At 45.8% G+C, this 57,671-nt stretch carries 51 protein-coding genes and 10 tRNA genes (2 of these 61 cut by a window edge); 7 read left to right on the forward strand and 54 right to left on the reverse strand.

Annotated features, from left to right (window positions below; translation table 11 throughout):
- The 25 genes from luxS to pncC form a co-directional block, all read right to left on the reverse strand.
- Positions 1 to 473, reverse strand: partial view of an S-ribosylhomocysteine lyase gene (gene luxS, locus NDJ01_RS07295; protein ID WP_048625973.1) — the 5' portion only. The gene continues 46 nt to the left of window position 1, outside the view; only the first 473 of its 519 coding nucleotides appear in the window; the start codon lies at positions 471 to 473; the stop codon falls past the left edge of the window.
- An 84-nt stretch (positions 474 to 557) separates the two neighbouring features.
- Positions 558 to 1,163, reverse strand: coding sequence for a hypothetical protein (locus NDJ01_RS07300; protein WP_170891673.1), 606 nt, complete (start codon positions 1,161 to 1,163; stop codon positions 558 to 560).
- Positions 1,164 to 1,187: 24 nt separating this feature from the next.
- Positions 1,188 to 2,756 carry a glutamate--cysteine ligase gene (gshA, locus tag NDJ01_RS07305; protein ID WP_046875082.1) on the reverse strand — a complete coding sequence of 523 codons (1,569 nt, stop codon included), beginning with the start codon at positions 2,754 to 2,756 and terminating at the stop codon, positions 1,188 to 1,190.
- Between the two features lie 156 nt (positions 2,757 to 2,912).
- The gene (locus NDJ01_RS07310; RefSeq protein WP_258586495.1) at positions 2,913 to 5,756 is read right to left on the reverse strand and encodes a pitrilysin family protein; all 2,844 of its coding nucleotides are present in this window, start codon (positions 5,754 to 5,756) and stop codon (positions 2,913 to 2,915) included.
- Between the two features lie 9 nt (positions 5,757 to 5,765).
- Positions 5,766 to 6,227, reverse strand: coding sequence for a YqaA family protein (locus tag NDJ01_RS07315; RefSeq protein ID WP_258586496.1), 462 nt, complete (start codon positions 6,225 to 6,227; stop codon positions 5,766 to 5,768).
- Positions 6,221 to 7,171, reverse strand: coding sequence for an NADP-dependent oxidoreductase (locus NDJ01_RS07320; protein WP_258586497.1), 951 nt, complete (start codon positions 7,169 to 7,171; stop codon positions 6,221 to 6,223). The genes NDJ01_RS07315 and NDJ01_RS07320 overlap by 7 nt, the downstream gene beginning before the upstream one ends.
- 123 nt (positions 7,172 to 7,294) lie before the next feature.
- The gene (locus NDJ01_RS07325) at positions 7,295 to 8,425 is read right to left on the reverse strand and encodes a sodium ion-translocating decarboxylase subunit beta (RefSeq protein ID WP_005396706.1); all 1,131 of its coding nucleotides are present in this window, start codon (positions 8,423 to 8,425) and stop codon (positions 7,295 to 7,297) included.
- Between the two features lie 9 nt (positions 8,426 to 8,434).
- Positions 8,435 to 10,219 carry a sodium-extruding oxaloacetate decarboxylase subunit alpha gene (gene oadA, locus NDJ01_RS07330; RefSeq protein WP_139060519.1) on the reverse strand — a complete coding sequence of 595 codons (1,785 nt, stop codon included), beginning with the start codon at positions 10,217 to 10,219 and terminating at the stop codon, positions 8,435 to 8,437.
- Between the two features lie 31 nt (positions 10,220 to 10,250).
- Entirely contained in the window at positions 10,251 to 10,508 is a 258-nt protein-coding gene (locus NDJ01_RS07335; protein ID WP_005379932.1) for an oxaloacetate decarboxylase subunit gamma, read from the reverse strand.
- A 558-nt stretch (positions 10,509 to 11,066) separates the two neighbouring features.
- Positions 11,067 to 11,143: transfer RNA gene (locus tag NDJ01_RS07340), tRNA-Arg, on the reverse strand.
- A 52-nt stretch (positions 11,144 to 11,195) separates the two neighbouring features.
- Positions 11,196 to 11,272 (reverse strand) — tRNA-Arg (locus NDJ01_RS07345).
- A 53-nt stretch (positions 11,273 to 11,325) separates the two neighbouring features.
- A tRNA-Arg gene (locus NDJ01_RS07350) sits at positions 11,326 to 11,402 on the reverse strand.
- A gap of 53 nt (positions 11,403 to 11,455) precedes the next feature.
- Positions 11,456 to 11,532 (reverse strand) — tRNA-Arg (locus NDJ01_RS07355).
- A 52-nt stretch (positions 11,533 to 11,584) separates the two neighbouring features.
- Positions 11,585 to 11,661 (reverse strand) — tRNA-Arg (locus tag NDJ01_RS07360).
- Between the two features lie 52 nt (positions 11,662 to 11,713).
- Positions 11,714 to 11,790 (reverse strand) — tRNA-Arg (locus NDJ01_RS07365).
- A 55-nt stretch (positions 11,791 to 11,845) separates the two neighbouring features.
- A tRNA-Arg gene (locus NDJ01_RS07370) sits at positions 11,846 to 11,922 on the reverse strand.
- 85 nt (positions 11,923 to 12,007) lie between these two features.
- A tRNA-Ser gene (locus NDJ01_RS07375) sits at positions 12,008 to 12,099 on the reverse strand.
- A 29-nt stretch (positions 12,100 to 12,128) separates the two neighbouring features.
- Positions 12,129 to 12,205, reverse strand: a tRNA-Arg gene (locus NDJ01_RS07380).
- 32 nt (positions 12,206 to 12,237) lie between these two features.
- Positions 12,238 to 12,329: transfer RNA gene (locus NDJ01_RS07385), tRNA-Ser, on the reverse strand.
- Between the two features lie 334 nt (positions 12,330 to 12,663).
- Positions 12,664 to 12,861 carry a carbon storage regulator CsrA gene (csrA, locus tag NDJ01_RS07390; protein WP_004415691.1) on the reverse strand — a complete coding sequence of 66 codons (198 nt, stop codon included), beginning with the start codon at positions 12,859 to 12,861 and terminating at the stop codon, positions 12,664 to 12,666.
- Positions 12,862 to 12,953: 92 nt separating this feature from the next.
- Complete coding sequence (locus NDJ01_RS07395) at positions 12,954 to 14,141, reverse strand: aspartate kinase (protein ID WP_005393869.1); 1,188 nt, start codon at positions 14,139 to 14,141, stop codon at positions 12,954 to 12,956.
- A 212-nt stretch (positions 14,142 to 14,353) separates the two neighbouring features.
- Positions 14,354 to 16,936 carry an alanine--tRNA ligase gene (gene alaS, locus NDJ01_RS07400; RefSeq protein WP_109169448.1) on the reverse strand — a complete coding sequence of 861 codons (2,583 nt, stop codon included), beginning with the start codon at positions 16,934 to 16,936 and terminating at the stop codon, positions 14,354 to 14,356.
- 142 nt (positions 16,937 to 17,078) lie between these two features.
- Positions 17,079 to 17,546, reverse strand: coding sequence for a recombination regulator RecX (gene recX, locus NDJ01_RS07405; RefSeq protein ID WP_005393871.1), 468 nt, complete (start codon positions 17,544 to 17,546; stop codon positions 17,079 to 17,081).
- A 128-nt stretch (positions 17,547 to 17,674) separates the two neighbouring features.
- The gene (gene recA, locus NDJ01_RS07410; protein WP_005393872.1) at positions 17,675 to 18,718 is read right to left on the reverse strand and encodes a recombinase RecA; all 1,044 of its coding nucleotides are present in this window, start codon (positions 18,716 to 18,718) and stop codon (positions 17,675 to 17,677) included.
- Between the two features lie 200 nt (positions 18,719 to 18,918).
- On the reverse strand, positions 18,919 to 19,401 hold the full coding sequence (gene pncC, locus NDJ01_RS07415) for a nicotinamide-nucleotide amidase (protein ID WP_258505981.1): 483 nt from the start codon (positions 19,399 to 19,401) through the stop codon (positions 18,919 to 18,921).
- An 84-nt stretch (positions 19,402 to 19,485) separates the two neighbouring features.
- Here pncC and mutS point away from each other — a divergent pair, with 84 nt between their 5' ends.
- Positions 19,486 to 22,047 carry a DNA mismatch repair protein MutS gene (gene mutS / locus NDJ01_RS07420; protein WP_006743294.1) on the forward strand — a complete coding sequence of 854 codons (2,562 nt, stop codon included), beginning with the start codon at positions 19,486 to 19,488 and terminating at the stop codon, positions 22,045 to 22,047.
- Positions 22,048 to 22,129: 82 nt separating this feature from the next.
- Here mutS and rpoS read toward each other — a convergent pair whose 3' ends face one another.
- From rpoS to rlmD, 13 genes are all read right to left on the reverse strand, one after another.
- Entirely contained in the window at positions 22,130 to 23,116 is a 987-nt protein-coding gene (rpoS, locus tag NDJ01_RS07425; protein WP_005393877.1) for an RNA polymerase sigma factor RpoS, read from the reverse strand.
- A gap of 80 nt (positions 23,117 to 23,196) precedes the next feature.
- Positions 23,197 to 24,120 (reverse strand): peptidoglycan DD-metalloendopeptidase family protein, encoded by a 924-nt coding sequence (locus NDJ01_RS07430; RefSeq protein ID WP_005393879.1) that lies wholly within the window; start codon positions 24,118 to 24,120, stop codon positions 23,197 to 23,199.
- Between the two features lie 13 nt (positions 24,121 to 24,133).
- Positions 24,134 to 24,760 (reverse strand): protein-L-isoaspartate(D-aspartate) O-methyltransferase, encoded by a 627-nt coding sequence (locus NDJ01_RS07435; RefSeq protein ID WP_258586498.1) that lies wholly within the window; start codon positions 24,758 to 24,760, stop codon positions 24,134 to 24,136.
- Positions 24,760 to 25,536, reverse strand: a complete 777-nt coding sequence (gene surE, locus NDJ01_RS07440; protein WP_258586499.1) for a 5'/3'-nucleotidase SurE — start codon at positions 25,534 to 25,536, stop codon at positions 24,760 to 24,762. The genes NDJ01_RS07435 and surE overlap by 1 nt, the downstream gene beginning before the upstream one ends.
- Entirely contained in the window at positions 25,536 to 26,579 is a 1,044-nt protein-coding gene (gene truD, locus NDJ01_RS07445; RefSeq protein ID WP_065646113.1) for a tRNA pseudouridine(13) synthase TruD, read from the reverse strand. The genes surE and truD overlap by 1 nt, the downstream gene beginning before the upstream one ends.
- Positions 26,580 to 26,625: 46 nt before the next feature.
- Positions 26,626 to 27,102 (reverse strand): 2-C-methyl-D-erythritol 2,4-cyclodiphosphate synthase, encoded by a 477-nt coding sequence (gene ispF, locus NDJ01_RS07450; protein WP_005393886.1) that lies wholly within the window; start codon positions 27,100 to 27,102, stop codon positions 26,626 to 26,628.
- Between the two features lie 17 nt (positions 27,103 to 27,119).
- Positions 27,120 to 27,824, reverse strand: coding sequence for a 2-C-methyl-D-erythritol 4-phosphate cytidylyltransferase (ispD, locus tag NDJ01_RS07455; protein WP_005393888.1), 705 nt, complete (start codon positions 27,822 to 27,824; stop codon positions 27,120 to 27,122).
- A 1-nt stretch (position 27,825) separates the two neighbouring features.
- On the reverse strand, positions 27,826 to 28,107 hold the full coding sequence (ftsB, locus tag NDJ01_RS07460; RefSeq protein ID WP_005380907.1) for a cell division protein FtsB: 282 nt from the start codon (positions 28,105 to 28,107) through the stop codon (positions 27,826 to 27,828).
- 464 nt (positions 28,108 to 28,571) lie between these two features.
- Entirely contained in the window at positions 28,572 to 29,873 is a 1,302-nt protein-coding gene (gene eno / locus NDJ01_RS07465; RefSeq protein WP_005383785.1) for a phosphopyruvate hydratase, read from the reverse strand.
- Between the two features lie 78 nt (positions 29,874 to 29,951).
- On the reverse strand, positions 29,952 to 31,592 hold the full coding sequence (locus tag NDJ01_RS07470) for a CTP synthase (RefSeq protein WP_005393892.1): 1,641 nt from the start codon (positions 31,590 to 31,592) through the stop codon (positions 29,952 to 29,954).
- 211 nt (positions 31,593 to 31,803) lie between these two features.
- Positions 31,804 to 32,601 (reverse strand): nucleoside triphosphate pyrophosphohydrolase, encoded by a 798-nt coding sequence (gene mazG / locus NDJ01_RS07475; RefSeq protein ID WP_258586500.1) that lies wholly within the window; start codon positions 32,599 to 32,601, stop codon positions 31,804 to 31,806.
- A 206-nt stretch (positions 32,602 to 32,807) separates the two neighbouring features.
- A complete protein-coding gene (gene relA, locus NDJ01_RS07480; protein ID WP_005393896.1) occupies positions 32,808 to 35,027 on the reverse strand; it encodes a GTP diphosphokinase in 2,220 nt (739 codons plus the stop codon).
- Positions 35,028 to 35,150: 123 nt separating this feature from the next.
- On the reverse strand, positions 35,151 to 36,470 hold the full coding sequence (rlmD, locus tag NDJ01_RS07485; RefSeq protein ID WP_258586501.1) for a 23S rRNA (uracil(1939)-C(5))-methyltransferase RlmD: 1,320 nt from the start codon (positions 36,468 to 36,470) through the stop codon (positions 35,151 to 35,153).
- 192 nt (positions 36,471 to 36,662) lie between these two features.
- Here rlmD and barA point away from each other — a divergent pair, with 192 nt between their 5' ends.
- On the forward strand, positions 36,663 to 39,461 hold the full coding sequence (barA, locus tag NDJ01_RS07490) for a two-component sensor histidine kinase BarA (protein WP_258586502.1): 2,799 nt from the start codon (positions 36,663 to 36,665) through the stop codon (positions 39,459 to 39,461).
- Positions 39,462 to 39,530: 69 nt separating this feature from the next.
- Here barA and acpS read toward each other — a convergent pair whose 3' ends face one another.
- The 11 genes from acpS to rpoE all read right to left on the reverse strand — a co-directional run bounded on the left by acpS (position 39,531) and on the right by rpoE (position 48,769).
- The gene (acpS, locus tag NDJ01_RS07495) at positions 39,531 to 39,911 is read right to left on the reverse strand and encodes a holo-ACP synthase (RefSeq protein ID WP_012841407.1); all 381 of its coding nucleotides are present in this window, start codon (positions 39,909 to 39,911) and stop codon (positions 39,531 to 39,533) included.
- A gap of 10 nt (positions 39,912 to 39,921) precedes the next feature.
- Positions 39,922 to 40,656: a pyridoxine 5'-phosphate synthase gene (pdxJ, locus tag NDJ01_RS07500; protein WP_005384579.1), complete on the reverse strand. Its 735-nt coding sequence runs from the start codon at positions 40,654 to 40,656 to the stop codon at positions 39,922 to 39,924.
- The gene (gene recO / locus NDJ01_RS07505; protein WP_006743310.1) at positions 40,653 to 41,384 is read right to left on the reverse strand and encodes a DNA repair protein RecO; all 732 of its coding nucleotides are present in this window, start codon (positions 41,382 to 41,384) and stop codon (positions 40,653 to 40,655) included. Before recO ends, pdxJ begins: the two co-directional genes overlap by 4 nt.
- Before the next feature lie 115 nt (positions 41,385 to 41,499).
- Positions 41,500 to 42,462 (reverse strand): GTPase Era, encoded by a 963-nt coding sequence (gene era / locus NDJ01_RS07510; RefSeq protein WP_005393905.1) that lies wholly within the window; start codon positions 42,460 to 42,462, stop codon positions 41,500 to 41,502.
- Positions 42,455 to 43,132, reverse strand: a complete 678-nt coding sequence (gene rnc, locus NDJ01_RS07515; RefSeq protein ID WP_005393907.1) for a ribonuclease III — start codon at positions 43,130 to 43,132, stop codon at positions 42,455 to 42,457. Before rnc ends, era begins: the two co-directional genes overlap by 8 nt.
- Positions 43,133 to 43,152: 20 nt before the next feature.
- Entirely contained in the window at positions 43,153 to 44,052 is a 900-nt protein-coding gene (gene lepB / locus NDJ01_RS07520) for a signal peptidase I (RefSeq protein ID WP_005380933.1), read from the reverse strand.
- Positions 44,053 to 44,156: 104 nt separating this feature from the next.
- The gene (gene lepA / locus NDJ01_RS07525; protein WP_046875099.1) at positions 44,157 to 45,950 is read right to left on the reverse strand and encodes a translation elongation factor 4; all 1,794 of its coding nucleotides are present in this window, start codon (positions 45,948 to 45,950) and stop codon (positions 44,157 to 44,159) included.
- A gap of 158 nt (positions 45,951 to 46,108) precedes the next feature.
- On the reverse strand, positions 46,109 to 46,579 hold the full coding sequence (locus NDJ01_RS07530) for a SoxR reducing system RseC family protein (RefSeq protein ID WP_005384575.1): 471 nt from the start codon (positions 46,577 to 46,579) through the stop codon (positions 46,109 to 46,111).
- Positions 46,576 to 47,541, reverse strand: coding sequence for a sigma-E factor regulatory protein RseB (gene rseB, locus NDJ01_RS07535; protein WP_005393918.1), 966 nt, complete (start codon positions 47,539 to 47,541; stop codon positions 46,576 to 46,578). Before rseB ends, NDJ01_RS07530 begins: the two co-directional genes overlap by 4 nt.
- Complete coding sequence (locus tag NDJ01_RS07540; protein WP_012841405.1) at positions 47,538 to 48,164, reverse strand: sigma-E factor negative regulatory protein; 627 nt, start codon at positions 48,162 to 48,164, stop codon at positions 47,538 to 47,540. Before NDJ01_RS07540 ends, rseB begins: the two co-directional genes overlap by 4 nt.
- 26 nt (positions 48,165 to 48,190) lie before the next feature.
- Positions 48,191 to 48,769 carry an RNA polymerase sigma factor RpoE gene (gene rpoE, locus NDJ01_RS07545; RefSeq protein ID WP_005380946.1) on the reverse strand — a complete coding sequence of 193 codons (579 nt, stop codon included), beginning with the start codon at positions 48,767 to 48,769 and terminating at the stop codon, positions 48,191 to 48,193.
- A 552-nt stretch (positions 48,770 to 49,321) separates the two neighbouring features.
- Between rpoE and nadB the strand changes: the two genes are divergently transcribed.
- A complete protein-coding gene (gene nadB / locus NDJ01_RS07550; protein WP_031780368.1) occupies positions 49,322 to 50,935 on the forward strand; it encodes an L-aspartate oxidase in 1,614 nt (537 codons plus the stop codon).
- Between the two features lie 22 nt (positions 50,936 to 50,957).
- On the opposite strand, the gene NDJ01_RS07555 is transcribed toward nadB, so the two are convergent.
- Both NDJ01_RS07555 and NDJ01_RS07560 read right to left on the reverse strand, forming a co-directional pair.
- Complete coding sequence (locus NDJ01_RS07555) at positions 50,958 to 51,419, reverse strand: protein YgfX (RefSeq protein ID WP_258586503.1); 462 nt, start codon at positions 51,417 to 51,419, stop codon at positions 50,958 to 50,960.
- Complete coding sequence (locus tag NDJ01_RS07560; protein WP_005380951.1) at positions 51,388 to 51,648, reverse strand: succinate dehydrogenase assembly factor 2; 261 nt, start codon at positions 51,646 to 51,648, stop codon at positions 51,388 to 51,390. Before NDJ01_RS07560 ends, NDJ01_RS07555 begins: the two co-directional genes overlap by 32 nt.
- 189 nt (positions 51,649 to 51,837) lie before the next feature.
- Between NDJ01_RS07560 and ygfZ the strand changes: the two genes are divergently transcribed.
- From ygfZ to NDJ01_RS07575, 3 genes are all read left to right on the forward strand, one after another.
- A complete protein-coding gene (gene ygfZ, locus NDJ01_RS07565) occupies positions 51,838 to 52,806 on the forward strand; it encodes a tRNA-modifying protein YgfZ (RefSeq protein ID WP_258586504.1) in 969 nt (322 codons plus the stop codon).
- Entirely contained in the window at positions 52,799 to 53,272 is a 474-nt protein-coding gene (locus NDJ01_RS07570) for an aminoacyl-tRNA deacylase (RefSeq protein ID WP_258586521.1), read from the forward strand. Before ygfZ ends, NDJ01_RS07570 begins: the two co-directional genes overlap by 8 nt.
- A 639-nt stretch (positions 53,273 to 53,911) precedes the next feature.
- Positions 53,912 to 54,118: a DUF1107 domain-containing protein gene (locus NDJ01_RS07575; protein ID WP_005380970.1), complete on the forward strand. Its 207-nt coding sequence runs from the start codon at positions 53,912 to 53,914 to the stop codon at positions 54,116 to 54,118.
- Between the two features lie 65 nt (positions 54,119 to 54,183).
- On the opposite strand, the gene NDJ01_RS07580 is transcribed toward NDJ01_RS07575, so the two are convergent.
- The 3 genes from NDJ01_RS07580 to NDJ01_RS07590 are packed head-to-tail and all read right to left on the reverse strand — an operon-like array spanning position 54,184 to position 57,204.
- Entirely contained in the window at positions 54,184 to 55,392 is a 1,209-nt protein-coding gene (locus tag NDJ01_RS07580; RefSeq protein WP_258586505.1) for an FAD-dependent 2-octaprenylphenol hydroxylase, read from the reverse strand.
- Positions 55,393 to 55,423: 31 nt separating this feature from the next.
- A complete protein-coding gene (gene ubiH, locus NDJ01_RS07585; RefSeq protein WP_258586506.1) occupies positions 55,424 to 56,602 on the reverse strand; it encodes a 2-octaprenyl-6-methoxyphenyl hydroxylase in 1,179 nt (392 codons plus the stop codon).
- 23 nt (positions 56,603 to 56,625) lie between these two features.
- On the reverse strand, positions 56,626 to 57,204 hold the full coding sequence (locus tag NDJ01_RS07590) for a YecA family protein (RefSeq protein ID WP_005380976.1): 579 nt from the start codon (positions 57,202 to 57,204) through the stop codon (positions 56,626 to 56,628).
- A 249-nt stretch (positions 57,205 to 57,453) separates the two neighbouring features.
- Here NDJ01_RS07590 and NDJ01_RS07595 point away from each other — a divergent pair, with 249 nt between their 5' ends.
- Positions 57,454 to 57,671, forward strand: partial view of a cell division protein ZapA gene (locus NDJ01_RS07595; RefSeq protein ID WP_005384553.1) — the 5' portion only. Its footprint extends 91 nt past the window's final position; only the first 218 of its 309 coding nucleotides appear in the window; the start codon lies at positions 57,454 to 57,456; its stop codon lies beyond the right edge, outside the window.

The following is a 57,671-nucleotide window of genomic DNA, read 5'->3' on the forward strand; positions in this document are numbered from 1 at the left end:
TCATCATTTTTGTTCACCGATACACCAGCATCCAAAATGCTCTTCGCGATTTGTTGTGCTTCTTCTAAAGAGTGCATCGCTGCCGTACCACATTGGTATTCGTTGAGTTCAGGGATCTTGCTCTGGCTTTCTACCTTTAGTACGTCTTCCATTGCCGCAATCCAAGCATCCGCTACTTGCTGCTCTGATGGAGTGCCGATCAGGCTCATGTAAAAGCCGGTGCGGCAACCCATAGGCGAAATATCGATGATCTCAACAGAATCGCTGTTTAGGTGATTGCGCATAAAACCTGCATAAAGGTGCTCTAGTGTATGGATACCTTTTTCAGAAAGGATGTCTTTGTTTGGCGCGGTAAAGCGTAAATCGAAGACAGTAATCGTGTCCCCTTTTGGGGTCTGCATGGTCTTCGCCACTCGCACTGCCGGTGCATTCATGCGAGTGTGGTCCACGGTAAAACTATCGAGTAAAGGCATTACATCTCTCCTGATTGTAACTCCAATACCTCTCGGTACTGGATAAATGTCATTCATCCCTACAGCACATAAACAGGCTGTAGGTTAAAAGAACCAGCTGCTGTTGTCTTCCAATTCCTGACGACATTGCTTCAGCTGCCAGCCATAAGTTTTTGCAGTTTGTTCAACACGTCGAGCGACTTTGAGCAAGCTGGGCTTTCGCTTATAAGTACCTCGCTTGTACCCACCTCGACCTTCATGATAAGCCAGATATTGACTGTATGGGTCCCATAACGAAATCCCTAGTTGGCGCCTCGTTTCGTGAGTATACCAACCGACAAACATCATTGAATCATCAAAGTTGGTACGAGAACCGCCCTGACCCGTCGCATCTTGGAAATCTTCCCAAGCAGGATCTTGAGCTTGAGCGTAACCATACGCACTGCTGACTCGTCCCCAAGGGATAAATCCCAATAAATAGTCTTTGGGTGGTTTCGCATCGTGCCGAAAGCTGCTTTCTTGTTTAATGATAGCCATAGCGACATGAATGGGGGTTCCCCACTTTTCTTCCATATCTTTGGCATCATCATACCAGCCGGATTTCTCTCGAAATATCTCACATAAATTATTCTGCTGCTTTGGCGGTGCCGTGGCACAACCTGCAAGTAACATGCTTCCGAGTACCGATACTACTAACGGTTTAATGTTCAATCCCACCCAACCTTTACCTATTCACTACTGCTTCAGATAAGCAAAGTAATCTTCCAAAAAATCATCAAAAGATAGCGTGTCACTTTGTTCCGCTTGCTTTTGCTTTTCTACTGACGACGCCACTTCCGTTTCCATCGTATCTTGTGAGTAGTACTGATAACCGTGAGCTAGATTTTCCTCGCGGTACTTCATGCCAAGCGCACAGCCGACTTTACCTAACCCACCAAGCTCTTTCGTCAGCTCTAATAGTTGACCTGAAATCGTTAGTTCTGGGTTATCAATCCATGTCTCGAGTTTATTACACACATCTTGGTATGCACTGCCACCAGCAGCCATATCCATTTGCTGTGCTATCTGACGCAGCTCGACAAACACTCGATGCGCCCAATCTTGCAGAGATAGACGTTCACCTTGGCAACCAATTTGAAGCATTAGCCCTTTTTCACGACCAGAAACAATGACTTTGTTCCAGTTGTCGCGCCAACACTCTAATTCACAGTTGTCCATTGGATCCGAGTCTGACAAGGCCGCCCAAGTCAGGAAGAGATCAAGGAATCGTACTTGCTCTTCATCCAACCCCACTGCGCTGAATGGGTTAACGTCTAGAGAGCGAACTTCAATGTACTCAACCCCACCGCGTCGTAACGCATCTGAAGGCTTCTCACCACTTTTCGACACGCGTTTCGGGCGAATTGGAGCGTATAGCTCGTTCTCAATTTGTAAAATATTGGAATTAAGCTGGCGGTATTCACCGTCCACTTTGACGCCTATTTTCGCAAACTCTTCTGATGGGTGACGAATCGCATCGCTCAAACCATCCAGATACTGATCAATGCTGTTAAAGCCAATTTTCAGTACACTTTGCGCACTATTGGTGTAGCCCAGATCGCTCAAACGCAAAGACGTCGATTTCGGCAAATACAAAGTGCCGCCAATTTTTTCGAATGGCAGATCGGTTTCACGACCTTGAATAAAAGAGCCGCATAACGCTGGCGATGCGCCGAAGAAATACGGAATCATCCAACCAAAACGGTAATAGTTACGGATCAGCGCAAAGTAGGCATCAGACTTAGCATCTTGGCGGGCTTGTTCATCTTGCTCGCCGTATAGCGCATCCCAAAATGTCTCAGGGAACGAGAAGTTAAAATGCACACCTGAGATGATTTGCATCAGGCTGCCATAGCGGCGTTTTAGGCCTTCTCGGTACAGGGTTTTCATTTTTGCTGCATTCGAAGAGCCGTACTGAGCAAGCTGAATATCCTCTTCCGAGCCAACATAACACGGCATAGAAAGAGGCCACATCTTTTCTTCACCCATTTTTGTCTGGGTGAAGTGATGGATATCTTTCAGTTGTGCCATCAGTTCTGGAATTTCATGTGACACAGGAGTAATGAACTCTAACAATGATTCAGAAAAATCAGTCGTGATCCATTGGTTTGTGAACGCTGAGCCTAACCCCTCTGGATGAGGTGTTGTTGCTAGATGTCCATCCTGACGATAGCGCAAAGTTTCTCGCTCAACACCGCGTCCAAACTGCTTAAATACTTCGGGGTTTGATGCAACTTTTTTTAGTCGCGCAGCAAAATCAGTCAAAATGAGGTTCGCTTATATTGGGAGCAGGACACTTATCACAAAGGACAAGCGTAAGCTAAGTTATTGATATTTAATGCATCTAGATAAATAACCCACGAAAAGTCGCTTATCTAGATGAATAGCGGAGAAACGTTTCTCCGCTATTAAATGTGTACTCTATCGAATGATTTCAAGCTCTTCTACGTCTTTCCCCAACTTTTCTAATTGAGGACGCAGTGATTTAGCATCACCAACGACGATAATTTGATAGTCATTTGGATCAAACCACTTTTGAGCCAGTGCATTTAAAGTCTGCTTATCGACTTTTTCTACGATAGCGTTTCTTTGCTGCAAGTAATCTTGATCGAGGTTGTACTTAAGAATATCACTGATAAGTTCCGCTTTTTGTGTTGGCGTTTCATATTTCAGTGCATCTTTTTGACCGACCGCTTGACGCATAAATTTCATCTCTTCATCAGTAATTCCTGACTGCGAGTATTCATTTAGCTCATTTTCCATCTCAATGATAGAAGCAACCGTTGCATCCGCTCGTACTTGCGCGGTGAAAACAACCGAGCCAGTTTCTGGATTTCCAGAGAAGTAGCCGTAAGCGCCGTATGTGTAACCCTTGTCTTCACGTAGGTTTTGGTTAATGCGGCTATTGAAGTTTCCAGCTAAGTTGAAGTTTGCCAGTTGGCTCAGGTAAAAATCGCCCGTTGCATCGTAAGGCATACCCTGACGAACCATCATGACCACACTTTGTGGTGCACCTGGTTTATCAACAAGATGGATCTTTTGCTCACCTAATGCAGCGATGCTTTGCGGTGCATACAATGGTGCAGCTTCATCCTGCCAGTTTTTCCAGAACGTCAGTTGCTGTTCAATTTCCTGTTGATCAATGTCACCAACAACGACGATTTGTGCACTTTGTGGCGTGTAATGCTTCGAGTAGAATTCACGGACATCATCCAACGTTAGTGCACTGACACCTGCTTGCGTGCCGTCTTTTGGTCGAGCAAAGACAGAGTCCCCATAGAGCACCTGGCGAGTCGCTTGTGATGCCATCCAACTTGGGTTTTGATGCTCATACACAAGGCCTTCTAGCGCTTGCATCTTCACTCGCTCAAAGTCTGCTTGCTTGAATGCAGGAGACAGCAACATCTCTTCGACAATTTTCAACGTCGGCTCTAAGTTCTTTTCTAAAGCAGAAACGCTGATGTTTGTTGTGTAGCCCGTTGCATTCACGGAGATGACACTACCTAGTTTATCGAGCTCAGCTTGAATCTCTTCGACACTACGTTTCGTTGTGCCTTCTTGCAACATTGCTGCGGTCAACTGGGCAAGACCTTCTTTGCCCTTTTCAACAAAACGTGTTCCCGCAGGTAAACTAAACTGCATCATGACCGTTGGTGTTTCATCGCTAACCGCACCAAGCAATTCCGAGCCATTATTGAAATGAAGCTCGTACAACTCAGGCATCGTCGCTTTCACTGGCTCCCCTACAGGCGGTTGCACAGAGCGATCGAAGTTATCGGTCGCACGACGATACGCCAATTGATCATCAGTGATCTTCTCGTATTCTTGTAGCGTACGCTTTGGCGTCACAAAGGTCGCTGGTTTTACGACAAGGTCAGTTTTTCCTTTTGGTACCACGCTTAGGGTCACTTTGTTCTTACCTTGGATAAAATCCGTATACGCTTTTTCTACCGATGCAGGCGTGACTGCGCGGATCTGCTCAAGCTGTTGCTCAAGACGGTCTGGATCGCCGAAGAATGTCTCGTTGGATGCCAACTGCGTTACTTTGCCTTTAACGCTTTCTAATGCAAAGATAGCATCCGCTTCCGCCTTACCCTTCAATTGTTCAAGGCGATCTTCTGTCACGCCTTTTTCAGCAAACTGATTGAGTGACTGTAAAAGCTCGTCGTACAGTTTTGATAGGTCGCCTTTGTCCCCAGAGTCACCCATTGCATAAACGTAAAAGTTACACGCCAGTTCTGCACAGTCATGGAATGAGCCCGCATCGACGGCTTTTTGAGTCTTGACTAAGTCTTGGTAGAGCACGCTGTTTGTACCGCCACCTAGCACTTCAGATAGCGTATCGAGAGACGCTTGGCTTTCTTCGCCGTTGTAAGTTGTTGGCCACGCGATCATCACCATCGGTTGTTGAATGCGATCTTCTAGCGTGATGTATTTGTCTTCTTGCAGTTTTGCAGGTTGTTTCGGCGCATTTTCAACCTCTGGCCCACGAGGAATCGAACCGAAGTACTTATTTACCCACTCAAGAGTTTGTTCAACGTCTAAGTCCCCACCGATAGTGATAGTCGCATTGTTTGGGCCATACCAACGTAAGAAAAACGCTTTGAGATCGTTCACATCAACACGATCAAGATCTTCAACATAACCAATAGTTTGCCACGAATACGGATGACCTTCAGGATATAGCGCTTCAGACATGCGCTCCCAAATTAAGCCATAAGGACGATTATCGTAACGCTGAGCTCGCTCATTTTTTACAGTAGAACGCTGAATTTCAAATTTGCGTTGAGAAACCGCATCCAGCAAAAAGCCCATACGGTCAGACTCTAACCACAGCATTTTCTCTAGCTGGTTAGCCGGGACAGTTTCAAAGTAGTTAGTACGATCACGGTTTGTCGTACCATTTAACGTACCTCCAGCCTCTGTGATGATTCTGAAGTGCTCTTGGTCACCAACGTTCTCTGAACCTTGGAACATCATGTGCTCAAAGAAATGCGCAAAACCAGACTTACCCACTTCTTCACGAGCCGAACCAACATGGTAAGTCACATCCACATGGACCAATGGGTCAGAATCTTCAGGAGCTAAGATCACCGTTAAACCATTATCGAGTTTATACTTTTGGTATGGAATCTTAACTTTGCCTTCTTCAGCTTTCGATGACTCAACGAAAGTTACCCCTTTCGGCAGTGATGAAACAGGCGTATTTGATGCACAACCCGTGATCACCAAAAGTGAACACGCGCCAACCCAAAACATCTTCATGTACTTTCCTTAAAATAATCCGAGATAGATAGCCGCAAGTAAGCTATACCTGGCAGCCTTTCCTAAAAATATTAAAATCACGCAAGGCAGAAACTTCATTCTCAGCCACCCTGCGGCTAAACACAGCGGGTCTCCAATTATGGGTAACCAGCTAAAAAACAATCCCCAATAGCCATACTTAGACAGCCAGTTTAATGCGGTATGACCGTGCTTTTCTTCTTGCGCTTTGTTGGGAATCCACAAGCCAAGCCAATAATTTGTTAAGCCACCAAGCGTATTGCCGATAGTGGCGACCATAATAATTGACGAAACGGAATATTGATTAAATGAGAGAGTGGCAACTAAGCCCGCCTCAGAACCACCAGGTAACAAAGTGGCACTGAGAAAACCGGTCATGAAAAGCACCCATAATGCTGAATCTGAAAACCAAAGCGCTAAACTTTCAAAGCTCGTATTAAATGCTTCTAGCATGTCATATCAAGCAACACCTTGCCTCTGGTTCTTCCTGACTCAACTTGCTGGTGAGCAGCAATCACACCGCTCATCGGATAAACCTGTTGAATTTCAGTCTTCAGTAAACCAACGCCAACCATGTACAACAAGGTATCTAACTGCGCAGGAGCTGGTTCAACCAACATGCCACTAGCCTCAAAGCCTAGGAGTTTGGCTTTTTCACAAATCAGCTCAGCTGTTATGGTTGGAACGGTGATGACTCTCGCATTGTCTTTCAGGCATTTAAGCGCATCTAACGCGGCATCTCCACCTACTAAATCAATCAAAACATCAACGTCTTCAACACGTTCTGACACTGGTGCAAATTGATAGTTCACTGCGTGAGCGCCAAGGGTAGCCAGGTAGTCTAAATTTCGTTCACTGCAGGTTGTAAAGACTTCCGCTTTAGTCGCGACCGCGATTTGTACCGCTAGGTGTCCAACGCCACCGGCTCCAGCGAGGATAAGTACGCGATCGTTTTCTGTCACATTGGCTTTGCTGAGAGCTTGTGCCGCAGTTTGGCCAGCCAACGGTAATGCTGCTGCAGCCTCTAAAGTAACTGAACTGGGAACATGACTTAACTCAGCTTCTGGAACACATACGTACTGACTGTACCCACCGCCTCGGACTGGGAAACCGATAAATCCAGCCACCTCATCACCATCATTAAAACGCGACGCCCCGTCTCCACAGGACACGACTTTTCCTGAGATGTCGTAACCTGGTACCCAAGGTAAATTATCCTTGTTCTGCGCAGCTGCCCAACCGAGTCCGGCTCGAGTTTTAACATCAATAGGATTTACGCCTGAAAAAGCGACTTTTACTAAGACTTCACCAGGCTGTGGTGATGGTGTAGAAGCATGTTGAATCGCGAGTACGTTGGCATCACCAAATTCAGTGATAACGATCTGTTTGTGTTCCATAAACCATTCCCTGCAAGAAAACAAAAAGGGATGCGAAAGCATCCCTTTGACTATAAACCATTTTGTTAACCGAAGTTAATCGTGATTTTGTAAATTGGTTGATCATTCCATTTTCGGTAATGACTAGCCGACAAGTGCTAGCAAGATACCAGCGGCAACCGCTGATCCCAATACACCTGCAACGTTTGGTCCCATCGCATGCATCAACAAGAAGTTTTGCGGGTTAGCTTGTAAGCCGACCTTGTTCACCACACGCGCGGCCATTGGTACCGCAGAAACGCCAGCCGCACCAATAAGTGGGTTGATGTCTTCTTTTGAGAACTTGTTCAGCAACTTAGCCATTAGCACACCAGCACCCGTGCCAATACTAAACGCAACCGCACCAAGCCCTAGAATGCCTAATGTTTCTAAGTTCAGGAATTGATCCGCTTGCAGCTTCGAGCCAACCCCTAAGCCCAAGAAGATCGTCACGATGTTGATCAGCTCATTTTGTGCGGTTTTCGATAGACGATCGACCACACCCGCTTCACGCATTAAGTTACCAAGACAGAACATACCGACAAGAGGCGTTGCTGAAGGTAGGAAAAGAATCGTCATGAGTAATACTGCCATCGGGAACAATACCTTTTCCCATTTACCCACGTGACGCAGTTGCGCCATTTGAATCTCACGTTCTTCCTTAGTGGTTAGCGCCTTCATGATTGGCGGCTGAATGATTGGCACTAAAGCCATGTAGCTGTACGCGGCTACAGCAATCGCACCAAGCAGGTCTGGTGATAACTTACTTGCTAAGAAAATCGCCGTTGGGCCATCCGCACCACCGATGATAGCGATAGACGATGCATCCGCCATGGAGAACTCCATACCAGGTACATAGTTGAGCAAAATAGCGCCAAACAGTGTCGCAAAAATACCAAACTGAGCTGCCGCACCTAGCCACAACGTTTTTGGGTTTGCGATCAAAGCACCAAAGTCGGTCATCGCACCCACACCCATGAAGATCAACAACGGGAACACACCCGATTCAATCCCAATGTAGTAAACGTAGTAGAGCAAGCCGCCAGGCTCAGTAAAGCCAGCATTTGGAATATTCGCCAAGATAGCACCAAAACCAATCGGCAATAACAGTAAAGGCTCAAAGCCTTTTTTGATTGCCAAAAACAGCAAGGTACAACCAACCAGCATCATACAGATTTGGCCGAACTCGAAGTTAGCGATCCCTGTTTCTGCCCAAAGGGTTAACAATCCGTCCATGATACTCCCTTACGCCAGGCTCAACAGAGGCGCACCTACTGTGACAGCATCGCCTTCTTTAACGTTCAACTCTTGAACCACACCACCACGCGCCGCACGCACTTCTGTTTCCATCTTCATTGCTTCAAGAATCAGTAGTACATCGCCTTCAGCCACTTCAGCACCAGGCTGAACATTCACTTTAAAGATGTTACCGGCAAGAGGAGCAGGCACCGCTTCAGCAGAAGCGCTAGAAGGTGCGCTAGGTGCCGTCGATTTTGCAGGCGCCGCAGAAGGAGCGACAGAGGTTAGCTCGCCTTGAGGACCGACTTCCACCTCATACACCTGTCCGTCAACACGTACGCTATAAGTTTCTACGCCGCCAGTTGCTGTTTGCGCCGCAGGTACGGCAGGCTTCGCGGCTTCTAGCGTTGGTGCAGGTTCAAATGCTTCTGGGTTGTCACGATTCTTAAGGAACTTGAGACCAACTTGAGGGAAAAGCGCATAAGTAAGTACATCATCAACACGCTCACTTGCTAGCTTAATACCTTCTGATTTTGCTTTCTCCATCAGATCAACAGTAAGCGTCTCCATTTCAGGCTCAAGCAAATCGGCAGGACGACAAGTAATAGGCTCTTTGCCATCAAGTACTTTAGCTTGCAGCTCTGCATTTAACTCGGCTGGCGCTTGACCGTATTCGCCTTTCAATAGACCAGCGGTTTCCTTAGTGATGCTCTTATAGCGTTCGCCAGTAAGCACGTTAATCACCGCTTGCGTTCCGACGATCTGCGAAGTTGGAGTCACCAATGGAATGAAACCAAGATCTTCGCGTACACGAGGGATCTCCTCTAAGACTTCATCAATGCGATCCGCCGCGCCCTGTTCTTTCAGCTGGCCTTCCATGTTGGTCAGCATGCCGCCAGGCACTTGAGCAATCAGGATGCGAGAGTCTACACCTTTCAACTGACCTTCCCACTTCGCGTACTTCTTACGTACTTCACGGAAATACGCGGCGATAGGTTCTAGTTGCTCGAGCTTCAAATTCGTATCTCGCTCGGTTCCTTCTAGCATCGCGACTACCGTTTCCGTCGGTGTGTGACCATAGGTACAACTCATTGAAGAAATCGCTGTATCGAGAATATCAATACCAGCTTCAACTGCTTTTACCGCTGTCGCAGTAGACAAGCCTGTCGTCGCGTGACAATGAAGTGCTAATGGCACATCACAAGACGCTTTGATACGCGTGATAAGCTCTTCCGCTTCATAAGGCTTGAGTAAGCCAGACATATCTTTAATACACAGTGAATGACAACCTAAATCCTCTAGGCGTTTTGCCAAGTCAACCCAAGTGTCTGCGTTATGCACAGGGCTTGTTGTGTAAGACAGCGTACCTTGAGCATGTGCGCCAACATCGACCGTTGCTTTAACGGCCTTCTGGAAGTTTCGCACGTCATTCATTGCATCAAAGATACGGAACACGTCCATACCGTTAGCATGCGCGCGTTCAACGAACTTCTCTACTACGTCATCGGCATAATGGCGGTATCCTAAAAGGTTTTGACCACGCAGTAGCATTTGCATTGGCGTATTGGGCATCGCTTTTTTCAGCTCACGTAAACGCTCCCAAGGATCTTCCCCTAAGAATCGAATACAAGAATCAAACGTTGCGCCCCCCCAAGTCTCTAGAGACCAGTAACCAACCTTATCCAACTCAGCTGCGATAGGCAGCATATCCTCAATACGCATACGCGTAGCAAATAGTGATTGATGGGCATCACGAAGGACCACATCTGTAATAGCTAGTGGTTTAGACATGCTCTTAAACTCCTTTTTAATCCTGGTTCGGCTACTTCGCGAATGAGGCGCGATGTTTATGAATCGCAGCCGAGATCGCCGCCACTACTTGTGGACTAACAGCTGAAGAGGTTGATTGAATATTAGTATTTGTTTTTGGTGCTGCGATCGGCTCTGGTACTTCTTCTGGTACCAATTTCGACATTAGCCGAACGAGATAAACAAGAATAGTGAGGAAAATAAATACGACCGCCATCCCCGTTAGCATCAGGGTGGCCGCATCTACTAGCAGGCTTCCTATATTAGTCATGTTGCTTCCTTTCTTTGTCATCCTGACAACGTGCAGGACTTTAATAGCGTCAAATCCCGACCAATGGATTATCTCGATTGGTTAAATTTTGTCAATTTTGTTTAAGGAAGGTTTGTAATAATCCTGATAAATGATTATTTATTCACTACCCAGATCACAGTTCATGACAAAATAATTACTGCGAATCTGCTATCTCCTTACGAACAGAGTAAAGGAGGACATAAATAAAAACTGCGATTTGGATTTCAAAACCAAATCGAGATTTACACATAAAAGCTAATAAAAACAAAAGGATGTTATTTAATAACAATTAATAAACAAATAAAAAACAAAGAAGTTACATTTAAACGATTGAAGTGAAAGAAACGGAAATCAATATACAGGAGAGATAGTAAGGATGGATTCACAAACTACAGCAGAAACTTTATTCCAAATTGCTTAGATAAGCACATATTCGCTTTTGGAAAAGAAGGACCTCGCCTCTAACAACTCTAGGCTATAGTTCCTGATGTCCAGATACAAAAAAAGCCTCGCAATTGCGAGGCTTTTTTTTGTAAGTGGCGCGTCCTGGAGGATTCGAACCTCCGACCGCCTGGTTCGTAGCCAGGTACTCTATCCAGCTGAGCTAAGGACGCGCAGTTTTCGATATCAACTTTCATCAATATCAGGGCAATACCCTTTAATAAGTGGCGCGTCCTGGAGGATTCGAACCTCCGACCGCCTGGTTCGTAGCCAGGTACTCTATCCAGCTGAGCTAAGGACGCGCAAGTTTTCGATATCAACTTTCGTCAACATCAGGGCAATACCCTTTAATAAGTGGCGCGTCCTGGAGGATTCGAACCTCCGACCGCCTGGTTCGTAGCCAGGTACTCTATCCAGCTGAGCTAAGGACGCGCAAGTTTTCGATATCGACTTTCGTCAACATCAGGGCAATACCCTTTAGTAAGTGGCGCGTCCTGGAGGATTCGAACCTCCGACCGCCTGGTTCGTAGCCAGGTACTCTATCCAGCTGAGCTAAGGACGCGCAGTTTTCGATATCGACTTTCGTCAACATCAGGGCAATACCCTTTAATAAGTGGCGCGTCCTGGAGGATTCGAACCTCCGACCGCCTGGTTCGTAGCCAGGTACTCTATCCAGCTGAGCTAAGGACGCGCGATTTTCGATATCAACTTTCGTCAACATCAGGGCAATACCCTTTAATAAGTGGCGCGTCCTGGAGGATTCGAACCTCCGACCGCCTGGTTCGTAGCCAGGTACTCTATCCAGCTGAGCTAAGGACGCGCAATAATCTTATTTTACTTTGTATAACCCGTTTATCAAACGAATTATTAAATAGTGGCGCGTCCTGGAGGATTCGAACCTCCGACCGCCTGGTTCGTAGCCAGGTACTCTATCCAGCTGAGCTAAGGACGCGCAGATCTTCTTGCTAGGAAGTTGTGAAGCAAATCACATTCATTTCTTACGAAACAAAAAAAAGGCCATCGGGCCAGTCAATGAATGGCGGTGAAGGAGGGATTCGAACCCTCGATACGGGATAAACCGTATACTCCCTTAGCAGGGGAGCGCCTTCAGCCTCTCGGCCACCTCACCGTTTTCATTGTTATATCTCAAAAGAGATATGGCGCGTCCTGGAGGATTCGAACCTCCGACCGCCTGGTTCGTAGCCAGGTACTCTATCCAGCTGAGCTAAGGACGCACTTTTTTGTTGATGTCTCAACGTTGCAAGAATGGCGGTGAGGGAGGGATTCGAACCCTCGATACGGGATAAACCGTATACTCCCTTAGCAGGGGAGCGCCTTCAGCCTCTCGGCCACCTCACCGTCTTGCGGAGGCACATATTACGTTTTACCGAAAATATGTCAAACACTTTCTTTGAAAAAATCCACGAAACTGACTTAACCGTTGCTGATTTAATCAAAGTGACTATTAAACGAACTTTACCACTCTATTATGATGAAAAAAAGAGAGTCTTCTCTGAAAAAAAGACATTTATTTTCAAACAACTTCCTGGTGTTCGATTCAACAATATTGACGGATTCACAGCCACACTCAACACAATGGTTTCCGCACATCTTCAAAAACATTAAAGACTAAAAAGGCCAACCCTTCGGTTAGCCTTTTTCATTCAAACTAAGCTCTGTAAACAGGAGCGACTTAGTAGTTACCTGAAGCAACGTTGCCATTGCCTTTTTCAGCTTGAATGCGCATGTAGATTTCTTCACGGTGAACTGAAACCTCTTTCGGAGCGTTAACGCCGATACGTACTTGGTTACCTTTCACACCTAGTACAGTTACAGTCACTTCATCACCAATCATCAGTGTTTCGCCTACGCGGCGAGTCAAAATTAGCATTCTTTGCTCCTTGAGTAATCTCTAAATTTTCTTGCTACAAAGCTATTATCCAACAAAAGTTATATTTTCGTAAACTACCTTGTTAGCGAAAATCAGCCTAAAAAGGCATGTTTTTGTTGAATGTTTAATGCTTCACTAGACGTAATGTAAGCATCATGCAGAATGTTTGCTGCTGTATCCACACATTCGGGTGCTAAAACTAGCATCATAGTGAGTGCATTCGTTGCGCTGAAATTGATCTCAATATCTCGCTTTGCCAACAAATCGCATGCGTGCTCTACCATTCCATTGGCCTCAAGCCCCACGGCGGTCAACAGGCTTACCACTTCACTATTACGGATTTTGTCGCTGAACACCAGATCGAACTTGGCACATGCATCTTGTTTTATCATGATACCTGCCCGTTCTGCTTCCTCGATCACATTCCAAATGTCTATACCCAGCATCTGACATTGTTTTGTAGCACTAGATAAATGTTCTTTATCGACTTCGATAATGGCAAGGTCACGTTGAATGGCTATACCAGAGACGGCTTGATTGCCTGACTCCCCCTTTACCAAACTGCCTTCATTAACATCAAATGTCGAAAGCACGCGTAGTGGCACATTATTCTTCCATGCAAATTGCACTGAAGGTAAATGTAATACTTTTGCGCCTCGGCTTGCCATCGCTTCCATTGAAGGAAAATCGATAACCGCCAATTTGCGCGCATTTTTCACTACACGTGGGTCACAAGTATAAATACCATCAACGTCGGTAAAGATTTGACACTCGTCAGCGCGCAATGCGCCCGCCAGTGCCACAGCGCTCGTATCTGAGCCACCTCGACCTAATGTGGTGATATCCCCGTTCTCATTCACACCTTGAAAGCCCGCAACAATCACGATTTGGTCTTGCTCAAGCAATCCCATAATTGTCGTGGTATCAATGTGTTTAATCGTTGCGTCATTGTGTTGATTATCCGTCACAATATTCGCCTGTGCTCCGGTAAGCGAGCGCGCAGCATGACCCATTTTATTCAAAGTCATGGCTAGCAGTGCCATTGACACTTGCTCACCAGCAGAGAGCAAAACATCAAGTTCTCGAGCTGTAGGTACGCTATCTATCTGTTTAGCGAGATCCATCAGTCTGTTTGTTTCGCCTGACATTGCAGACACGACAACAACAACTTGATTGCCATCATTTTTCGCCTTAATGATGTGTTCAGCGACTTGGTGGATTCTTTCAATTGAACCCACAGAGGTTCCGCCAAACTTTTGCACGATAAGGGGCTTTTTCACCAGTCTTCACCTTCCCAAGACCGAAGTCTCTTTAGAACTGCTTACATCTTAAATATTTCCTTTGAGAAAAATTATATAAGCAGTAGTTACAACAAAAACCAAGCAGCTTAAATGACTCGGTTAACTTTTGGTCAATTAAACCACTTGGTTGCTAAAAAAAATTACGCTCAATCAAAGAAACTTGATTGAGCGTAATTTTATTAGTTAAGAGCTTATAAACGCTCTTCTAGCCAAGGCTGAACTGTTTTGATTGCCTCTGGTAGTGCTGAAACATCAGTACCACCGGCTTGAGCCATGTCTGGACGACCACCGCCCTTACCACCGACTTGCTCTGCAACCATTTTAACTAGATCACCTGCTTTTACTTTACCAGTGAGATCTTTAGTCACACCAGCAATCAAGCCAACCTTGTCACCCGTTACGTTTGCAAGCAGTACAACACCAGAACCCATTTGATTCTTGATGTCATCAACCATGGTACGTAGGTTCTTGCTATCAGCACCTTCAAGGGCCGCAACTAGAACTTTTGTGCCATTTACTTCAACCGCTTTGCCCATGATGTTAGCGCTTTCTGCGGCTGCCATCTTATCTTTTAGCTTCTGCACTTCTTTCTCTAGTGCTTTTGCTTTCTGTGCAGATTCTGCCAGTTTCTCTTCGTACTTCGCATTTTGAGCTTCAATGGCGTCTAATGCCGCCTCGCCTGTTACCGCTTCAATACGACGAATACCGGCTGCAATACCGCTTTCTGATGTGATTTTGAATAGACCAATATCACCCGTGCTTGATGCGTGAATACCACCACAAAGCTCAGTAGAGAAATCGCCCATAGATAGCACGCGAACTTCGTCATCGTACTTCTCACCAAACAGTGCCATTGCGCCTTTCTTCTTAGCAGACTCAATATCCATCACGTTGGTTTCAATCGTGTGGTTACGACGGATTTGCGCGTTAACTAGGCGCTCAACTTCTTTCAACTCTGCTGCGGTTACGGCTTCTAGATGCGAGAAGTCGAAACGTAGGTTGTCTGCCTTCACCAATGAGCCTTTCTGCGTTACGTGCTCACCTAAAACTTGGCGTAGTGCTGCGTGTAGCAAGTGCGTTGCTGAGTGGTTTAGAGAGATAGCTGCGCGACGCTCTGCGTCAACGATAGTTGCTACTTCGTCGCCTTTCGCTAGAACGCCTTCTGCCATTACACCGTGGTGTGCAATTGCGTTACCGAGTTTTTGAGTGTCCTCAACGCGGAATACACCAGACTCAGTACGGATTTCACCAGCGTCACCACACTGACCGCCTGACTCTGCGTAGAATGGCGTTTCACCAAGTACGATGATGGCTTTGTCGCCCGCAGATAGCGAATCTACTTCGTTACCTTCAACAAACATCGCGGCTACAGAGCTAGAGCCTTTAGTACCTGTGTAACCACAGAATTCTGTTTGCGTATCAACTTTGATTGCTGCGTTATAATCTGTACCGAATTGACCAGCTTCACGCGCACGTTGACGCTGCTCTTCCATCGCTTTTTCGAAACCCTCTTCGTCGATCGCGAACTCACGCTCACGTGCAACGTCGTTAGTGAGGTCTGCTGGGAAGCCGTAAGTATCGTAAAGCTTGAATACCGTTTCTCCGTCTAGCACTTTGCCATCTAGGTTATCTAATGCTTCGTTAAGAATTACCATACCGCGCTCAAGTGTACGACCGAAGTTTTCTTCTTCGATACGCAGTACTTTTTCAACCACTGCTTGTTGACGCTTCAGCTCTTCGCCTGCTGTACCCATTACTTCTGCTAATACGCCAACAAGCTTATAGAAGAATGCACCTTGTGCACCTAGCTTGTTACCATGACGTACGGCACGACGAATGATACGACGTAGTACGTAACCACGACCTTCGTTTGAAGGCATCACACCATCAACAATCAAGAATGAACATGAACGGATGTGGTCAGCAATAACGCGTAGCGATTGGTTCGATAGATCTTCATAACCAATGACTTCAGCCGCTGCTTTGATAAGAGTTTGGAATACATCGATTTCGTAGTTTGAGTGAACGCCTTGCATGATTGCAGAGATACGCTCGATACCCATACCAGTATCTACCGATGGTTTTGGTAGCGGTTCCATAGTGCCGTCTGCGTGACGGTTGAACTGCATGAATACGTTGTTCCAGATCTCGATGAAACGGTCACCATCTTCTTCAGGCGTGCCAGGACGACCACCCCAGATGTGTTCACCGTGATCGTAGAAGATTTCAGTACATGGACCACAAGGACCAGTGTCGCCCATTTGCCAGAAGTTATCAGACTCGTAAGGCTTGCCACCTTCTTTGTCACCAATGCGCACGATACGATCAGCAGGCACGCCAACTTTTTTGTTCCAGATGTCGAATGCTTCGTCATCAGTTTCGTAAACGGTTACCAATAGACGATCCGCAGGCAGTTTAAGAACTTCGGTTAGGAATTCCCAAGCAAATGAAATCGCATCTTCTTTGAAGTAGTCGCCAAAGCTGAAGTTGCCTAGCATTTCAAAGAATGTGTGGTGACGAGCGGTAAAGCCAACATTTTCCAGGTCGTTGTGTTTACCACCAGCACGTACACAACGTTGAGCCGTAGTCGCTCGAGTATAGGCTCGTTTTTCTAAGCCTAAGAAACAATCTTTAAATTGGTTCATACCTGCGTTTGTGAACAGCAGGGTTGGGTCGTTATGTGGAACTAACGATGAACTTTCTACGATTTGGTGTCCTTTGCTTTCAAAGAACTTGAGGAACGCGTTACGAACCTCGTCAGTGCTCATGTACATGCAGCTCTTCCTGAAAATAGTCGAGTTAGAATTTTGCCGTATTGTAGATCATGCAAACAGCTGAGACTAGTTTTCTTGAGGAAAAGAGGGAGTAGAAGAAAAAATTTGAAGCAAAACAAAAATCAGCGCAATTGGATCAACGCTAATCTTGGTCTTCAAAGGCAAGCGCATAGCTAATTTGGTCGAAACTGTAGCCTCGGTATTGTAGAAAACGGACTTGTTTCGCGTATTCTTTTTGGTCCTTGGCTTTGACACCTTTGAATTTCTTTTCTGCCGCCTGCTTAGCAAGTTCAAACCAGTCTTGCGGTTCTTCAGCCATGGCTTGCTCAATCACCGATTCCGCAACACGTTTCTGGTTTAACTCTTGGCGAATTCGACGCTCTCCATGTCCTTTGTATACATGCTGCCGAATTTGGCTCTTCGCATAACGTAAATCATCTAAATAGTTATGGTCTAAGCAAAAATTAATCGCGATTTCGATGTCTGATGCTTCATAGCCTTTCATCGACAGTTTTTGGTACAGCTCATACTGACCATGATCGCGACGGCTAAGCAGTTGGATAGCCGCCTCTTTGCTCGATAATGTTGGTGTCTGGCGCTTTTGGTACATGGTGATCCTAAAAGTATTTTTGCTGTACAGACTCTCAATGGCCTTTGTGATGATTCGATTTTTGATGTCAATAGATACAACAAAGCCCCGCATTGCAGGGCTTTATCACTTTTTAATCTGTGAAGGGATTAAAACTCTTCAGCTTGCTCAGGCGCCTCTCCTGCTTCAGGAGCTTCCGCAAGGGCTGGCGCTAACAACATTTCACGCAATTTAGTATCGATGGTTTTAGCCACTTCAGGATGCTCACGTAGGTAGTTGCACGCGTTCGCTTTACCTTGACCAATCTTATCGCCTTGGTAGCTGTACCAAGCACCAGCTTTTTCAACCAGTTTGTGCTTCACGCCTAGATCTACTAGTTCACCTTCGCGGTTAAAGCCTTGGCCGTACATGATTTGCGTATTGGCTTCTTTAAACGGTGCAGCAATCTTGTTCTTAACCACTTTGATGCGCGTTTCGTTACCAACGACTTCGTCACCTTCTTTGATTGCGCCAGTACGACGAATATCAAGACGAACAGAAGCGTAGAATTTAAGTGCGTTACCACCCGTGGTCGTTTCTGGGTTACCGAACATCACACCAATCTTCATACGGATTTGGTTGATGAAGATACACATACAGTTAGACTGTTTTAGGTTACCTGTTAGCTTACGCATCGCTTGAGAAAGCATACGTGCTTGCAGACCCATGTGGCTGTCGCCCATTTCGCCTTCAATTTCTGCTTTTGGTGTTAGCGCCGCAACTGAGTCAACAACCATTACGTCGATAGCGCCAGAGCGAGCTAGTGCATCACAAATCTCTAGTGCTTGCTCACCAGTGTCTGGCTGAGAAACCAAGAGCGCATCGATATCAACACCAAGTTTCTTCGCGTAGACAGGATCCAGAGCGTGCTCTGCATCGATAAACGCACAAGTTTTACCTTCACGTTGCGCAGCAGCGATAAGCTCAAGCGTTAGTGTTGTTTTACCTGAAGATTCTGGACCGTAGACTTCTACGATACGACCCATTGGCAGACCACCAGCACCCAAAGCGATATCAAGAGAAAGAGAGCCTGTTGAGATGGTTTCTACGTCCATTGCGCGGTTATCACCAAGGCGCATGATAGAGCCTTTACCGAATTGCTTTTCAATTTGACCTAGCGCAGCGGCGAGCGCTTTCTGTTTGTTCTCGTCCATTACTTTCTCCGATTTATTCATCTTCTTTGGGCGACGAATAGTAATTCATTTTTCTTAAGCAGCTAACCTGCTCAGCAATGAAAGCCATTATACTGTTGATTCATACAGTGTCTATACCTGTATAGAAAAAATTTAGTTCACGGCTTCTAAGGATTTGCTCTAGCCCTTATCAATTCTGGGCTAAGACAGTGTAAGAAATTCTAAATTAAATGTTGATGCAATCGAGTCAATGCATGCATCACCGCTTGTTGACGAACTTCCGCCCTGTCACCAGAAAAATGCATGGTCTCAACAAAGAGCCAGTCGTGCTTATCCGCAAAAGCAAAGCAGACGGTTCCAACCGGCTTTTCATCACTGCCTCCCCCCGGTCCAGCAACACCACTGATGGAAACCCCAATAGTGGCATTCGAGTGTTGAAGCGCACCTTGCACCATTTCAATCACAACGGGCTCACTCACGGCACCATGTTCCTCTAAGGTTTCCGCTCTCACACCCAGCATTTCCATTTTGGCTTCGTTGCTGTAAGTAACAAAAGCTCTATCTAACCAACCTGAGCTACCTGCAATATCAGTAATAGCGGTCGCAACACCGCCACCCGTGCACGATTCTGCCGTCGTTAAAACATGACCATACTTTGCCAATAATGCGCCTAAATCTGCGCTCAATTTTGTTGTTTTTTCCATAGCCAAAATGCCCTTTGTCTCTTTTTACTTGGTAGGGATTCACGTATCCTAAGCCGCTACGGAAATAAACAAAAGAACTTACCTGTGAAAGCTGAACAAAAACACACTCCGATGATGCAGCAATACCTCAAGCTAAAAGCTGAGAACCCTGAGATTTTGCTGTTCTACCGCATGGGCGATTTCTACGAACTCTTTTACGATGATGCAAAGCGAGCGTCCCAACTGCTTGATATTTCGCTAACTAAGCGCGGTTCGTCAGCTGGAGAGCCTATTCCTATGGCGGGAGTGCCATTTCACGCAGTAGAAGGCTATCTAGCAAAACTTGTTCAGCTTGGTGAATCAGTCGCAATCTGCGAACAAATTGGCGATCCAGCCACCAGCAAAGGTCCGGTGGAACGTAAAGTTGTGCGTATCGTGACACCAGGTACTGTGACGGATGAAGCACTGCTTTCTGAGCGTGTCGATAACTTAATCGCAGCCATTTACCATCACAACGGTAAGTTCGGTTATGCGACGCTGGATGTCACTTCTGGTCGCTTCCAACTGACAGAACCAGAAACCGAAGAAGCGATGACAGCCGAGCTTCAGCGTACCGCACCACGTGAGCTACTATTCCCAGAAGATTTTGAACCTGTACATTTAATGGCGAGCCGCAACGGTAACCGTCGTCGCCCAGTATGGGAATTTGAGCTTGATACGGCTAAGCAACAACTCAATCAACAGTTTGGCACTAAAGATCTGGTTGGTTTTGGCGTAGAACATGCGTCCTTAGGGTTATGTGCTGCTGGTTGTTTGATCCAGTATGTGAAAGATACGCAACGCACTGCTTTGCCTCATATTCGCTCTTTAACGTTTGATCATCAGGACCAATCCGTCATCCTTGATGCCGCTACCCGACGCAACCTGGAAATTACTCAAAATCTAGCAGGTGGAACCGATAACACACTCGCTGCGGTACTCGACCATTGTGCGACGCCGATGGGCAGCCGAATGCTGAAGCGTTGGCTACATCAGCCTATGCGTTGCATTGAAACGTTAAACAATCGTCTTGATGCGATTGGTGAGATTAAAGAACAAGCGCTGTTTGCCGATCTTCAACCAACGTTAAAACAAATTGGTGATATTGAACGTATCTTAGCACGCCTTGCACTACGCTCTGCTCGCCCTCGCGATATGGCTAGACTTCGCAATGCCATGCAGCAGCTACCAGAGCTAGAATCTGTAACCGCTTCTTTGACCCATCCATATCTAGCAAAACTGGCGCAATACGCAGCTCCGATTGACGAAGTATGTGATCTGTTAGAGCGTGCAATTAAAGAAAATCCGCCAGTTGTTATTCGTGATGGTGGTGTGATCGCTGAAGGCTATAATGCCGAGCTCGATGAATGGCGCAAATTAGCAGACGGTGCAACAGAATACCTTGAGCAGCTAGAGCGAGATGAGCGTGAACGACACGGCATCGATACGCTTAAAGTCGGCTACAACAACGTACATGGCTTCTTTATTCAAGTGAGCCGTGGCCAGAGCCACTTGGTTCCACCGCACTATGTACGTCGCCAAACACTCAAAAATGCCGAACGCTATATCATCCCAGAGCTCAAAGAGCACGAAGACAAAGTACTTAATTCGAAATCGAAAGCGTTAGCACTTGAGAAACAGCTGTGGGAAGAACTGTTTGATCTATTGATGCCAAATCTGGAGAAGCTGCAGAATTTAGCTTCTGCTCTGTCTCAACTGGATGTACTACAAAACCTAGCAGAGCGTGCAGATTCGTTGGATTACTGCCGACCAACGCTTGTGAAAGACGCTGGCATTCACATTCAAGCGGGTCGTCACCCAGTCGTAGAGCAAGTAACAACAGAACCGTTCATTGCTAACCCAATAGAGCTTAACCCAGCTCGTAAGATGTTGATCATCACCGGTCCAAACATGGGTGGTAAATCCACCTACATGCGTCAAACTGCGCTGATTGCATTGATGGCACATATCGGCTCTTATGTACCTGCAGAATCTGCACAAATTGGTTCTTTAGATCGTATATTTACTCGTATTGGCGCGTCAGATGATCTTGCATCTGGTCGTTCAACCTTCATGGTAGAAATGACGGAAACCGCTAATATTCTGCATAATGCGACTAAAAACAGTTTAGTGCTAATGGATGAAATCGGTCGTGGTACCAGTACTTACGATGGCCTCTCTTTAGCTTGGGCAAGTGCGGAATGGCTCGCAACACAAATTGGTGCGATGACACTATTTGCAACTCACTACTTCGAATTGACAGAGTTGCCAAACCAACTGCCAAACTTAGCGAACGTTCACTTGGATGCCGTAGAGCATGGTGACAGCATTGCCTTTATGCACGCAGTTCAAGAAGGTGCGGCAAGTAAGTCTTACGGCCTAGCTGTTGCGGGCTTAGCCGGCGTACCAAAAACGGTCATCAAAAATGCGCGTAACAAACTATCTCAGCTAGAGCAACTAGGGCAAAACAGTGACGCACCACGTCCAAGTGCAGTAGATGTGGCTAACCAATTGAGTCTAATTCCAGAACCTAGCGAGATCGAACAAGCCTTATCTGGTATTGATCCTGATGATTTGACTCCACGCCAAGCACTTGAAGAGTTGTATCGTTTGAAGAAGATGCTTTAAATCGATTCACTTAAGCGAGCACAAAAGAAAAAAGGCTATGGATAACCATAGCCTTTTGCATATCTACTGAAGTACGGATTATTTAATCATCTTCGACGTTAAATAAGTTTTCCATATTCAAACCTTGCTTGATTAAAACCTCACGAAGACGACGTAAACCTTCTACTTGGATTTGACGTACACGCTCACGTGTCAAACCAATCTCTCGACCAACTTCTTCAAGCGTCGAAGGCTCATAGCCTAGAAGACCAAAACGTCGTGCAAGTACTTCTTTCTGTTTTGGATTCAACTCTTCTAACCAATGAATCAGCGATGATTTGATATCGTCATCTTGAGTCGAGACTTCTGGATCGGAGTTGTTTGCGTCGGGAATAATATCCAACAGCGCTTTTTCACCGTCACCACCGATTGGTGTGTCGACAGAACTGATACGCTCATTGAGACGTAGCATTTTGCTTACATCTTCGACTGGAATATCTAACTGAGCAGCAATTTCTTCTGCGGTAGGTTCGTGATCGAGCTTCTGAGAAAGTTCACGCGCAGTACGCAGATAAATGTTCAGCTCTTTCACGACATGAATAGGTAGACGGATCGTACGAGTTTGGTTCATCAACGCACGTTCGATCGTTTGTCGGATCCACCAGGTCGCATAAGTAGAGAAGCGAAAACCACGCTCTGGATCGAACTTCTCGACCGCACGGATCAAACCAAGGTTACCTTCTTCAATCAGATCGAGTAGTGCTAGACCTCGATTACTGTATCGACGAGAGATCTTGACCACCAAACGTAGGTTACTTTCGATCATACGTTTACGTGCCGCTTCGTCGCCACGCAGGGCTCGTCGAGCATAAAGCACTTCTTCTTCGGCAGTAAGTAGAGGTGAGAAGCCAATTTCACCTAGATACAACTGAGTTGCGTCTAAGCTTTTACTGCTCGCGTCAAATTCTTCACGCGCAGCCGTTTTGCTTTCTGTGGATGATGATTTTTCGAGTTCGTTATCAATGGTCTTCACTGACGCATTGTCAAATGCAAACTCTTCAACTTTGGTTACTGTGTTGCTGATACTCATAACGCCTCCCCCTGGCGAGTTAGCAAGACATGACAACTCAATATGTCGCTAAATGATGTCGCAAGTTGTTTTTCAAAGTTTTAAGGCAAATAGCGTTTTGGATTCACCGATTTACCTTGATAGCGAATTTCAAAGTGTAGCTTGACTGATTTAGCACCGGAACTACCCATGGTGGCGATTTTCTGTCCGCTTTTTACACTTTGTCCTTCTGATACCAGCAGTTTGTCATTATGTGCATAGGCGCTTAAATAATTGTCGTTATGCTTTACTATAATTAAGTTGCCATAACCTCGTAGCGCATTGCCTGAATAAACAACGGTGCCGGCTGCGGTTGAAACGATAGGTTGACCACGCTGTCCTGCGATGTCGATACCTTTATTTCCCTGTTCTCCCGCCGAAAAGTTCTTGATTACTCTCCCTTTTGTTGGCCACAACCACTTAGAAACTTTATCACTCTTCGCCGTGGTAACTGGCGATTTTTGCTTCACTTTTTGGTTATCTTTTGAACCAACATACTCCTTTGTTTTCGATTGTTCAACCTTCTTTGGAGGCTGTTTTTGTACGACTTTAGGCTTAGTCTCTGTAGGTTTTTGACTAGAGTTTTTACTTGAATTTTTCGGTTTAGAGGCTGTTGATGTTTTCGTCACTGGGGCTGGTGGCGTCGTAACAACAGGAACCACAACGGGTTCAACTTTTTGGCCATATTTAGGGGCGACATATTTCGGAGCCCAAAGTTTTAGCCTCTGTCCAGGGTAGATGGTGTAAGGCTGAGTTAACTCATTGTAACGGACAAGATCATTTACATCTTTATCTGTGACATAAGCTATGAAGTAAAGTGTATCGCCTTTTTTTACCTCATAATAACTCCCTCTGTAACTTCCTCTTTCAAGGCTTGAATAGTCTTTCTTTAAGCTAGAGACAGGTGCAGGAGAATGCGCTGCACAACCAACTAGTCCTGCAGCAAACACAAAGCTAATACCAATATGACGTAATAACTTACTCACCTATCCCTAACCCTTAAGCTAAATCACCCGCAACCAGAGGTACAAATCGAACCACTTCCACAACAGTAGAGAGATATTCATCTCCCTTACGTTCAATTTTTAGTAACTGTTGCTCCTTATCTCCAACAGGAATCACCATCTTACCGCCATCTTTTAATTGTGCGAGAAGTGCTTGGGGGATCACTTCTGCGGCTGCGGTAACAATGATGGCATCGAAAGGACCACGAGCTTCCCAACCTTGCCATCCATCAGCATGCTTGGTTGAAACATTGTAGATATCCAATTGCTTCAGACGGCGTTTTGCTTCCCATTGCAACGATTTAATTCGCTCAACGGAGTATACATGGTCAACAATTTGCGCCAGTACTGCGGTTTGATAACCGGAACCCGTTCCGATTTCCAGTACGTGACTCGTCGGCTCTAGTTCGAGTAACTCGGTCATACGAGCAACAATATAAGGTTGAGAAATAGTTTGTCCCTGACCAATCGGTAACGCATTGTTATCGTAGGCTTGGTGCATCATCGCTTGAGAGACAAAGCTTTCTCGTGGTAAGCGTTGGATAGCATCCAGAACTCTTTGGTCTTTGATGCCACTGGAGATAAGAAACGCTATCAACCTGTCAGCATGTGGGTTACTCATTACTTCTCTTCCTTTAACCAACTATCCATTGCACGCAGCGATTCATGAGCAGTGAGATCAACTTGCAGAGGCGTCATTGAAACTCGACCATGTTCAATCGCATAAAAGTCGGTGCCCTCACCCGCATCTTGCTCTTTTCCTGGAGGCCCTAACCAATAAATATCATGACCTCTCGGATCTTTCTGCTTAATCATATTCTCTGCGTGATGACGTGCACCTAAACGCGTGACTTCGATTTCATCCAGGTTTTCTGCTGGTAAGTCAGGCACGTTTACGTTCAATAACCGATTCGTTGGAATCGGAGACGCTAAATGCTGTTGCACAATTTGACGTGCAATTTTTGCGGCAGATTCGAAATGACGCTTACCCACCAGCGAAAAAGCAACCGACTGAACACCAAGGAAATGCCCTTCCATTGCTGCAGCTACCGTTCCTGAGTAAAGAACATCATCACCCAAATTTGCACCGTGGTTGATGCCTGATAAAACAAGATCGGGCAAATCATCTTTCATCAGCTCATTCAGCGCGAAATGTACACAATCTGTAGGCGTTCCTTGCACTGAATAGATATTTGGGGCAATTTCAGTTACGCGTAATGGTTGCTCTAGTGTCAGTGAGTTCGAAGCACCTGAACGATTTCGGTCAGGTGCAACAATGGTCACTTCAGCGATATCTCGCAACTCATCAGCAAGTACATGAATCCCTTGCGCATGTACGCCATCGTCATTGCTGATTAAGACTCTTAGGGGCTTCGCGTTTAGTGAATCCTGTTCCATTAGTATTCTCTTTCTACTTCAACCTCATTAACTAACTCACGAACGATAGAGGTTGCAAAAGATCCCGCATCCAGTGAGAAAGTCAGCGTAATATTATTACCTTCAACCGCCCAAACTAAGTCTTTTGGTTTAAGTGCAATATCTCGACGGTCGTGGCGCATGCGATTACCACGAATCAGCGCCATGAGATCAGGCTCTTCATCTAAGAACGGTTGTTCTAAAGTAAGCGCATCCGCTTGAGTTGGAAGCGCATTATCACCTGCTAGGGCCGCGGTAATTGCCACTTCACCAGCAGCAAATTGTGCTTGTAGATCTGCGATATTGCTTGCATCAACCAACTGAGTGCCAGAACTTGTCTGTGCAATATCACCATCGATGAATTTATCAAACACACCACTTTCTAGACGAGCAGAAACGATACGGTTGAAGATCCACGAACGCGCCGCTGATAAATACATGCTGCGCTTATTTTGATTACGGGTACGAACGTTTTCGCGTCCCCATCGACGTGCTTCTTCAAGGTTGTTGCCATCATTGCCAAAACGCTGACTACCAAAGTAGTTTGGCACACCAACTTGTTTCACTTTTTCAAGGCGTTGCTCTACATCTTCAACGTCAGTCACTTCAGACAAAGTGACAACAAACTCGTTCCCTATTAAGTCTCCAGGACGCAGTTTTTTGTTGTGTCGATCAGTCGCTAAGATTTCAATACTCGGATATTGAGCTAGGAATGCCGAGAAGTCCGGCGTTTCCCCTTTCGGTAAATGGACACTCAGCCATTGTTCCGTCACGGCATGGCGGTCTTTAAGGCCTGCCCAGCTAACGTCTTTCGACTTTACGCCACAAGCTTTCGCCAACTCATTCGCAACAAAACTGGTATTTTCTCCAGTTTTCCGAATGCGCACCATTAGGTGCTCGCCTTCGCCCGTAAAGGCAAAACCTAAATCCTCACGAACCTGAAAATGTTCTGGTTGCGCTTTGATTTTTGCCGATGCAACAGGCTTACCCGTTAGGTAAGCCAATGAAGATAAAATATCTGACATGATGTTTTTCCGCTGTTTACACAGCATTAAGGAGCAAGTTGGTTAATTATTGCTTGAACAGAAGCACCACGGCTTCCGTTGCAATGCCTTCTTTGCGTCCAGTAAAACCGAGACGCTCTGTCGTCGTCGCTTTTACGTTAATGTTACTAATATCGGTTTCTAGGTCTTCCGCAATCGCCGCACACATCGCGTCAATATGAGGTGCCATCTTAGGTGCTTGTGCCATGATGGTGACATCGGCATTACCAAGGCGGTAGCCTTGCTCTTTGACACGACGATAAACGTCTTTCAACAATTCGCGGCTATTAGCCCCTTTCCATTTATCGTCGGTATCCGGGAAGTGACGACCAATATCACCCGCAGCAATCGCCCCGAGTAGCGCATCAGTCAAAGCATGAAGTGCAACATCACCATCTGAGTGGGCTACTAAGCCCTGCTCGTAAGGGATAGCAACACCACCGATAATGACCGGGCCTTCACCACCAAATTTATGCACGTCAAAACCGTGACCAATTCGAATCATTTTTTATCCTTTCTTTTTTAGCCGCGCTCACGGCTCAGATAAAACTCGGCTAACGCGAGATCTTCTGGCTGAGTAATTTTTATGTTATTCGCATTACCCTGGACTAAAGCAGGCGTTTCGCCCAACCACTCTAAAGCCGATGCTTCATCCGTGATGGCTAAGCCTTGTTCTAATGCGTCAGCCAGTGCTCGAGCCAGTTGTTGAGTTTTAAACATCTGTGGAGTTAATGCATGCCACAATGCTTCTCTCTCTACCGTATGACCGATATCTTGTGCTGCATTTGCTCGCTTCATTGTGTCTCTCACTGGAGATGCGAGGATGCCACCCGTTGGGTGAGCGCAGCAAACATCAATCAAACGGTCAATGTCGGATGTTAATACACATGGCCTTGCAGCGTCGTGGACCAATACCCACTCGCTTTCCAGATGTTCATTGACATAGTTTAGCCCTGAAAGTACGGAATCAGCGCGCTCTTTGCCACCCGCGACTTGAATTACATCGGGATGGTTCGCGATGGTTAACTCAGGGAAATAAGGGTCACCTTCGGTAATGGCGACAACCACTTTCGAAATTCGTGGGTGCGACAGCAACTTTTCTACAGTGTGTTCCAGCACCGCTTTTCCGTCGATCAATAAATATTGCTTAGGGCGGTCAGCCTTCATTCGACTACCGACACCGGCAGCAGGAACAATTGCGACATGCGATGAGTTCACATCCAACATTTTAATGGTTTTCCTCACCTATAATGCGGTAGAAAGTCTCGCCATCTTTAACTAAACCAAGCTCATGACGCGCACGTTCTTCAATCGCATCAAGACCTTGCCTTAAGTCATCAATCTCAGCAAACATTTCATTATTGCGAGCTTGTAGCTTGCTGTTCACTTGTTGCTGAACTTCAATTTCATCTTTTACTGTGTAGTAGTCAGACACTCCGTTTTTACCAAACCATAGAGTGTATTGAAGCAAGCCAAACAGTAGCGTAAGGGCTATAACAAAGATTCGCATATCGCTGCTAACATTCTGTACCGGAAGGAATTAGATAAGGTGACATATATAGCATAAATGCGAGGTTGCCTCTAGGGGAGAAAGGGAGACTCACACGCTCCTTACAAGAAATAAGCAGCAAAATGAAACAAAGACATATGAAGCTATTCTTAGCACTCACCAAAGTAAGACCAAGAAATACAAGCCTATAGATACAAAAACACCCCGCAAAATCAGGGTATTTCAAAGCTTCAACCTAAGCGGTTAATCCAATGAAGAACTAAGCTTGAGCTTCTTTAAGACCGCTTCTTTGAAACATGGAGGAGCGTGCTCACCTAGAGCTTCCTCGATGCAGATAAATGGGTTGCTTTCTTTAGGTATGGCAGCAACACGGCCAGAACGGCTCATCGCTCTTAAATAAAAAACGCCCCACCGAAGTGGAGCGTTTCTAGAAAGCTATTTAGCTAAACTCATTCAATTAAGAATTAAGCTTGACCTTTAACTTCTTTAAGACCGTTGAAAGGAGCGCGCTCACCTAGAGCTTCCTCGATACGGATTAGCTGGTTGTACTTAGCAACACGGTCAGAACGGCTCATAGAACCAGTTTTGATTTGACCTGCAGCAGTACCTACCGCTAGGTCAGCGATAGTTGCATCTTCAGTTTCGCCAGAACGGTGAGAGATTACTGCTGTGTAACCTGCGTCTTTAGCCATCTTGATTGCAGCTAGAGTCTCAGTTAGAGAACCGATTTGGTTGAACTTGATAAGGATAGAGTTAGCTACGCCTTTCTCGATACCTTCAGCAAGGATCTTAGTGTTAGTAACGAATAGGTCGTCACCTACTAGTTGAAGCTTGTCACCTAGTAGTTCAGTTTGGTGCTTGAAGCCATCCCAGTCAGACTCGTCTAGACCGTCTTCGATAGAAACGATTGGGAATTGGTTAGCTAGCTCAGCTAGGTAGTGGTTGAACTCTTCAGAAGTGAAAGTTTTACCTTCGCCTTTCATGTTGTAGATGCCAGCTTCTTTGTCGAAGAACTCAGATGCTGCACAGTCCATAGCTAGAGTAACGTCTTTACCTAGTTCGTAACCAGCAGCTGCAACAGCTTCTGCGATAACTTCTAGAGCTTCAGCGTTAGATTTAAGGTTAGGAGCGAAACCACCTTCGTCACCAACTGCAGTGCTGTAGCCTTTAGACTTAAGAACTTTAGCTAGGTTGTGGAATACTTCTGCACCGATACGTAGACCTTCTTTAAGAGTCTTAGCACCAACTGGTTGGATCATGAACTCTTGGATGTCAACGTTGTTGTCTGCGTGCTCACCACCGTTGATGATGTTCATCATTGGTAGAGGCATAGAGAACTGACCAGCTGTACCGTTTAGTTCAGCGATGTGCTCGTATAGAGGCATGCCTTTAGCTGCAGCAGCAGCTTTAGCGTTTGCTAGAGAAACAGCTAGGATAGCGTTAGCACCGAATTTAGATTTGTTTTCAGTGCCGTCTAGTTCGATCATTACTGCGTCGATTGCAGCTTGGTCTTTAGCGTCTTTGCCAACTAGAGCTTCAGCGATTGGGCCGTTTACAGCTTCAACTGCTTTAAGAACACCTTTACCTAGGAAACGTGCTTTGTCACCGTCACGTAGCTCAAGAGCTTCGCGAGAACCAGTAGATGCGCCAGATGGAGCTGCCGCCATACCTACGAAACCGCCTTCTAGGTGTACTTCAGCTTCTACAGTTGGGTTACCACGTGAGTCGATGATTTCACGACCTAGAACTTTAACGATCTTAGACATTAATGTTTCCTCTCGTTTCAAATATAAATGTCAATTTTAAAGGGCAGCAGCACAACCTTCGCCGCCGCCCGTATCCTTTTACTTCTCGAATTCGCCGCGTGCGTTTTGGCCCGCAGCCTTAACGAAACCTGCAAACAATGGGTGGCCATCGCGAGGAGTCGATGTGAATTCTGGGTGGAACTGAGCCGCTACAAACCATGGGTGAGCTGGGTTCTCAATCATTTCCACTAACTTCTTGTCCGCTGATAGGCCAGAAACTTTCAGACCTGCTTTTTCGATTTGCGGACGAAGCACATTATTCACTTCGTAACGGTGACGGTGACGTTCATGGATCGTCGCGCTACCGTAAAGTTCACGAGCTTTCGTACCTTTCTCTAGGTGACATAGCTGTGAACCAAGACGCATCGTACCACCTAGGTCAGACTTTTCAGTACGCTCTTCTACGTTACCTGATTCGTCTACCCACTCTGTGATCAAACCTACCACAGGGTACTTAGTCTCTTTGTTAAATTCTGTTGAATGTGCACCTTCCATACCCGCAACGTTACGCGCGTATTCAATTAGTGCAACTTGCATACCCAAACAAATACCTAGGTAAGGCACATTGTTTTCACGTGCATATTGAGCCGCACGGATCTTGCCTTCAATACCACGATCGCCGAAGCCACCTGGAACTAGGATCGCGTCTAAGCCTTCTAGCAGCTCAACGCCTTTTGTTTCGATATCTTGTGAGTCTACATACTTAATTGTGACACTTAGACGGTTTTTCAAGCCAGCGTGTTTAAGCGCTTCGTTCACAGACTTGTATGCATCTGGCAATTCAGTGTATTTACCAACCATACCGATGGTTACTTCACCAGTAGGATTTGCTTCTTCGTAAATAACCTGTTCCCACTCAGAAAGATCAGCTTCAGGAGCTGTGATGCCAAAGCGAGCACACACAAGATCATCTAGACCTTGAGACTTGATCAATTGAGGAATCTTGTAGATAGAATCTACGTCCTTCATTGAAATTACTGCTTTTTCTGGAACATTACAGAATAGTGCGATTTTCTTACGTTCATTCGCTGGAATAACGCGGTCGCTACGGCAAACTAGGATATCTGGCTGAATACCGATAGATAGAAGTTCTTTTACAGAGTGTTGAGTTGGCTTAGTTTTCACTTCGCCCGCTGCCGCTAGGTAAGGAACAAGTGTTAGGTGCATGAACATTGCGCGCTCACGGCCTAGTTCAACGGCTAGCTGACGAATCGCTTCCATAAATGGTAGTGATTCGATATCACCAACGGTACCGCCAACTTCAACGATAGCCACATCATGGCCTTCAGAGCCAGCAATTACACGGTCTTTGATCGCGTTAGTGATGTGAGGGATAACTTGAATAGTTGCGCCTAGGTAGTCACCACGACGTTCTTTACGAAGTACGTCGGCATAAACACGACCTGCAGTAAAGTTGTTACGCTTGGTCATCTTGGTACGGATGAAACGCTCGTAGTGACCAAGGTCAAGGTCAGTCTCTGCGCCATCTTCTGTAACGAACACTTCACCGTGCTGAGTAGGGCTCATTGTGCCCGGGTCAACGTTGATGTAAGGGTCAAGCTTCATCATAGTCACTTTAAGACCACGAGCTTCTAGAATAGCCGCAAGAGATGCTGCTGCAATACCTTTACCTAGAGAGGATACAACCCCGCCAGTAACAAAAATGTAATTTGTCGTCATGTTTAACCTGAAATTGGTTGAATGAGGGAAATGGAGTGCTTCTGGACGGGAGATAAATATACCAGAAGCTCCTTACCGCCACAACGTGAAATCTATCACACCGTAATTTTTTATTTTTTGCTTCAAATCAAAGTGAGCAAAGACAAACCAAAGTCCGTTTTCGTGTTAAGAGGTAAACTGGCCTCATATTGTATATTCCGCTTATTTTCCCCTATCTAGACTCTTCTCGCTTTACTTCATCCCAGAAATCGTCGAGCTCTGATAAAGAACAATCTGTAAGCGCTTTGCCTGACTGCTGGACCTTTCCTTCAACTTGCTTAAAACGTCTCGCAAACTTTAAGTTTGCTTTACCTAGTGCGACTTCTGGATTTTTATCAAGATGGCGTGCCAAATTGACGGTCGCAAATAGCAAATCACCGAGTTCCAACTCCACTTTTTCTTCATCAGGCTGGACTTGTAGTGCTTCTTCCATGACTTCATCAATTTCTTCTCGCACTTTATCGACGACCGGGCCAAGAGAGTCCCAGTCAAATCCATATTTCGCACATTTTTTCTGTATCTTTGTAGCAAGAGAAAGTGCCGGCAAAGAGTTTGGTATTGAGTCTAGGATACTTTCTTCCGCTTTGCCCACCTGCGCTTTTTCTTTTGCTTTTTCGGCTTCCCAGTTGGCGTTGATTTCCTCGTCCGATTCAAACTCAACATCTGAAAAAACATGAGGATGACGGCGAGTCAGTTTTTCATTCACGGTTTCGACGACATCCGAAAAGTCGAACAGCTCTTGCTCTTTCGCTAGCTGACTGTAAAAAATCACCTGAAACAACAAATCACCCAGCTCTTCTTTCAGATTTAGCCAATCACGATTCTGAATCGCATCCACCACTTCGTAGGTTTCTTCGATGGTGTGCGGAACGATGGTGTCAAAGGTTTGTTTTAAGTCCCAAGGGCAACCGTTTTCTGGGTCACGCAACTTCGCCATGATTTGTTCTAATTGTTCAATTGGATGACTCATTTTTTGTTCCTTTAAACCTTTCTACTAAAGAAAAAGGTGAGCAGTCAAAACCACTCACCTTAAGTTATTTCATTGGTCGGTTTTTACTAAACAGTTGGCTCTTTTAGCAAGGCAGCAAACTTATGAGACTCCTGAGCATGGTTCACCATGTGATGGAGCGAATAAGTGCAGCTAACGCAGATAAAAAGCCAAATGTGACGCAAAAATTAGCCGAGGCGTTTCACCGTCATCACATCCTTAATCTGCTCAACACGCTTCGAAACACGAGAAAGCACTTCAATATTGGTGACTTCTAGGTCAAAGTCCATGATGGCGAGTTGACGTCTGTAGTCGACTCGGTTCTTCATACTGGTCACTTTGATCTTTTCGTTGGCGAACAGTGTCGTAATGTCTTTGAGTAGACCACCTCGCTCCATCGCTTCAACACGGACGGTGAGGATGTATGACCCGACGAAGCCGCTGCCCCAGACAGTATCGATGATACGCTCTGGCGCGTGATGGCGCAGTTCTTCTAGCTGTTCACAGTCACTACGGTGTACTGAAATCCCGCGGCCTTGCGTGATGTAGCCACAGATATCGTCACCTGGAATTGGCTGACAGCAACGCGCTAGGTGCGTCATTAGGTTATCAACGCCTTCTACAACGACGGCGTCTTTTTTCGGTCGGCTTTGCGCTGGTGATTTGTGCTCTGCTTCTTGCAGTTTTTCCAGTGCTTGCTGGTCTTCTTCTTCTGCCGTTGGCTTGTTAACGAGCGCATTAATATGGTTAATGATTTGGTTGATACGCAAATCACCGCTACCAACACCAACGTAAAGCTCATCTGGTGTTTTGACGTTAAACCGTTTGAGAGCGTAATGCTCAGCATCTTTTAACGTTGCGCCAATTTTTGCTAACTCATGTTCAAGAATTTCACGACCCGCTTCGAGGTTCTTCTCACGGCTTTGCTTTCGGAACCAGGCGTTAATTTTGGCACGCGCGCGGCCAGAATGAACGAAGCCTAATGATGGGTTTAACCAGTCACGTGATGGGTTAGGCTCTTTCTGAGTGATAATCTCAACCTGATCCCCCATATGTAATTTATGAGTAAACGGTACGATGCGGCCTCCGACTTTGGCGCCGATACAACGGTGTCCCACTTCGGAGTGAATATGGTAGGCAAAATCTAGCGGCGTTGCCCCCATTGGTAAATCGACAACATCGCCGCGAGGTGTAAAGGCATAGACGCGATCATCAAAGACTTGGCTACGCAGCTCATCGAGCATTTCGCCAGAGTCAGACATTTCTTCTTGCCAATCCAATAGCTTACGCAGCCACGTGATCTTCTCATCATAACCGCTTCGGCTGCTTGCCCCTTCTTTATATTTCCAGTGCGCTGCAACCCCCAGTTCCGACTCTTCATGCATTTGCTTGGTACGAATCTGGATCTCGATGGTTTTGCCTTCTGGCCCTAGAATTACTGTATGGATCGATTGATAACCGTTTGGTTTAGGGTTAGCAACGTAGTCATCAAACTCGCTCGGTAGGTGCTTGTATTTGGTGTGAACTACGCCTAAAGCCGCGTAACAATCTTGCAGTTTGTCTGCGATGATACGTACTGCTCGAACATCAAACAGCTCATCGAATGCCAAACTCTTCTTCTGCATTTTTCGCCAAATGCTGTAGATGTGCTTAGGTCGCCCACTCACTTCGGCATTAATACCTGACACTTCCATTTCGTGCGTGAGGTCTTCAACAAAGTCTTTGATGTACTGCTCACGAACGATGCGTCGCTCAGAAAGCTGCTTGGCAATTTGTTTGTAAGTTTCCGGCTGTTGGTAGCGGAAAGCGTAATCTTCAATTTCCCATTTCAGCTGACCGATGCCTAATCGGTTTGCTAGCGGCGCATAGATGTTGGCACACTCTTTTGCCGCCGCACGTCGAACCTCATCAGGCGCTTTTTTAACTTCAATAAGATTACAAATTCGTTCCGCGAGCTTGATAACCACGCAGCGGAAGTCATCCACCATGGCAAGCAGCATACGGCGTACGTTATCTACCTGAGATGACGCCGCACTGCCTTCCATGTTGACATTGAGTTGGCCAATAGCCGCCATCTCTTCAACGCCATCAATTAATTTTATGATTTCTTTGCTGTATTTCTCTTCCAGAATTTCTCTGTTAAAAGCACCACTTGAAACCAAAGGAAACAGTTGTGCAGCCACTAAGGTGGCCTGATCCATAGACAAGGTGATCAAAATTTCGATCATTTCTCGTCCACGCCACAACAACAGTTCCGCTTGCTCGTTATCGGCTAATACCGTCTGGCAATCTCGATATACTTCGATTAAGCGTGAGGCTGTGTTTTTCTCTTGTCCTAGGCTAGCCACCCAGTTTTCGAGTTCAAACTGTTCATCTTGGTTTAAATGCGCGCTTCTTACCGCAACCATCTCATCATCCTAATTATTATATTCGTGTGGTTTGACTAACACCGTCCAGGTTAGTTCTTTTACCTGCGCGTAAACGCTGGCTTTATGACCACCCACCACAAATAAGGGGCCAAAGTCCTAAAGTTAGGACTTTTCAAACAATGCCATCGATTCTAGATGACTGGTATGAGGGAACATGTCCAGCATACCTAATTTAGTTAATTTATAGCCTTGCTCCATCAAGCTTTGGCTGTCCCTAGCAAGGGTAGCAGGATTACAAGAAACATAAACTACACGCTGTGCGCCAAGCTCAGAAACTTGATCGATGATCCCACTTGCCCCCGCGCGTGCTGGGTCTAACAGCACTTTATCAAACCGTTCTGCCGCCCAGACCTGCCCTTCAAAATCTTGCTCAAGGTTAGCGTGATAAAATTGCGCATTATTGATTTGGTTCAAGGATGCATTATTTGTGGCTTTTTCGACCATCTCTGCAACACCTTCAACCCCAACCACGTGCTTAGCTAACTTCGCAATCGGTAAACTGAAGTTGCCTACGCCGCAGAACAAATCTAACACTCGGTCACTCTTTTGTGGGTCTAACCACTCAGCCGCTTGCTTGACCATTTTTTTGTTTACGGCTTGGTTCACTTGAATAAAATTATTTGGCGCAAAAGGAATTTTCACGCCAACTTCTTGATAGAAAGGCATATCGCCTTCAACAAGGTTTAGCTGATCTGTTGCTGGCATTAGGTACAGCGATGCACCATGACGTTTTGCCAACTCCGTTAGAGATTGAGTTTCACTCGCTGTCAGAGCACTCAAGTGACGCAACGTAATACACGGCCCATTATAACCAAGTACCAGCTCTACATGGCCCAATTGCTCCGGCTTTTTAAACGCTTTTAGTGCTGAATAAATCTCTGGAAGCAGAACGTTCAGTTCCGGCGCCAGCACTGGGCAGTCGGTCACTTGCGCGATTTGCTTACTCTGCTTTTTACGGAAACCAAAGTGCAATTGACGTGTTTTTTTATCGACAAATAAGCTCACTCGCGCACGACGACGATAGGCCAGTGAATCCCCTAATAATGGCGCATCAAGCTCGATATCATTGCCTGAAAATTTTCGCATCAGCTGACGCAGTGTTTGCTGTTTGTACGTCAATTGTTGGTCATAATCTAGATGTTGCAAATCACAGCCACCACACTCGTGGTAATGCGGACAAAATGGCTCCACGCGAGTGTCACTCGGCTTAAGAATTTTAATCAGTTTACCGCGAGCAAATTTACTTTTTTCTTCCACTAATTGTGTGACGACTTCTTCTCCCGGCAATGCGCCATCAATAAACAGCGGTTTTTTCTTTAGGTAAGCAATACCTGCGCCGTGGTGATCTAAACGCTCCACTTGCACCGCTTGATGACGAGTATTGAGTTGGGTTTTCTTTTTCGGTTGAAAGATGCGTGCCATGCTCTATGCCTGATTTATGTCTAATTGCTCTTCGGCTTCACTATTCTTGATTGCAGCCGTTGTGTGATTCGAGTGACTTGATTATGCTTACCGTTTATTAGGTGACGTCACTTCTTTGCTCAACGCCTTATCGTGCGCTTGAGAAATAATGCGTTATTTTCCCATATCCAGACTCCGATGTAATTAGATAACATGACCAGATATGGCTTACGAGCACGTGTAATTACACTGACTCTCGCTCCCACTCTCATCATTGGTTTATTACTGAGCGGTTTTTTCTCATTTAATCGCTACCAAGACCTTGAGAAACAAGTTATCACCACTGGTAACAGCATCATTGAGCCGTTAGCAATTGCCAGTGAAACTCATCTACTATCAGAAAGCCGAGAGGCGGTACGTCGCTTGATAAGCTACGCCCATCGCAAAAACTCTAAACTGGTTCGTAGTATCGCGGTATTTGATGAACATCATGAGCTCTTCGTGACATCTAACTTTCACCCTAATTTCGAAGCCTTGATGTTCCCTAAAGATAAACCGATCCCGCAACTGGGCAATTCGGAAATCTACGAAAACTCACTGATATTGCGCGTACCTATTTTGTCCGAGGGTCACTATTTAGCGGAGTTATCGAACGAAAGCCAAGGAACTAAAGCAATTGGTTATATTGCCGTTGAGTTAGATCTCTCCTCTTTAAGGCTGCAACAGTATCAAGAAGTTTTCTCTGCTTTTTTAGTTCTTATACTCGGTCTTGGCTTGGCAAGTGTGTTTGCTTCACGTCTGATGCACGATGTTACCCAACCTATCACCCACATGAAGAATGTCGTTGACCGCATTCGCCGTGGTCACCTAGACGTGCGTATCGAAGGTAAAATGCATGGTGAGTTAGACCAACTGAAAAACGGTATTAACGCCATGGCGGTATCGCTATCGGAATATCACGTGGAGATGCAGCACAGTATAGACCAAGCCACATCAGACTTGCGTGAAACGCTTGAGCAGCTAGAGATTCAGAACGTTGAGTTAGATATCGCGAAGAAACGTGCGCAAGAAGCGGCCAGGGTTAAATCTGAGTTCTTGGCGAACATGTCGCACGAACTGCGTACTCCACTCAATGGGGTTATTGGCTTTACTCGTCAAATGCTTAAAACGCAGCTTTCTAACAGCCAAACTGATTACCTACAGACGATTGAAAAGTCGGCGAACAATCTACTGAACATCATCAATGACATTCTCGACTTCTCGAAACTTGAGGCGGGTAAGCTGGCGCTGGAAAACATTCCGTTTGATTTCCGAGAAAGTTTAGAAGAAGTGATTAACCTACAAGCCACAAGTGCACATGAGAAAGGGTTAGAAATCACCCTAAAAGTGGACCCTAAAATTCCACCGGGTTTAGTTGGGGACCCACTACGTATCCAGCAAATTTTGACGAACTTAGTCGGTAACTCAATCAAGTTTACCGAGCGAGGCAACATTGATGTTAGCGTTGAAATGCGCTCTCAATCTGGGGACTCCGTCGAACTGCAATTCATGGTGCGTGATACCGGCATTGGTATTTCTGAACGTCAGCAAGCGCAATTATTCCAAGCGTTCAGCCAAGCGGATGCCAGCATTTCACGTCGCTACGGCGGCACTGGGTTAGGTTTGGTTATCACGCAGAAATTGGTAAGCCAGATGGGTGGCGAGATCAGCTTAACTAGCCGCCTACACCAAGGTTCGACGTTCTGGTTTACGGTGCGCTTGCACTCAACCGAAATGCCGATGAGCGAACTGATTGAAGTGGAACTTCTGACTGGCAAACAGTTGCTGTTGATTGAACCAAACATGCAAGCCGCATCCGTAACCCAACAGATTCTAAGTCAAGAAGGTATCTTAGTAACCTACCGCTCTTCGCTACCGAAAAACGAAGAACAATATGACTATGTATTACTGAATTTAGCGGCAAATCAAACGCATGATGCAGACGTCATTACACCTTGGATAGACCAAGCGAAACGCATGGCTCCGAGTGTGATCCTAGGGACGCCGAGTACCGAACTGGCACTTGCCGACCAAATTATGACAGAGCATCACGTCCAATGCCTGACGAAGCCGTTGTCTCGCCGTAAACTGCTACAAAGCCTAATTAGCGAACATGTCGAATCACCACCAACATTGAGTGCTCCAATTACGCCAAGCGAAGGGGAGCGTTTACCTCTGACGGTGTTAGCGGTGGATGATAACCCAGCGAACTTGAAGCTGATTTCCGCTCTGCTCCGCGAACGAGTAGAAACCGTCACCGCCTGCAGCAATGGCCAGCAAGCGGTGAACCTGGCGACGGAGAAAAAGTACGACTTAATCTTCATGGATATCCAAATGCCGCAAATGGATGGTGTGACCGCTTGTCAGCACATTAAAGAGTTGGAGTTAAACAAAGACACGCCAGTGATTGCGGTAACGGCGCATGCCATGGCGGGAGAAAGAGACCGCTTGCTCTCGGCTGGAATGGATGATTACTTAACCAAACCTATTGAAGAGCATGTGCTACAACAGGTTTTGGTTCACTGGAACCCAAATGCTTGTACTGAGAGCATTGGCAAAGTCGCCCCTTCATACGTTGATGAGCCTGAAGGGAGCGCACCACAATCCGTTTCTTCGCCTCAGCAGGATGTGATTATTGATTGGCAAGCTGCCTTAAAACAGAGCGCGAATAAAGAGGATCTCGCCAAAGACATGCTGCGCATGTTGATTGAGTTCATCCCTGAAGTAGAAGCAGTCGTTGACCAAGCTCTGGAGCAAGAAGATATCTCCCGTGATGACCTAATTCATGTCATCCACAAGCTGCACGGCAGTAGCTCATATTGCGGAGTGCCTAGGCTGAAATCACTCTGTGCGACGCTCGAGCAAGCACTGCGCTCAGGGATCAGTCTTGAGGAGGTTGAGCCTGAAATGTTCGAGCTGCAAGATGAAATGATTAAAGTCACAACGACTGCAAAATTATACCTTGAACAGTAATCTGCTCGAGAGACAAGAAAGCCAGAGCATCTGCTCTGGCTTTTTAGTATTTTGTTTAAGACTTACAAGCTAGGATTCAAAAATGACCGTCGCCACAGCGTAATGACGCTCATCGGAAATGGACAGGTGAATGTGGTTAACGCCCATCGCATCCGCTATTTGTTTTGCTGTGCCCGTCAATGCGAGTACTGGTTTTCCAAGCGCATCGTTCGAGATGGAAAAATCGTGAAACGTGACCCCTTTCGCGATCCCTGTCCCCAATGCTTTTGAGGCCGCTTCTTTGACCGCAAAGCGCTTAGCAAGATAACGGCCTTGCAGCTTAAGCTGTGAAAATTTAGCCATTTCTTCTTCTGAAAGAATACGCTGAGCAAAAGGCTCACCACTACGAGCTAACGCTTTTTCAATACGCTCAATTTCTGCAATGTCGGTCCCTAACCCTATAATCGCCATCTAGATAGCCCTATGACTGGCGTGCCTCAATCATCAGTGCTTTCATGTCCGCAACCGCTTTATTCAAACCATCAAATACCGCGCGACCAATGATTGAGTGACCAATGTTGAGTTCGTAAATTTCTGGTAATGCAGCAATTGGCGCGACATTGTGATAAGTCAGGCCATGCCCGGCATTAACAATAATACCTAGGTCATGAGCATAACTCGCACCAGCGGCAATCTTCTTCAGTTCTGCTTGCTGTTCGTCTTCTGTCGTCGCATCAGCATAATGACCCGTGTGCAGCTCAATAAACGGAGCACCACACTTTTTCGCAGCTTCAATCTGTTGACGATCAGCATCAATAAAGAGTGAAACTTTAATGCCTGCATCTGTCAGCTTTTTCGTCGCAGCTTTAATTTTTTCAAGCTGGCCTACTACATCTAAGCCACCTTCCGTCGTCAGTTCTTCACGCTTTTCAGGCACTAAACACACAAACTCTGGTTTAGTTTGCAGCGCAATCTCAACCATTTCGTCCGTCACAGCCATCTCTAGATTCATGCGCGTTTGAATGGTTTCACGCAGAATACGTACATCACGGTCCAAAATATGGCGACGGTCTTCACGTAAGTGAATTGTGATACCATCCGCGCCTGCACGCTCAGCAATTTCTGCAGCGTGCACAGGATCAGGATATTTTGTACCACGTGCATTACGTAGAGTGGCAATATGGTCGATATTGACGCCTAAATAAATTGAGCTCATTTTCCGTTACTCCGTGCTCTGGGGGTCTGAATGAAAAATTCACGACTTTTTAAAGGTTTGCCGCCAAGATACGGCTTTAAGGCTATACGTGTAAAGCGTTTTGCCGCTTTTAGCTGCTCTTTAGTGACGAACCGCCGCTCACTGATAGCAATCAGCTCATTCCCTAAAAACGTAAGGTTATCGCGCCTAACCGAAGCTATGAAGCCTTTTTGTTCCCGGTAACGATACGTCATCTCTGGGTCGACGGGCTCGCCAGTACCTGCACAGTGCAAGAAATCCACGCCATACCCCATAGAAGAGAGCAATGCTAACTCAAAACGACGCAGTGCTGGCTCAGGGTTCTCGTTGTGTGCCAACTCTGTTAACGCATGCAAATAATCATGAAATAGCGCTGGCATTGGCACTTCAGCCATCAAGATACGGCCAATCAGTTCATTGACGTACATGGCTGAGTAGAGATTAATGCCCGTTAACGGTAAACCTAGGCTTATCGGCTCAGCTTGACGCAAAGTCTTCATTGAACCTTTTCCCGACCATTTAAGTAACAGCGGAGTAAAAGGTTGCAATGCGCCTTTTAAGTTCGAACGCTTACTGCGCGCGCCTTTGGCCATTAAAGTCATTCGGCCATATTCCTCACTAAATACATCAAGGATTAAGCTCGATTCACTGTAAGGGCGGCGATGTAAAACAAAACAGCGCTGTAAACCTTCGGAAGACAGATTACTCATCTAAGTCATTGTGCCTAAAAAGTGTGAAATAAAAAATAAGGAGCCGAGCGGCTCCTTATTTTAATCGATACTGAGTTTTCATCGATGTTGGAGCGAAGCATCTTCGCAGCCAAGATTATAAGTCGTCGATATAGCCCAACGAGCGCAGTGCTCGTTCGTCGTCTGCCCAGCCAGATTTCACTTTTACCCAGGTTTCCAGGTAAACCTTACGACCGAACAACTCTTCCATATCTAAACGCGCCTCACGACCAATGGTCTTGATCTTCTCGCCACCTTTACCAATCACCATTTTCTTCTGGCCATTACGCTCAACAAGAATCAAGGCATTGATATGGAAACCGTCGGTTTCTGGGTTGTAATCAAAACGTTCAATCTCGACCGTTACCGAGTATGGCAATTCTTCACCCGTGAAACGCATTAACTTTTCACGCACAATTTCAGATGCCATAAAACGCTGGGAGCGATCAGTCACGTATTCTTCTGGGAAGTGGTGCGTTGCTTTAGGTAAGTGCTTACGCACGTGCTTACGCAGTACATCAATGTTCTTCCCTTGCTTCGCAGAGATTGGCACAACGTCAACGAAGTCCATCTTTTTAGACATCTCAGCCATGTGTAGCATCACTTCGTTACGATCTTGCACGTTGTCGACTTTATTGACACAAAGCACAACTGGGAAGTTCGATTTTTGAAGCTTAGTTAGCACCATCTCATCGTCTTTGGTCCAATGCGTACCATCGACTAAGAAGAACACTAGGTTTACATCACTTAGAGATGAGTTAGCCGCACGGTTCATCAGGCGGTTAATCGCACGCTTTTCTTCGATGTGAAGTCCTGGCGTGTCGACGTAAATCGCTTGGTAATCGCCATCCGTGTCCACACCCATAATGCGGTGACGTGTTGTTTGTGGCTTACGTGAGGTGATCGAAATCTTCTGACCCAAGATTTTGTTCAGAAGTGTCGACTTACCTACATTTGGGCGACCAACAATAGCAATAAAGCCACAGTGCTGGTTTTCTGGCGAGCTTGGCTCACCTTGTGATGCGAAAAACGCATCGATATCGAATTCGTTATCAGCCATTTGTTAATTGCTCAAGTGCTGTTTCAGCGGCCGCTTGTTCTGCCTTGCGGCGGCTGGTGCCTTTCCCGATTACAGGCTTGTCCACACCTGCTACTTCACACTCAACCGTAAACTCTTGGTTGTGCGCTTCACCTTTAATATTAGTCACTGTGTACACAGGCAGCGGTTTTCTTCTGCCTTGCAGGAACTCTTGTAGGCGAGTTTTCGGATCTTTTTGTGAGACGCCAGGTTTAATGGCTTCAAGGCGTGAGTTGTACCAACTCAGTACAATGCCTCGCACGACTTCAAGATCGCTGTCTAGGTAAATTGCGCCAATAATGGCTTCAACCGCATCGGCTAAAATAGAGTCTCGGCGGAAACCGCCACTCTTCAATTCACCTGGACCTAATTTTAAATAATCTCCTAGATCGAATTCACGACCCAGTTCCGCCAATGTATGTCCACGAACCAAAGTAGCACGCATACGGCTCATGTCACCCTCGTTCACTTTCGGGAAACGATGGTACAGATCATCAGCGATGACAAAACTTAAAATTGAATCGCCCAGAAACTCAAGACGTTCATTATGCTTACTGTTGGCGCTGCGGTGAGTCAGCGCCAAGTTGATAAGCCCGGCATCTTGAAACTGGTAGCCGAGCTTTCTCTCTAGTTTATCAATTGGAGAATTCATACTCTCTCGATATAAAATGGTTAGTGAATACCACCGATGCGGTTAAAACGCACACCAGTTGGAATCCATGAAGGTAGAACGCTATCTGCGCCACGATCAAACTCGAAGCTGATCCAAATGGCGACAGCTTTGCCGACTAAGTTTGCTTCAGGAACGAAGCCCCAGTAACGGCTGTCAGCACTGTTGTCACGGTTATCACCCATCACAAAGTACTGACCTTGTGGTACAACCCACTCTGTCGTGCCGCTACGTGGGAAGTATTGCTCCACACGGTTACGAACAAGAGGGTTAACCAAAATATTGTGCTCCACGTTACCCAATTTTTCATCCAGTTGGATCATTGGAATACCGTTCGAGCTAAACTGACTTTCTTCAACATTGCTCAGTTTAACTGGTTTACACGCCGATTCACCTTGGCTTTGCACGCAAAGCTGCTTATCACTTGAATAACGCACGATATCACCAGGCAAACCAACAACACGCTTAATGTAATCCACACTTGGTTGTGGCGGGTATTTGAATACCACGATATCACCACGCTCAGGTTTACCTGTTTCAACTAACTGCGTGCGCCATACCGGATCTTTCAAGCCATAGGCGTATTTTTCTACCAAGATAAAGTCACCCACCAACAAAGTCGGCATCATTGAGCCTGATGGGATTTGAAATGGTTCGTAGATAAAAGAACGTAATACTAAAACGAACGCAATCACAGGAAAAATTGAGACGCTATTTTCAACCCACCAAGGCTGACGCTCAACTTTTTGCAAGGTCACTGCATCCAAACCATTAGACGTCTGAGCTTGAATCTCCGCCAGTTTTTCCTGACGCTTTTTCGCGAAAACCAGCTTTTCCAATAGCCAAACCACGCCAGTTACCAAAGTCGCAATAACCAGCATCAGTGAGAATGTATTCGCCATTAAATTCCCTTATCTAAAAATACGAAAGTGAAAGAGCCGAAACCCTTTCACTTATTTTAATATCTAACGTCTTAAGACCGACAAGTGTGAGACAAAGTTCAACTTTAGTCTTTACCTACGTGAAGGATGGCTAGGAACGCTTCTTGAGGCAGCTCAACGTTACCGATCTGCTTCATGCGCTTCTTACCTTCTTTCTGTTTCTTCAGAAGTTTCTTCTTACGACTTACGTCACCGCCGTAACATTTCGCGATTACGTTCTTACGCAGCTGTTTTACAGTTGAACGTGCGATAATGTGGTTACCAATCGCTGCTTGGATTGCGATATCAAACATTTGGCGAGGGATAAATTCTTTCATCTTCTCTACCAGCTGACGACCGCGAGTCTGAGACTGGTCTTTGTGTGTGATCATCGCCAATGCATCAACGGTGTCACCGTTCAGAAGAACGTCTACACGTACCATATTCGAAGCTTCAAAACGCTGGAAGTTGTAATCCAAAGACGCATAACCACGAGATGTCGATTTCAGACGGTCGAAGAAATCCAGTACCACTTCTGCCATTGGAATATCGTAAGTCACGGCAACCTGGTTACCGTGGTAAACCATATCGACCTGAGTACCACGCTTTTCAACACACAGCGTGATCACGTTACCTAGGTACTCTGAAGGTACCAGGATATTACAACGAGCGATCGGTTCACGAATTTCTTCAATATCATTGATCGCTGGTAGTTTGGCAGGGCTATCAACGTACAGCAGTTCACCATCGGTCTTTTCAACTTCGTAAACTACCGTTGGTGCCGTGGTGATAAGATCTAAGTCGTATTCACGCTCTAGACGCTCTTGGATAATTTCCATGTGCAGCATGCCAAGGAAACCACAACGGAAACCAAAGCCAAGTGCCGCTGAGTTTTCTGGCTCGTAGAATAGCGATGCGTCGTTTAGGCTTAATTTGCCCAGCGCATCACGGAAGTTCTCGTAATCGTCAGACGATACCGGGAACAGACCTGCGTAAACCTGAGGTTTTACTTTCTTAAAGCCTGGTAGCGGTTTTTCACAGCCATTCTTAGCCATAGTCAGCGTATCACCAACTGGTGCACCAAGGATGTCTTTAATACCACAAACCACCCAACCTACTTCACCAGTACGAAGGATATCGGTATCTACTTGTTTTGGCGTAAAAATACCAAGACGGTCTACACCCCAAACTTGACCCGTGCTCATCACTTTGATCTTGTCGTTCTTCTTCAGTTCGCCGTTTTTAATACGCACTAGAGAAACAACGCCAAGATAGTTATCAAACCATGAGTCAATGATCAGCGCTTGTAATGGCGCATCTGGGTCACCTTCCGGTGCTGGAATCGCTGATACGATGTTCTCTAGAACGTCATCAACACCGATGCCTGTCTTCGCAGAACAGCGGGTTGCTTCCATTGCATCGATACCAACGATTTCTTCAATTTCTTCTGCCACGCGCTCAGGATCGGCTGCTGGTAGGTCAATCTTGTTCAAGATTGGCACAACCTCTAGATCCATCTCAATCGCGGTGTAACAGTTAGCCAGTGTTTGAGCTTCAACACCTTGACCCGCATCTACAACCAATAGCGCACCTTCACAAGCCGCTAGAGAACGTGATACTTCATATGCAAAGTCAACGTGCCCCGGAGTATCGATGAAGTTCAGCTGATACGTTTCACCGTTTTTAGCGGTGTAGTTTAGCGTCACACTCTGAGATTTAATGGTGATACCACGCTCACGTTCAAGATCCATAGAATCCAGAACCTGTGCGGCCATTTCACGATCGGTTAACCCGCCACAAACTTGGATTAGACGGTCTGATAGGGTCGACTTACCATGGTCGATGTGGGCGATAATCGAAAAGTTACGAATGTGCTTCATAGATTTAGGGTGACTAACTCTTTACAAATAGGGACAGTAAGAAACGCCATCTACTGACGGCATTTCAATCAAGTTGGCAGATTCTACCGAATTTCGTTAACGGGCGCACGTAATTTAAAGTACATACCCAAATAACCTTAAGCGGAGGGGGAGAGCGCTTACTGGATTGGCTCTCCAAGTACCCGAACAAGGGTAACTTGGCGCTTGGATTCATCCTCTAACGGACGAGAAACACGTTTTGCGATCCACATTCCACCAGCTGCAAATAATACTGATGCCAATATGATGATACCTTCCCCGCCCGCGGTCAGCGGCGCTAATAGGAAGTGACCAAACATCGCACCGATAATCAAACCAAACAACGGCAGTAAATAAACCGCCATTGCTGATTTTATCAGGCTCGACTCAGGAAAGCCTATCTCAACGACTTGACCTATCTTCACTGATTTATCCGTGCGCAGGTGCCAAGATAAACTCTTGTTACCAATGGCTTTAGTCACAACGCCCGTTCCACAGCTTTTCTGTGAAGAGCAACTACTGCAACTGGTCTGTTGTTCGCAGCTTAAATCAATTTCGTATTGTTTACCGCGACGATGTACGTCTGTCACAGTAGCCAACGCGGTCATCATTGTTGTTTACTCTTTGTTACATTAAATGTGACAGATTGAGCGATACGCTGTGCTGTGGTCGGCGGAATGTCTCCTACAACGGAGATTTCATGTTGACCGCTCACAAAACTGTGTAGCGTTCTTCTGCCTTGGCGAACCAACTGCCCTTTTAACGAATGCTCATCTTTGTTTGCTACGTAAACAGAGAAGCTAAACAGACCATCAGAATACAGCTGGCTCTCCACCATTTGATTAGTAACGGCCATACGATAGCGGTTGAGCTCGTTCGGCTCGAAACCTTCAGGGATCCAACCTACCTGCCAATTACTGGTCCCAATATCGCCTTTTGGCATGGTGAGAACAGCTGGTAATTGAACATCTTGTAGGCCACTCATTAACTCTGCGATTTTTGGATTCACTGTGTAAGAAATAGTGCGATATTGTTCAAGCATCTCACCATCACGGTCCACAAGGTCGGCACGTAACGGCAATTTACTCTTTTCATCGATCCATAGTACGTATGAATAGCGCAGACCGTCTTTAGGGACGACACGCAGCACTTGTGTTGCTACACCTGCTTCACGAGCTCTACCCACTTTTACATAGTCGTAATACAAGTTTAGCTCATCGATATTGGTATTGAGCATAGGCATGGTCGGAGCGACCATTTTACCTGACTCGATGGTGAATGGTTCTAAACCCGTTTCGATATAGCTTACTTCTGTGCCGCGACGAATCACTTCGCGTACAGGGCCACTTAAATAGACAAGATGAGCATATTGATCGTCACCATGCGTCGCATGACGATACAGCAACGGCTCAATGCTGTTCTTTTTGATAAGGATATAAGAGAGTTCGTAACTTAAATTCTTACTCGCCTCGCTCATTTGATGCAATAAAGCCTCCGCTGGCTTATCACCAGCAAAGGCTTGAGAAGACATCATACTGAACAGAGCGCAAGCGCTGATCAGAAATTTTTTCATTCAATATCCGGATTCAGATTTGCATCTTGTTGAGATGCATCACTGTTAATTCGTAACTGCAATTCGTAGTCTCGCAGCATAGCATGAACACGCTTACGTTGCTCTTGCATATTTGCTTCACCTACAGAACGCTCAACAGACTCACGAGTTAAACTCACAGGCTCTGCGCTGCCAGCAAACGGAACTGTCTGCAACACAGGCAATTGGTCTGTTTGCGGCGACATTGAATCGCTACCACCGTACTGCTGTACACCTAAAATAACGACAAGCGATACACATGCAGCAACAGCAACTTGACCAAACTGTGTCAACCAACCTGGCAACTGACGTTTTGCTTTTTGCGGTTCTGGTTGCGACTCTTTTGGCGTATCAGCAATTGAGATAACATTTGCACTGTGCGCATCAAACGCACGGTGTGCAGGTTCATCTTCTAACGCTAACGCCACGCTTTCAGCAATATTCCACTCAGGTTTTGCTGGCGCTTCGCCTCGCATCACATCACCAATCAGGTGATAGTTCTGCCAAGCATCACGGCTCTCTTGGTCTTGCTCTAACTCTTGAATTAAAGCCTTATCGACCAATTCTCCATCCATGAGAGCTGAAAGTTTTTCTTTGTCAGCCATTATTTTCACCATAGTTATTACTTGTACTAGCGTTGCAAAAGAGGTCTGATTTTCTTTTCCACCGCCTCACGAGCACGGAAGATACGCGATCGTACCGTTCCTACCGGGCAATCCATCACTTCTGCAATTTCTTCATAACTCAAGCCATCGAGCTCTCGTAATGTCATTGCGGTTTTTAAATCTTCAGGTAAAGCTTCGATTGCACTGAACACCACCCGTTGCAATTCTTTGGACAACGTTAAGTTCTCAGGGTTCGATATTTCTTTAAGTGCACTACCTGTTTCGTAAAATTCAGCATCTTCAGCATCGACATCTGTCGCTGGAGGTCTACGCCCTTGAGCAACAATGTGATTTTTCGCAGTATTCACTGCAATGCGATACAGCCACGTATAAAACGCACTCTCCCCACGAAAGCTGGGAATAGCTCGGTAAGCTTTAATAAACGCTTCTTGTGCTACATCTGGTACATCGCCAGGATTACTAACGTATCTGGAAATAAGATTACATACCTTGTTCTGGTACTTCGTTACCAGCAGGTTGAATGCTTGCTTATCGCCATTCTGAACTCGCTCAATCAATACTTGATCGGTCAGCTGCTCGTTCATTCGAGCGGATACTCCTATTTGTTATGCCCCTACTCTTCTCAGATATGGGTACTAATTATGCAAAACGTAGTATTGACACCACTGCTTACTTGAGCACTATTGTGACCCTAACGTGAATGAGAAAGTTCCATGGTTTCTCAAGTTTTTTGTCATTGTTTTTTCACAGTGTGATGTCTATACCCAAATGACCACCGTTGCCTGACTTTAGTCTAAGTTTGACAAGCGAGCATCTTGAGGGGAAATGGGTATAATGAATGATCTCTGTCCCAGATTGTGCTGGGTCGAGCATGGAAAAGCAATGGCATTGACAAACTATTACTTTTCATTTGCATGGCTAATGGCTATCTGAACACCGCGTTACAAATATAACTTAGGAAGCATGCTCATGCTCTGCATGAAAAAGAAGAGTGGCTCAGTCACCGCAGTAACACGGATGTCGATAGGTCTCCCAACTTAGCCCTTGCGACAGGTGTCGCGATAATGGAATGCACATGGTGTGCAAATAATACACAAGGTGACTTTGTTACCTTAGCTTGGGATTATAAAAGTTATATGAACACAAATCGTGAACATGAGTGTGATGTGTTAGTGGTAGGGAGTGGCGCGGCTGGTTTGTCGTTGGCTTTGCGCGTAGCTAACCACTGTAAAGTGATGGTGCTGAGTAAAGGGCCACGCAGCGAAGGGGCGACCTATTATGCCCAGGGTGGTATTGCTGCTGTATTTGATGAGTCAGACACCATTGATTCACATGTTGAAGATACACAAATCGCCGGCGATGGTATTTGTGACGAAGATACTGTGAGGTTCATTGCTGAACATTCAAAAGAGTGCGTACAGTGGTTGATCGACGGTGGTGTCCCATTTGATCGTGAAGAGGATGACTCTGACGATGAGCCTCGTTACCACTTAACTCGTGAAGGTGGTCATAGCCGTCGTCGTATTCTTCACGCGGCAGATGCGACAGGTATGGCGATGCAAACCTCCCTGCAAGATAACGCTCATAACCATCCAAACATTCATGTTCTCGAACGTCACAATGCTCTGGACTTAATCACCGAAGACAAAATTGGCGGTGATAAAAACAAAGTTATCGGTGCTTATATTTGGAACCGAAACGAAGAGCATGTCGAAACCGTGCGAGCCAAATTTGTGGTTCTCGCTACAGGTGGTGCTTCAAAGGTTTATCAATACACCTCTAACCCAGATGTGTCGTCTGGTGATGGTATTGCGATTGCTTGGCGTGCAGGGTGTCGTGTGGCGAATATGGAATTTAACCAGTTCCATCCGACGTGTTTATATCACCCAGAAGCACGTAACTTCTTGCTGACTGAAGCGTTGCGTGGCGAAGGTGCTTACCTGCGTCGTCCAGATGGCTCTCGCTTTATGCCAGATTTCGATGAACGTAAAGAGCTTGCTCCGCGTGACGTGGTGGCTCGTGCTATCGACTTCGAAATGAAGCGTTTAGGCGCCGACTGTATGTATCTCGACATCAGTCATAAGCCTGCTGACTTTATTACGAAACACTTCCCAACCATTTATTCACGTTTGATGGATTTGGGCATCGACATGACTAAAGAGCCAATCCCAATCGTACCTGCTGCACACTACACTTGTGGCGGTGTCATGGTGGATAGAAATGGCTGCACCGATCTGAAAAATTTGTATGCGATTGGTGAAGTTAGCTACACCGGGCTGCATGGTGCTAACCGCATGGCATCAAACTCACTTCTCGAATGTGTGGTTTATGCTTGGTCTGCGGCAAAAGATATTCTAAAACATCACACTAACGTTGAGCTCCCCTCACAGGTGCCATGTTGGGATGAAAGCAAAGTAACCAATAGTGATGAAGAAGTGATCATTCAGCACAACTGGCACGAGCTTCGTCTGTTTATGTGGGACTACATGGGCATTGTACGAACTGACAAGCGTTTAGAGCGCGCCTTACGCCGTATCCAGCTGTTGCAACAAGAAACACACGAGTACTACAGCAATTTCCGCGTGTCGAACAACTTACTAGAACTGCGTAACCTTCTACAAGTAGCAGAGCTGATGGTTCGTTGTGCGATGCAGCGTAAAGAGAGTCGAGGTTTGCACTACACGCTTGATTATCCGAACCAACTGGAAAACAGCGGACCAACGATTTTGGTTCCAGCTAAACAGCTTTAACTTTACCAATTAAACTATTACATCAACAGGGAGCATCAGCTCCCTGTTTCATTTCCCATTGGCGTAATACCAAAGATAGTTGACGATACTGCTCATCGTCACAGCTATCACGCCAAATCGTAACACTACGGCCAGATTGCAATTGGAATGTTATCTTGAATGGTGATGCCGATGTATCGACTCGCTGTAAATGACCCTTTTCGGACTCAATATCTTCCGAGTATTCGCCATACTCAAGGGCATCAAACCTAACCGAGCCATCGCAGTGCACATACCAATGCCCATGACTTGTAGGTTGAACAAGGCCTTGGCTTGAGAGAGCCTTAACAATCAGTAATAACAAATAAGTCGATAATACGAGCGGAATGCTAGAGAAGATAACAGCCCAAGTCATCAATAAGAAAAGTACAACATCGAAGACTCGGGCAGTCAGAGAGGGAGAAGCAGTAAAATTAACGAACTTTGCTGAGGTTATGGGCGACAATTTTATCAACCATTGCTGCATGACCTAAATTTTCGCTACGGCCATGCCCCATTACCCAAGTAAACAGATCAGGATCATCGCATTCAAGTAAAGAAACAAAGTCACGCTGCTCTTGTTCACTCAGAGTATCAAAGCACTCTTCAAAAAACGGCATAATTACTACGTCAAGCTCAAGCATGCCTCGACGACAAGCCCATTTAATACGCGCTTTTTCTTCCGGAGTGTACATTCACTATTCCTTCATAGATGTCTTGTTGTTAGTGCGGAGTGTAACAAGGGATGTGCTACGTCACTAGTGTGCGGGTCACAATACGATAGTGAAAGCAGACAAATGTTGATTCGTAAATCGCTCCCCTAGTATCTCAAGGTTATTTGGGTATAACATAGCGGAAAAATATCTTCAAAAGGCATTGTAATTATGGAATGGCAAACTCGTTTTTCAGCATTACCTCTCTCAACTCAAGACGCACTTCCAGAGTTATCTATCTCACTGCTGGATAACTTCGGCATGATCACCATGATCGGTGACGATAAAAAATCATACTTACAAGGTCAGGTTACCTGCGATGTTGTTTCTTTAGAACAAGACCAATCAACACTGGGCGCACATTGTGATGCGAAAGGCAAAATGTGGAGCGTGTTCCGCCTTTTCCATCATCATGATGGCTACGGCATGATCCAACCAAAATCGGCGATTGACGTAGAACTTAGTGAAATAAAGAAATACGCCATTTTCTCTAAAGTAACGATTGAAGCTTCTGATGACGTTATCTTAGGTGTCGCTGGCGTCAAAGCCGGTGAATTCATTTCAACAATGAGCAAGACAACTGGCAGCGTTCGCCCAGTTGACGGTGGCACAGCAGTGCAAGTTGCACAAGATCGCTGGTTACTGATATTAAGTGCGCCAGAAGCACAGCAAATCGTTGAAACTACCGACGCTGTCTTTACGACAAATGAGCTTTGGAATCGTTTCGATATTGAGGCAGGTTTACCATTTGTCTCTGCATCCGCGCAGAATGCTCACATTCCACAAGCACTTAACGTGCAAGCTTTAGGAGGCATAAGCTTCACAAAGGGCTGCTACACGGGACAAGAAACGGTAGCACGAGCGAAGTATCGCGGTACCAATAAACGTGCGATGTATATCGTAAAAGGGGCAACTTCTGCTCCATTCAGTGACGAACCAATTGAGCTCGAACGCAGCGTAGGTGAAAACTGGCGTTCAGTAGGTGCTTTATTAAATCACTACCAGTTCAGTGACAATCACGCGATTGGCCTGATCGTGCTGCCTAATAATCTCGATGAAGACACTCGTCTTCGTTTAGTTGCGCAACCAGAATGTGAATGGACAATCGAATCACTGCCTTACAGTCTTGATGATGAGTAATACAATCAATACTCCTTTGATGCAATTTCTCACAGACCAACACATTCCGTTTCGTCTGTTACCGCATCAAAGACCAGCAACCACCATTGAGGATGTCGCGCACCAACGCGGCATTCGCCCTTCTCAAATGGTGAAAGCAATCTTGCTACGAGACATGGGTAATCAATATGCACTCGCCTGTGCACCAGGTGATCGTAGCGTTGATCCCAAAAAAGTGCGCTCGTTACTGAAATGTCGCCGGATGACTTGTGTTGATCAAGCCGATGTTGAGTCCATCACTGGTTACAAAGTTGGTACTGTCACTCCTCTGTTACTCAAACGTCATATGCCAATCGTGTTCGACCCCAGCTTACTAGAAGAACAGGAAGTCACGATCAGCAGTGGCGATCGAATGGCTGGGCTGGCGCTTTCTATTCAAGATCTTATCCAATTGTGCCAGCCGACCGTAGCTGAGATCTGTCGTTAATCGTCTAAAAACAATGTAATGACACGTAGTGTTTCTATCACTGCGTGATCTCGCTCATATCTACAAAAATAGACATGAGAATTTTTAATCACATATAAAACATAAATAGTCACAAAGATAAAACTCGTATATGCTGAATTTGTTGGTTAAGTTTCAAACAAGCACTTAACCAATATAAAGTGAGTCAGCTAGCTGAGTGACAGCATTCATGCAGTTAGTTATCCACTTTTGTGTAATGCATCTGTGACTATTCGCCCGCTGAAGCGGGCTTTTTTTTACGTGGAACTTTTTCTCTTTCATTTCCTCTAATCGTTAGAACGTAAAGTGTGTTACGCGAAGCACGACCTTAATAGAAACAACTAGCAAACAACCGTTTTCGTTCTATTCTTAATTCTGTAACAAAACTATTGCTTAATGCGTCACGTAAAAAGGAGTGTATTGGCGTAAGGGTTCCTTTAGAGAGGTTATTTTTGGGGTAATCCTCACGCTATTTAAGAGATGACACTGTCAAATTGTCTAAGACAACACAATTCTCTGACGCAACACCCTACATCTGTATTTAATACTATTGCTGTCACAATAATTTTCGCGTCCAGAACGTAGAATACCTAGGCTAGGTTAGATAAAAGGAAAGTAAATATGAGACTGTTTAAGCGCTATACACCAAGTATGATTGCTAAACATATAAGTCGTCTTTTTAAAGGAAGAATTTATATTTACGGGGTCGGTAGATTCGAGTTTGATAACGGTAAGTTAATACTGCCGGAGAAAGCAGAGCAACGCCATTTCCGAGCGGTCAAAGAGATCAATCAAGAAATAATGAAACTCCGATGCGCATATGCTTAGCAAAATGTTGATAAAACAAAGGCTGGATTAACCAGCCTTTTGTGTATTTGAAGTTCGCTTTGCACTTACTGACGCGCCAGATCCGGCAAGTGTCCCTTTAAACCAAGCGCGCGCTTCATGATCTCATCTTTCGCTCCCGGCAGTTGCCCCGCTAAACTCAAGCCAATGCCACGAACAAGCTTCTTAGCAGGGTTCTCGCCAGAGAACAAATCTCGAAACCCTTGCATAGTAGCGATCATCTTTGCCGCTTCCGCTTTTCGCCAACGCTCGTAGCTTCTTAGGTTGCGTTTACTGCCGATATCTTGACCCTGCTTCCAAAGTGCTAATACTTCTTGAGCAAGACTGGCCGCATCTAATAAACCTAAATTCACACCCTGCCCCGCTAATGGGTGAATGGTATGGGCCGCATCACCAACCAGCGCGACTCGCTCGACAACAAAATCTCGCGCATAGCGCATTTTCAAAGGAAACGCAGCACGCTCTCCCAGTACTTCACATAGACCAAGTCGAGCATCAAACTCACTCGTCAACGCTTTATTGAAATCATGTTCACTCATCGCCACTAACTGCTCTGCTCGATTTGGCTCCGTGGACCAAACAATAGAGCACATATCTGGTTGCGACATTGGCAAAAATGCCAACGGTCCGTGAGGAGTAAATATCTGGCGCGCAATGCTGTTGTGTGGCATAGCAGTTTTGACATTCGCGACCAAAGCATGATGACCATAGTCCCAATGCGTTAATGGAATATCCATTTGATGGCGAAGCCACGAATTCGCCCCATCGGCTCCGACCACTAATTTAGCGGTCATGGCTTGGCCATTATCGAGCGTCAGCCAGCTTTCTTGCTCACCGACCGCGAGAGTCGCGCAACGTGCAGGCATAAACATAGTGACGTTATCGAGCTTTTGGACTTGTTCAAGCAGCGCAAGTTGAATCACACGATTCTCAACAATATGCCCTAAATCAGGTTGTGCCATACTTTGTGCATTAAATTCAATGCTGGCAAAGCTATCTTGTTCCCATACTTCCATGCCATGGTAAGGTGAAGCTCGGCGCTGTTCTATGCCCTGCCAAGCACCAAGTTTACGCAAAATCGTCTCACTAGAGCGGCTCAGCGCAGACACACGAACATCGGGTAATTCTTTCAACGAATCATCTGGCACTTTACCTTCAATAACGGCGACACGCAGATCACTGTCTTTGAACGCGGCAGCAAGTGCCAACCCAACCATCCCTCCGCCGATGATGGCGATATCTACACTTTGCATCATTGCTTTTTATTACCTAATTCAGTGCGGCCGTTCATCGTTTTACCAAGCCAAGTGTATGGCGTAGTAGCGGCTGCTTAAAAATAGAAAGGTTATCCATCGCTGCTAAGGCAGTATTTCGGCCAATTCGCATCGCGGGTAAATCATTTGAAAAAACATGCACTAAGGCACTGGTTAGCCAAATAGTTTCGCTTCGATCTGCTTCTCTACGTTGACTAAAGCGCATCAGGCCTTGATAAAGACCCACATCCTCACTTTGCTGCACAATTTCTTCTGCTAGTGAGACTACATCGCGAATACCGAGATTAAAGCCTTGTCCAGCTATCGGGTGCAGCGTTTGCGCCGCATTTCCAACAATCGCAAAGCGATGTGAAATATTTTGCTTTCGATGGCGAAGAAGCAATGGGTAACTTGCACGACGCCCCACTTTTTTCATCGCGCCTAAACGCCAACCAAAATCGTTCTGTAAACGCTGGAGAAATGCTTGATCAGATAACTCAAGAACGGCTTGGGCTTCTTCAGGGTGCAAACACCAAACTAAGGACATTCGATTGTCACTCATTGGCAATAAAGCAACAGGGCCATTTTCAGTAAAACGTTCAAAGGCTCTACCTTGATGAGGTTCTTGAGTCACAATATTGGCAATGACAGCCACTTGTTCAAAATCTTGCTCAGAAAGTTCTAGACCAATTTTCTGACAACAGGTCGAAACAGCACCATCTGCAGCCACCAGCAGTTTTGCTTCAAGTTGCTCACCACTTTTCAACGTCACATGGGTACAGTTTTGCTCGCGCTCGATATCGGTAACGGAGTCAGGACAAAACAGCGTAATTGACTCGCTACTGTCTAATAATTCTTGATATACACGCCCAACATCGGCTAATTCTACAACATACCCTAGAGCTTCAACCCCAACCTCTTGCTTGGTAATCTCCGTCATCCCAGCATGAGAGCGGTCAGAAACGTGGATATGTTCAATAGGTGTGACAAACGGTTCTAACGAAGTCCAGAGCTGTAGTTGACGCAACAGATTGACAGTACCGTAAGACAATGCGATTGAGCGAGAGTCAAAACCAGGGTGCATATCTGATTGTGCTTTAAAAGGCTCAACAACGGCAATGCGGAGCTTTCCCTGAGACAAATGGTCAATCGCCAATGCTAACGTTGCACCAGCCATGGCACCACCAGCAATGACTACATCATATTGCTTCATACTAACCTCTGGACAGTCTACGATTAGTGAATAGTAGGTTTTTTGTCGCTGCTTTCAGGGCGAACACCAAATTCAGCATGAATCGTTAGTACACAAGCTTTGATGTGCTCAATCACTTGCTCTAGCAATTGCGCTTGTTCACCAAGATCGTCATCTTCATCGATGCCTAATTTGGCAATCTCTTCTAGGTCAGCCAGTGCTTCTTTAGCGTCATCAGATGCTTTATTAAGCGCAACGCCTGCTAGACCTAACCCAGAAATAAAGTGGTTTACAAAGTCGGACACACTGTCGGCTAATGCGAATAAGCCTTCTTCGCCCGGCTCATCTGGCAATAGTAAAGACAGCTCCATTGATGTGCCAGTAAGCTCATTAACAGTAACGTTGAATATGCTCTGAGCAAAAGTGAGTGCTGTCGAGGGCCACCCCATCCCATCATTGGTGTAGTCAAAAAGAATCGGCTGCCAAGTTTGATCATTGATCGCCAATCCACCACTTAACATGCCAACAAATAAGCCATGTAACTCCGCCGGTGTCACTGCTAGGCTTGCCGATTGCAGTTCAGCAGCAATAGATTGGTATTCAGGAAGGGTGATTTCACTCATAACTTGGCTCATTCTTACGTAATAATGTATTGGTATATCCTACCATCAAGGTTAGTGGTCTGAAACGGCTATCAAATTCAATTTTGGACAGCATTTGTTCAATTTGCCCAATTCCTGTGTGATCTCGTCATCATTTCTCTTTCTGTGATGGGAAATGCTTGAATCTTAATAGCGGTTTTCCTATAGTTTGCTCCTCGGTAGTTGTATGAAGCAACACCTTAGATAGCGCGAATATAGAGTTTATTCATCATGAGCAATCAAGCGATCGACGTTGAAATATTAGGCAAACTTACACGAGTGAATTGTCCGACAGGACAAGAAGAGTCTCTTGTTGCAGCGGCAAAAGATCTGGATCGCCGATTGAAAGAAATGAGCGAACGTACTAAGGTAACCAATGAAATCCAACTGCTGACCTTTGCTGCATTGAATATTTGCTATGAGTTGCACACCAAGTCATACGAATCCAA

Origin of the sequence: Vibrio sp. HS-50-1 (genome assembly GCF_024747315.1) — a bacterium.
Lineage (GTDB): Bacteria > Pseudomonadota > Gammaproteobacteria > Enterobacterales > Vibrionaceae > Vibrio > Vibrio diabolicus.

Excerpts from the sequence above, each read along its gene's own strand:
- NDJ01_RS07310 (WP_258586495.1), bottom strand. The coding sequence starts at position 5,756 with ATGAAGATGTTTTGGGTTGGCGCGTGTTCACTTTTGGTGATCACGGGT.
- NDJ01_RS07315 (WP_258586496.1), bottom strand. The coding sequence starts at position 6,227 with ATGCTAGAAGCATTTAATACGAGCTTTGAAAGTTTAGCGCTTTGGTTT.
- NDJ01_RS07320 (WP_258586497.1), bottom strand. The coding sequence starts at position 7,171 with ATGGAACACAAACAGATCGTTATCACTGAATTTGGTGATGCCAACGTA.
- NDJ01_RS07325 (WP_005396706.1), bottom strand. The coding sequence starts at position 8,425 with ATGGACGGATTGTTAACCCTTTGGGCAGAAACAGGGATCGCTAACTTC.
- oadA (WP_139060519.1), bottom strand. The coding sequence starts at position 10,219 with ATGTCTAAACCACTAGCTATTACAGATGTGGTCCTTCGTGATGCCCAT.
- NDJ01_RS07335 (WP_005379932.1), bottom strand. The coding sequence starts at position 10,508 with ATGACTAATATAGGAAGCCTGCTAGTAGATGCGGCCACCCTGATGCTA.
- csrA (WP_004415691.1), bottom strand. The coding sequence starts at position 12,861 with ATGCTAATTTTGACTCGCCGCGTAGGCGAAACACTGATGATTGGTGAT.
- alaS (WP_109169448.1), bottom strand. The coding sequence starts at position 16,936 with ATGTACATGAGCACTGACGAGGTTCGTAACGCGTTCCTCAAGTTCTTT.
- recX (WP_005393871.1), bottom strand. The coding sequence starts at position 17,546 with ATGTACCAAAAGCGCCAGACACCAACATTATCGAGCAAAGAGGCGGCT.
- recA (WP_005393872.1), bottom strand. The coding sequence starts at position 18,718 with ATGGACGAGAACAAACAGAAAGCGCTCGCCGCTGCGCTAGGTCAAATT.
- pncC (WP_258505981.1), bottom strand. The coding sequence starts at position 19,401 with ATGGAAAAAACAACAAAATTGAGCGCAGATTTAGGCGCATTATTGGCA.
- rpoS (WP_005393877.1), bottom strand. The coding sequence starts at position 23,116 with ATGAGTATCAGCAACACAGTAACCAAAGTTGAAGAGTTTGCATTTGAC.
- NDJ01_RS07435 (WP_258586498.1), bottom strand. The coding sequence starts at position 24,760 with ATGAGTAACCCACATGCTGACAGGTTGATAGCGTTTCTTATCTCCAGT.
- surE (WP_258586499.1), bottom strand. The coding sequence starts at position 25,536 with ATGGAACAGGATTCACTAAACGCGAAGCCCCTAAGAGTCTTAATCAGC.
- truD (WP_065646113.1), bottom strand. The coding sequence starts at position 26,579 with ATGTCAGATATTTTATCTTCATTGGCTTACCTAACGGGTAAGCCTGTT.
- ispF (WP_005393886.1), bottom strand. The coding sequence starts at position 27,102 with ATGATTCGAATTGGTCACGGTTTTGACGTGCATAAATTTGGTGGTGAA.
- ispD (WP_005393888.1), bottom strand. The coding sequence starts at position 27,824 with ATGTTGGATGTGAACTCATCGCATGTCGCAATTGTTCCTGCTGCCGGT.
- ftsB (WP_005380907.1), bottom strand. The coding sequence starts at position 28,107 with ATGCGAATCTTTGTTATAGCCCTTACGCTACTGTTTGGCTTGCTTCAA.
- eno (WP_005383785.1), bottom strand. The coding sequence starts at position 29,873 with ATGTCTAAGATCGTTAAAGTTCTAGGTCGTGAAATCATCGACTCACGT.
- NDJ01_RS07470 (WP_005393892.1), bottom strand. The coding sequence starts at position 31,592 with ATGACGACAAATTACATTTTTGTTACTGGCGGGGTTGTATCCTCTCTA.
- mazG (WP_258586500.1), bottom strand. The coding sequence starts at position 32,601 with ATGAGTCATCCAATTGAACAATTAGAACAAATCATGGCGAAGTTGCGT.
- relA (WP_005393896.1), bottom strand. The coding sequence starts at position 35,027 with ATGGTTGCGGTAAGAAGCGCGCATTTAAACCAAGATGAACAGTTTGAA.
- rlmD (WP_258586501.1), bottom strand. The coding sequence starts at position 36,470 with ATGGCACGCATCTTTCAACCGAAAAAGAAAACCCAACTCAATACTCGT.
- barA (WP_258586502.1), top strand. The coding sequence starts at position 36,663 with ATGACCAGATATGGCTTACGAGCACGTGTAATTACACTGACTCTCGCT.
- acpS (WP_012841407.1), bottom strand. The coding sequence starts at position 39,911 with ATGGCGATTATAGGGTTAGGGACCGACATTGCAGAAATTGAGCGTATT.
- pdxJ (WP_005384579.1), bottom strand. The coding sequence starts at position 40,656 with ATGAGCTCAATTTATTTAGGCGTCAATATCGACCATATTGCCACTCTA.
- recO (WP_006743310.1), bottom strand. The coding sequence starts at position 41,384 with ATGAGTAATCTGTCTTCCGAAGGTTTACAGCGCTGTTTTGTTTTACAT.
- era (WP_005393905.1), bottom strand. The coding sequence starts at position 42,462 with ATGGCTGATAACGAATTCGATATCGATGCGTTTTTCGCATCACAAGGT.
- rnc (WP_005393907.1), bottom strand. The coding sequence starts at position 43,132 with ATGAATTCTCCAATTGATAAACTAGAGAGAAAGCTCGGCTACCAGTTT.
- lepB (WP_005380933.1), bottom strand. The coding sequence starts at position 44,052 with ATGGCGAATACATTCTCACTGATGCTGGTTATTGCGACTTTGGTAACT.
- lepA (WP_046875099.1), bottom strand. The coding sequence starts at position 45,950 with ATGAAGCACATTCGTAACTTTTCGATTATCGCCCACATCGACCATGGT.
- NDJ01_RS07530 (WP_005384575.1), bottom strand. The coding sequence starts at position 46,579 with ATGATGACCGCGTTGGCTACTGTGACAGACGTACATCGTCGCGGTAAA.
- rseB (WP_005393918.1), bottom strand. The coding sequence starts at position 47,541 with ATGAAAAAATTTCTGATCAGCGCTTGCGCTCTGTTCAGTATGATGTCT.
- NDJ01_RS07540 (WP_012841405.1), bottom strand. The coding sequence starts at position 48,164 with ATGGCTGACAAAGAAAAACTTTCAGCTCTCATGGATGGAGAATTGGTC.
- rpoE (WP_005380946.1), bottom strand. The coding sequence starts at position 48,769 with ATGAACGAGCAGCTGACCGATCAAGTATTGATTGAGCGAGTTCAGAAT.
- nadB (WP_031780368.1), top strand. The coding sequence starts at position 49,322 with ATGAACACAAATCGTGAACATGAGTGTGATGTGTTAGTGGTAGGGAGT.
- NDJ01_RS07560 (WP_005380951.1), bottom strand. The coding sequence starts at position 51,648 with ATGTACACTCCGGAAGAAAAAGCGCGTATTAAATGGGCTTGTCGTCGA.
- ygfZ (WP_258586504.1), top strand. The coding sequence starts at position 51,838 with ATGGAATGGCAAACTCGTTTTTCAGCATTACCTCTCTCAACTCAAGAC.
- NDJ01_RS07570 (WP_258586521.1), top strand. The coding sequence starts at position 52,799 with ATGAGTAATACAATCAATACTCCTTTGATGCAATTTCTCACAGACCAA.
- NDJ01_RS07575 (WP_005380970.1), top strand. The coding sequence starts at position 53,912 with ATGAGACTGTTTAAGCGCTATACACCAAGTATGATTGCTAAACATATA.
- NDJ01_RS07580 (WP_258586505.1), bottom strand. The coding sequence starts at position 55,392 with ATGATGCAAAGTGTAGATATCGCCATCATCGGCGGAGGGATGGTTGGG.
- ubiH (WP_258586506.1), bottom strand. The coding sequence starts at position 56,602 with ATGAAGCAATATGATGTAGTCATTGCTGGTGGTGCCATGGCTGGTGCA.
- NDJ01_RS07590 (WP_005380976.1), bottom strand. The coding sequence starts at position 57,204 with ATGAGTGAAATCACCCTTCCTGAATACCAATCTATTGCTGCTGAACTG.